Source organism: Bradyrhizobium sp. USDA 241 (assembly GCF_049739505.1).
GTDB classification, from domain to species: Bacteria; Pseudomonadota; Alphaproteobacteria; order Rhizobiales; family Xanthobacteraceae; genus Bradyrhizobium; species Bradyrhizobium liaoningense.
Genome location: NZ_JBMGPZ010000004.1, coordinates 1,301,842 through 1,357,895 on the forward strand (window position 1 = coordinate 1,301,842; position 56,054 = coordinate 1,357,895).

Below are 56,054 nucleotides of genomic sequence, written 5' to 3' on the forward strand. Positions count from 1 at the left end.
AGTTTCCATCAGTTTGCTGCGCGCGTGAGACAAGCCCGTGGTCTTGGGGGACCGCGGGCTTTTTTTGCCGTCATTCCGGGGCGCGCGCAGCGAGCCCCGGAATCCATCGCGCGACAGAGTTGGTGGAGGAATGGATTCCGGGCTCGCGACTTCGTCGCGCCCCGGAATGACGACCAAGCATTTGGTGACGGTGGCGCTTACAAAAAGCTCTGCGGATCGACGTCCACTTCGAGCTTGAGATTGCCTGATGGCTTCGGGCACACGGCGAGCCAGCTGCGCAGATAATCCGACAGATCGAAGCCGCGCGCCGATTTCACCAGGATGCGGAAGCGATAGCGGCCTTTGATGACGGCGAGCGGCGCTTCCGCCGGCCCCAGCACCACCACGCGTTCGTCGCGCGGCGCCAGCGCGACGAGCTTGCGGCCGAAACCTTCCGCGCTCGGGCGGTCGCCTGCCGAGATGATCAGGCTCGCGAGCCGGCCGAACGGCGGATAGAGCGTCTTCTCGCGCAGCTCGATCTCGCTGTCGTAGAAGGCCTCGCGGTCGCAGGCGATCAGCGCCTTCATCACGGGATGATCGGGCTGGTGGGTCTGGAGGTAGCCGACGCCGCGGCCCTGCTCGCGTCCGGCGCGGCCGATCACCTGGTTGAGCAATTGCCAGGTGCGCTCCGCGGCGCGCGGATCGCCGTTGCTGAGGCCAAGATCCGCATCGACCACGCCGACCAGATTGAGCCGCGGGAAATTGTGGCCTTTTGCGACGAGCTGCGTGCCGATGATGATGTCGACGCGACCCTCCGCGATTTCGGCGAGCTCCGAGCGCATCGTCTCGATCGAGGTGATGAGATCGCTGGACAGCACCATGGTGCGCGCTTCCGGGAACAGCGCCGCCGCCTCCTCCTGCAGGCGCTCGACGCCGGGCCCGACCGCGACCAGCGATTCCTCGGCCGAACAGTTCGGACAGATGTGCGGGCGCGGCATCGAGAAGCCGCAATGATGACAGACGAGGCGCTGGCGGAAGCGATGATCGACCAGCCAGGCATCGCAGATGGTGCAGGCGAAGCGATGGCCGCAGGCACGGCACAAGGTCAGCGGTGCATAGCCGCGGCGGTTGAGGAACAGCAGCGCCTGCTCGCGCCGCTCGATCGCGATTCTGATCTCGCCCGCAAGTCGCGGCGAGATGAAGCGGCCGCGCGCGGGCGGCTCGCGGCGCAGATCGATCGCCTCGATATGCGGCATGTGCTGGCCGCCGAAGCGCGAGGGCAGCGCGATGCGCTGGTAGCGGCTCTTGCGCGCGTTGACCTCGGACTCCACCGAAGGCGTCGCGGAGGCCAGCACGACCGGAATCCTGGCGATATGCGCGCGCACCACCGCCATGTCGCGGGCGTGGTAATGCACGCCGTCGTCCTGCTTGTAGGCCTGGTCGTGCTCTTCATCGACGATAATGAGGCCGAGATTGGCATAGGGCAGAAACAGCGCCGAGCGCGCGCCGACCACGACCGGCGCTGAACCTTCGGAGATCGCGGCCCAATTGCGCGCGCGGGTGCGCGGGGTGAGTTCGGAATGCCATTCGAGCGGCCGCACGCCAAAGCGCTGCGCGAAGCGGTCGAGGAACTGGCCGGTCAGCGCGATCTCCGGCATCAGGATCAGCGACTGCTTTCCGCGACGGATCACCTCGGCCACGGCTTCGAAATAGACCTCGGTCTTGCCCGAGCCGGTGACACCGTCGAGCAGCGCGACGTGAAAGGTGCCGTTGGCCGCGAGCGCGCGCATCGCATCCACACCGGCACGCTGCAGCGGCGAGAAATCCGGCCGGCCGAAATCAGGATCTGGCGCGGGCGGCGGCGGGGGCGGCGGCATCGGCTCGACCGTGAGCGTGCCTTCGTCGACGAGGCCGTCGATCACGCCTGAGGAGACGCCCGCTTCCTTGGCTGCCTCGGACTTGCCGTGCAGCAGCCGGTCGGACAGCACCGCGATCACCCGCTGCCGTGCCGGCGTCAGGCGCTTCGGGGGATCGCCGACCAGGCGAACGCCGGCGCGCACCCGCTCCGGGCCGAGGTTCTCGCCCATGCGCAGGCACATGCGTAGCACCATGCCGCGCGGACTCAGCGTGTAATTGGCGACCCAGTCGACCACCGAGCGCAGCTCGGGCTTCAGCGGCGGGATGTCGAGCTTCTCGCTGACCTCCTTGAGGCGATTGTGCAGGCGCGGATCGGGATTGGCGTTCTCGCCCCAGACCACCGCCAGCACCTCGCGGGCCCCGAGCGGCACGCCGACGAGATCGCCCGCCTTCAGCTCCATCCCGCGCGGCACCTTGTAGGAATAGGTCTGGTCGAGCGCGACCGGCACCAGCACATCGACCATGCCGGTCGCGTGGGCGGAGGCGGGGCTGCGCGGTGTGTGATCCATGGGTGGAGAATCGGAACTCGGGGACTTCAGGCTAGCGCCGCGGGCCGGCCTTAGCGAACGATAAACGAGTGTGATGCGATATACTGTGCGGAATCACCACGTCCAGAGCGCATGAGCAAAGCGGCTGCCCCAAGAATCGAGCTCGCCAGCGCCGATCCCTCGATCGCGCTGGAGATGGCACGCTGGCTGTCGCATCTCGGCGCCGAGCGGCGGCTGTCGCCGAAGACGCTGGAGGCCTATGGCCGCGACTTGCGGCAGTGCCTGGATTTCCTCAGCAATCATTGGGGCGAGCGCGTCACGCTGGCGCGCTTCGCAGCGCTGGAGGCCACCGACGTCCGCGCGTTCATGGCGATGCGCAGGGCCGACGACATTGCCGGACGCAGCCTGATGCGCGCGCTGGCGGGCCTGCGCTCGTTCGGCCGTTTTCTCGAACGCGAGGGGAAGGGCAAGGTCGGCGCGCTCTCCGCGATCCGCGCGCCAAAGGTTGCGAAGAGCCTGCCGAAGCCGCTGCCGATGGCCTCCGCAAAACGCCTGGCCGACGCCGACGAGCGCGCCGGCGAGGACCGCGAGACCTGGATCCTGGCGCGCGACGCGGCGGTGATGGCGCTGCTGTATGGCTCGGGCCTGCGCATCTCCGAAGCGCTCGGCCTGAAGCGCCGCGAGGTGCCGCGTCCCGGCGAAGGCGACGTGCTCGTCGTCACCGGCAAAGGCAACAAGGCCCGGATGGTGCCGGTGCTGCAAAACGTGCTGGAGCTGGTGCAGGAGTACGTTTCGATGTGCCCGTATCCGCTACCCGCGGAGGGGCCGATCTTCGTCGGCGCGCGCGGCGGGCCCTTGAGCCCGCGCATCATCCAGCTCGCGATGGAGCGGCTGCGCGGCGCGCTGGGACTTCCCGACAGCGCCACGCCGCACGCGCTCCGCCATTCCTTCGCCACGCATCTGCTCTCGCGCGGCGGCGACCTGCGCGCCATCCAGGAGTTGCTCGGCCATTCCTCGCTCTCGACCACGCAGGTCTACACCGGCATCGATTCCGAGCGGTTGCTGGAAGTCTATGCGAGCGCGCATCCGCGGCGCTGACACACTCTCGTCATAGCTCGCGTGCCTCTTGCGCGGCGTCCACGGTTCGGTCAAATCGTGGGGAACCGAGACAGGAGAGACATGATGGGCGCACATGAAAGCATGGAGCACGCCGAGCACGCCGAACACGCGTCCGGCTCGAACAAGAAGATCGCGCTCCTGATCGCGGTGCTGGCGCTGTTCCTGGCGATCTCGGAGACGCTCGGCAAGGGCGCCCAGACCGAATCGATCAGCAAGAACGTCGAGGCCGCCAATCTCTGGGCGTTCTTCCAGGCCAAAAGCATCCGCCGCACCGTGGTGATTACCGCGGCCGAGCAGGGCAAGCTGACGCTGGGTTCGCTGGCCGACGACGCCGCCATGAAGCCGGCCGTGCAGAAGCAGATCGACGACTGGACCAAGACCGCGCAGCGCTACCGCTCCGAGCCGGAGACCGGCGAAGGCACCGAGCAGCTCGCGGAGAAGGCCAAGCACGCCGAGCATGCGCGCGACGAGGCGACCGCGAAGTACCACCACTTCGAGCTGGCGTCGGCCGCCTTCCAGATCGGCATCGTGCTGGCCTCGGCCACCATCATCACCGGCATGCTCGCGCTCGCCTATGTCAGCGGCGTGCTGACGATCGCCGGTCTCTTCATGACCGCGCTCGGCCTGTGGTGGCCGCATTTCCTGCATTTGCATTGAGGGATTTAGCCATGTGGCTTGAACGCCACAAAGACAGTGTCATGCCCCGGCTTGACCGGGGTATCCAGTACGCCGCGGCTTCTCCGTATTCGATTGACGTCTCTGGAATAGTGGATCGCCCGGTCAGGCCGGGCGATGACAGCGAGTGTGTGGCGAACACCGAACACGCCGCGGCGCTCAGCGCGCCTGATGCACGCTCTTGCGGAAACGCTGGATCAGGCGGAGCGTGCGGGAGGACCACCCCTCGCCGTCGCCGGCGATCAGCTCGCGGATGCGGCGCTTGATCGGATCGACCAGTTCGGCGGCCTTGGCGCGCACCTTCAGCACCAGATCATAGATCCGCTCGAACCAGTGCATCTCCAGCAGCTTGTGGCGCGTCACGTCGAACACGAAGGCGGTGACGCCGACGCCGATCAGCTTTGCGAACACGATCATGAAGACCGCGCTGGTCCAGTATTCGTGCGCGAGCAGCCAGAGGCCGACCAGCTTGAGCGGAAACAGCGGGACGATGGGGACCGCGAACACGATCAGCGTCATGGCGGGCGACAGCGCATTGACGCGCTCCGTCAGCCAATGCTTGAACCGCGCCAGCGGGATGGCTGCGACGACCTTGGCAACGATCGGCTCGAGATGGTCCCACAGCCAGGCTTCGATCAGGAAGATGATCGCAAGCAGGACCCAGACCGGTTGAAGGAGGCGGCGTAGCATGTGTTTCCCGCCCGATTCGATGCTGGGCGCGTGCCTACATATGGATGGCCCGCTTGCCGACCGCAAGCGCGGCTTCCTTGACGGCCTCCGAGCGGGTCGGATGGGCGTGGCAGGTGCGCGCGAGATCCTCCGCACTGCCGCCGAATTCCATGAGAACGCAGGCTTCATGGATCATTTCGCCGGCTTCGCGGCCGATGATGTGCACGCCGAGCACGCGATCGGTCTTCGCATCTGCGAGAATCTTCACAAAGCCGTCAGTGGTCTGGTTGACCTTGGAGCGGCCATTGGCGGTGAACGGAAACTTTCCGACGGTGTAACCGATGCCGGCCTGCTTCAGCTCCTCCTCGGTCTTGCCGACGGAGGACACTTCCGGCGTGGTATACACGACGCCCGGGATGACATCGTAGTTCACGTGGCCGGCTTGTCCGGCGATGATCTCCGCGACTGCAACGCCTTCATCCTCGGCCTTGTGCGCGAGCATCGGGCCCGCGACCACATCGCCGATGGCGTAGACGCCCTTGAGGCTGGTGGCGAAATGCGGATCGATCTGCACGCGGCCGCGCGCGTCGAGCGCCACGCCGGCTTCCTTCAGGCCGAGACCGTCGGTGTAGGGCACGCGGCCGATGCTGACGAGCACGACGTCGGCTTCCAGCGTCTCGGCCGAACCGCCGGCAGCGGGCTCGATGGTCGCCTTCAGCGTCTTGCCCGAGGTATCGACCGCGGTGACCTTGGCCCCCAGCTTGAACGCAAAGCCCTGCTTCTCGAGGATGCGCTGGAATTGCTTGGCGATCTCGCCGTCCATGCCGGGCAGGATGCGATCGAGGAATTCGACGACGACGACTTCGGCGCCGAGACGATGCCAGACCGAGCCGAGCTCGAGGCCGATCACGCCGGCGCCGACGATCAGGAGCTTGCCGGGGACCTTGTCCAGCGACAGCGCGCCGGTCGAGGAGACGATGCGCTTCTCGTCGATCTCGATGCCCTTGAGGCGCGCGATGTCGGAGCCGGTGGCGATCACGATGTTCTTGGTCTCGATCGTCTGCGACTTGCCGTCGGCGGAGATTTCGACCTTGCCGGTGCCGAGGATCTTGCCGGTGCCCTTGAGCACGTCGATCTTGTTCTTCTTCATCAGGAACTCGACGCCCTTGACGTTGCCGTCAATGCCCTGCTGCTTGAAGTTCATCATCGCCGGCAGATCGAGCTTCGGCGCGGAAACGCTCACGCCCATCTTGGCGAAGGAATGGCCGGCTTCCTCGAACATCTCGGAGGCGTGCAGCAGCGCCTTCGACGGCATGCAGCCGACATTGAGGCAGGTGCCGCCGAGCGTGGCGTTCTTTTCGACCACGGCGACTTTCATGCCGAGCTGCGCTGCGCGCACCGCGCAGACATAACCGCCCGGTCCGGTGCCGATGACGACGAGATCGTAGGTAGCCATGAGAGAAAGTCCCGTGAGGTTTGGCGTGATGAGGATGTGTCAGCGTCCGCGCGGCGCGTCAGCGTCCGCCGGACACATCGAGAATGGCTGAGGTGACGTAGGAGGCCTCGTCCGACATCAGCCAGACGATGGCATTGGCGATTTCCTCGGCGGTGCCGACGCGCTTCATCGGCACCATATGGGCCAGACGATGGGCGCGGTCCGGCTCGCCGCCGGCGGCGTGGATCTCGGTGTCGATCAGGCCGGGGCGGATGGCGGCAACGCGAATGCCTTCGCCCGCGACCTCGTAGCCGAGGCCGACGGTGAACGAATCCACCGCGCCCTTGGACGCGGCGTAATCGACATAAGTGTTGGGTGCGCCGAGCCTGGCAGCAACGGACGAGAGGTTGACGATGACGCCGCCCTCGCCGCCGTGCCTGGTCGACATCCGCTTGATGGCTTCGCGCGCGCAGAGGATGGAGCCGGTCACGTTCACCGCCATCACGCGCTGGATGCGCTCGGCCGACATCTCGTCGACCCGCACGCCGCTCTTGCCGACGATGCCGCCATTGTTGACGAGCGCGCCAAGCGTGCCCAGCTTGTCAGCTTCCTTGAACAGGGCGAGGATGTCGCTTTCCTCGGCGACATCGCATTTCACCGCGATGGCCTTGCCGTTGGCGGCCTCGATCTGCGCGACCACCTCGTCGGCCGCCTTCTTGTTGCTGGCATAGCCGACCACGACGCGATAGCCGCGCGCGGCCGCCGCAATCGCGGTCGCCCGCCCGATGCCGCGGCTGCCGCCGGTGATGACAACGACTTTATCGGTCACGCGCACCTCCATGGTTCGACACGCGCCGCCGCGTTGATCGCGACGGCGCTCGCAAAGCGACAGGGATCAGAGATCGAGCACCAGGCGCGCCGGATCTTCCAGGCTCTCCTTGACGCGGACCAGGAAGGTGACGGCTTCCTTGCCGTCGATGACGCGGTGATCGTAGGACAGGGCCAGATACATCATCGGGCGGACCTCGATCTTGCCGCCGACGACCATCGGCCGCTCCTGGATCTTGTGCATGCCGAGGATGCCGGACTGCGGCGCGTTCAGGATCGGGGTCGACATCAGCGAACCGTAGATGCCGCCATTGGTGATGGTGAAGGTGCCGCCCTGCATCTCGTCGATCTTGAGCTGGCCGTCACGGGCGCGGCGGCCGAAATCGGCGATGCTCTTCTCGATGTCGGAGATCGACTTGTGGTCGCAGTCGCGCACCACGGGCACGACGAGGCCCTTGTCGGTGCCGACGGCGACGCCGATGTGGTAGTAGTTCTTGTAGATCAGGTCGGTGCCGTCGATCTCGGCGTTGACCGCCGGGATGTCCTTCAGCGCCTGCACGACCGCCTTGGTGAAGAAGCCCATGAAGCCGAGCTTGGCGCCGTGCTTCTTCTCGAACGCGTCCTTGTAGTGCGCACGCAGCGCCATGACGTTGGTCATGTCGACCTCGTTGAAGGTCGTGAGCATGGCCGCGGTGTTCTGCACGTCCTTGAGGCGGCGCGCGATGGTCTGGCGCAGGCGGGTCATCTTGACGCGCTCTTCGCGGGCGGCGTCATCGGCCGGCGACGGCGCGCGAACCTGCACGGCGGCGGCGGGCTGGTTGACCGGGGTCGGCGCGGAGGCGGCGCGCTCGATCGCAGCTAGCATGTCGCCCTTGGTGACGCGGCCGTCCTTGCCGGAGCCCGGAACGGTCGAGGCGTCGATGCCGGTCTCGGCCGACAGCTTGCGCACGGACGGAGCGAGCGGCGCATCGGCCGGCGGCGCCTTAGGCGCAGCGGCGGCAGCAGCGGCCGGCTTGGCGGGAGCGGCGGCGGGCTTGGCAGCGCCGGCCCCCTCGGTGATCTGGCCGAGCAGCGCACCGACGGCGACGGTCGCGCCGTCGGCGGCGATGATCTCGCTCAGCGTGCCCGCGGAGGGCGCCGGGACTTCGATGGTGACCTTATCGGTCTCGAGCTCAACCAAGGGCTCGTCGACGGCGACCGGATCGCCGGCCTTCTTGAACCAGCGGCCGATGGTGGCCTCGGTGACGGATTCGCCGAGCGTCGGCACACGAATTTCAGTCATGGTCTTTTCCTTAAGGAGATCGCCAATGCGGTCATAAGTGCGGGTGTGTCATCGCCTGCGAAAAGCAAGCCATCCAGCAAACCGGACGTTCGTACTCTGCACGGACGCCACGGCGTACTGGATGCCCCGCTCCAGTGCGCGTTTGCGCACGAGGCGGGGCATGACGCAGTTCAAGAAATTCAGCTCAGTGCTTCGTCCAGGAACGCCTTCAGCTGCGCCTGATGTTTGGACATCAGACCCGTGGCGGTCGCAGCGGAAGCGGCGCGGCCGACATAACGCGGACGCCGGCTTGCGCCGTTCACCTGGTTCAGCACCCATTCCAGATAGGGCTCGATGAAGTGCCAGGCACCCATGTTGCGGGGCTCTTCCTGGCACCACACCACTTCGGCCTTCTTGAAGCGCGACAGCTCGGCCACCAGCGCCTTCAGCGGCACAGGATAGAGCTGCTCGATGCGCATCAGATAGATGTCGTCGATGCCGCGCTTCTCGCGCTCCTCGTAGAGGTCGTAATAGACCTTGCCGGAGCAGAGCACGATACGGCGGATCTTCTCGTCCGGAACGAGCTTGATCGCCTCGTTCGGCAGCATCTGGGCGTCATCGTACAGGATGCGGTGGAAGGTCGTGCCCTTCGCCAGCTCCTCGAGACGCGACACCGCCCGCTTGTGACGCAGCAGCGATTTCGGCGTCATCATGATCAGCGGCTTGCGGATCTCGCGATGCAGCTGACGGCGCAGCGCATGGAAGTAGTTCGCCGGCGTGGTCGGATAGACCACCTGCATGTTGTCTTCCGCGCACATCTGCAGGAAGCGCTCGAGGCGCGCCGAGGAGTGCTCCGGCCCCTGGCCTTCATAGCCGTGCGGCAGGAGGCAGACGAGACCGGACATGCGCAGCCATTTGCGCTCGCCCGAGGAGATGAACTGGTCGAACACGACCTGCGCGCCGTTGGCGAAGTCGCCGAACTGGGCTTCCCAGAGCGTCAGCGTGTTCGGCTCGGCGAGCGAATAGCCGTATTCGAAGCCCAGCACGGCTTCTTCCGACAGCAGCGAGTTGATGACCTCGTAGTGGCCCTGCTGGCTGCCGAGATGGTTGAACGGCGTGTAGCGGCTCTCGTCTTCCTGGTCGATCAGGACCGAGTGGCGCTGCGAGAAGGTGCCGCGCTCCGAATCCTGTCCGGACAGGCGGACATGGTGATTTTCCTGCAGCAGCGTGCAGAACGCCAGCGCCTCGCCGGTCGCCCAGTCGATGCCGACGCCGTTGTCGATCGCCTTGGCGCGATTTTCCAGGAAGCGCTGGATGGTGCGGTGGACGCGGAAGCCGTCCGGCACCTTGGTGATCTTGCGGCCGATGTCTTTCAGCACAGGCAGATCGACGCCGGTGACGCCGCGGCGGGCGTCCTCTTCCTGGTCGGCGATCTTGAAGCCCGCCCATTTGCCGTCGAGCCAGTCGGCCTTGTTCGGCTTGTAGGAGGTGCCGGCCTCGAACTCGGCATCGAGCCGGGCGCGCCAGTCGGCCTTGGCCTTCTCGACCTCGCCCTCGGTGATCACGCCCTCGCTGATCAGCCGCCGCGAGTAGAGCTCCAGCGTCGAGGGATGCGCCGCGATCCGCTTGTACATCACCGGCTGCGTGAAGGCCGGCTCGTCGCCCTCGTTATGGCCATGCCTGCGGTAGCAGAACATGTCGATGACGACGGGCTTGTGGAACTTCTGCCGGAACTCGGTCGCGACCTTGGCCGCGAACACCACGGCTTCCGGATCGTCGCCGTTGACGTGGAAGATCGGCGCGTCGATCATCTTCGCCACATCGGACGGATAGGGCGAGGAGCGCGAGTAGCGCGGATAGGTCGTGAAGCCGATCTGGTTGTTGACGATGAAGTGCACGGAGCCGCCGGTACGGTAGCCCTTCAGGTCCGACAGACCGAAGCACTCCGCCACCACGCCCTGGCCGGCGAACGCGGCGTCGCCATGCATCAGGAGCGGCATGACGGAGATACGCATGTCCGGCGGATCGCCGTGCTGGTCCTGCTTCGCACGCACCTTGCCGAGCACGACGGGATCGACGATCTCGAGATGCGAGGGGTTGGCGGTCAGCGACAGATGGATCCGGTTGCCGTCGAACTCGCGGTCCGAGGAGGCGCCGAGGTGATATTTGACGTCGCCGGAGCCCTCGACCGCGTCGGGATTGGCCGAGCCGCCCTTGAATTCGTGGAACAGCGCGCGGTGTGCCTTGCCCATCACCTGGGTCAGCACGTTGAGGCGGCCGCGATGCGGCATGCCCAGCACGATCTCCTTCACGCCGAGATTGCCGCCGCGCTTGATGATCTGCTCCAGCGCCGGGATCAGCGATTCGCCGCCGTCGAGGCCGAAGCGCTTGGTGCCGGTGAACTTGGTGTCGCAAAACTTCTCGAAGCCTTCGGCTTCGATCAGCTTCATCAGGATGGCTCTGCGGCCTTCGCGGGTGAACGAGATCTCCTTGTCGGGTCCCTCGATGCGCTCCTGGATCCAGGCCTTCTGCGCGGCATTGCTGATATGCATGAACTCGACGCCGAGCGTCTGACAGTAGGTGCGCTCGCAGATCGCGGTGATCTCGCGCAAGCTGCCGTATTCGAGGCCGAGCACGTGATCGAGGAAGATCTTGCGATCGTAGTCGGCCTCGGTGAAGCCGTAGGTGCGCGGATCGAGCTCTTCGCGGTTGCGCGGCGCTTCGATGCCGAGCGGATCGAGCTTGGCATGGAAATGGCCGCGCATGCGGTAGGAGCGGATCAGCATCAGGGCGCGGACGGAGTCGCGCGTGGCCTGGAGCAGATCGGCGGAGGAGATATCGGCGCCCTTGGCCTGCGCCTTGGCGGCAATCTTGCCGCCGACCGTCTTCTCGACTTCGGCCCAGTTGCCGTCGAGCGCCGAGGTCAGATCGTCCTGGGGCGTCAGCGGCCAGTTGGCGCGCTCCCAGGACGGACCTTGGGCATTCCTGCGGACGTCGTCCGGCTGGTCCTTCAGGCTCTTGAAGAACTCCTGCCACTCGGCATCGACCGAGGACGGGTCCTTTTCATAGCGGGCGTAGATTTCGTCGATGTAGGTGGCGTTGGTGCCCTGCAAAAAGGAAGACAAGGCAAAGGCTGCGTTCGCGTCCTGGCGAGACATACTGGAGTTCCTGGCGATTTCGGTTCGCGCATAACAAACGGCGCTGGCGCCGAGCTCCCCCGGCAGAGGCTCGGCGCGACAGGCACCCTTTACCCTATTTGCTGCGAAACTTCGCCCGGAAAAGCACGAAGGAGTGAATTAGCCTTTCAATTTTTCGGCAAGCGTGTGCCCGAGGCGGGCGGGCGACGGGGACACTGTAATCCCAGCCGATTTCATCGCTTCGGTCTTGGAACCGGCATCGCCCTTGCCGCCCGAGATGATCGCACCGGCATGCCCCATGCGACGGCCGGGAGGGGCGGTGACGCCGGCGATGAAACCGACCATCGGCTTCTTGCGACCGCGCTTGGCCTCGTCCTTGAGGAACTGGGCGGCGTCCTCCTCGGCGGAACCGCCGATCTCGCCGATCATGATGATCGATTCGGTCTTGGGGTCGGCGAGCAGCATCTCCAGCACGTCGATGAACTCGGTGCCCTTGACGGGGTCGCCGCCGATGCCGACCGCCGTGGTCTGGCCGAGGCCTTCCTGGGAGGTCTGGAACACGGCCTCATAGGTCAGCGTGCCCGAGCGGGAGACGATGCCCACCGAGCCGGTCTTGAAGATATTGGCCGGCATGATGCCGATCTTGCACTCGCCGGCGGTCATGACGCCGGGGCAGTTCGGCCCGATCAGGCGCGACTTGGAGCCGGCCAGCGAACGCTTCACCCGCACCATGTCGAGAACAGGAATGCCCTCGGTGATGCAGACGATCAGCGGGATCTCGGCGTCGATGGCCTCGCAGATCGCGTCCGCCGCGCCCGGCGGCGGGACGTAGATCACCGAGGCATCGGCACCGGTCTTCTCACGCGCCTCGCGCACGGTGTCGAACACCGGCAGGCCCAGATGCGTCGAGCCGCCTTTGCCCGGCGAGGTGCCGCCGACCATCTTGGTGCCGTAGGCGATCGCGGCCTCGGAATGGAAGGTGCCGTTCTTGCCGGTGAAGCCCTGGCAGATGACCTTGGTGTTCTTGTCGATCAGGATGGACATGAGGTCTGCTTTCGCGAACTAACGAGTGAGAGGTCAGTGGATGCGGCGGTAGACGCCGGTGAGCACGTCGGCCCAGCCTTCCGCGTCCGGCGAGAACTGGATCTTCAACGAATAGGAATCGTCGTCGATGATCTCGTAGACGTGGCGCGCATTGCCGCGGAGCGAGCCGCGCACCAGCGTCAGGGTCTTGCCGACCCACCCGCCCGAAGCGGGCGAGGGCGGCGTGTAGCCGAGCGAGTCGTACCAGAACAATTTGTAGGTCCGGTCGTCACGATCGTAGGTGAAGATGCCGTGAGTGGCGAAGACCTGCTTGCCGTCGCGCATCTGAGCCGAATCCTGGATCAGGTAGAACCCGTTGAGGTCCATGCGGGCGACGACGCGAGAGGTCGCCGGCCCGCCTTCCGTCCAGCGCGACGGGAAGACCACCTCTTCGCCATTCCATTCGCCGGCGAACGCGGCGAGACGCGCGTGCTCGGGAAGCGGAGATGATGCGGCGAGATGGTCCTGGGTCATGGCCTTAGCCTCCCTTGACGGCCTTCACGATCTTCTGCGCGGAATCGTCGAGATTGTCGCCCGCAACGACGTTCAGCCCGGATTCATCGATGATCTTCTTGCCGAGCTCGACATTGGTGCCTTCGAGGCGAACCACCAGGGGCACGTTGAGACCGACTTCACGAACCGCCGCCGTGACGCCCTCGGCAATCACGTCGCACTTCATGATGCCGCCGAAGATGTTGACCAGGATGCCCTTCACGTTGGGATCGGCGGTGATGATCTTGAAGGCGGCCGCGACCTTCTCCTTGCTGGCGCTGCCGCCGACGTCCAGGAAGTTGGCCGGCGACATGCCGTAGAGCTTGATGATGTCCATCGTCGCCATGGCAAGACCCGCGCCGTTGACCATGCAGCCGATGTTGCCGTCGAGCGTGACGTAGTTGAGGTCGTACTTGGACGCCTCGATTTCCTTGGCGTCTTCCTCGGTCTCGTCGCGCAGCGCGAGCACCTCGGGGTGACGGAACAGCGCGTTGTCGTCGAACGACACCTTGACGTCGAGCACGCGGAGCTGGCCCTGCTTGGTCACCACCAGCGGGTTGATCTCCAGCATCGACATGTCCTTGGCGACGAAGGCGGCGTAGAGCTGCGCGGTGAGCTTCTCGGCCTGCTTGGCGAGATCGCCGGAGAGCTTCAGCGCGTTGGCGACGGTGCGGCCGTGATGGCCCATGATGCCGGTGGCGGGATCGACCGAGAAGGTGACGATCTTCTCGGGCGTGTTGTGCGCGACGTCCTCGATGTTGACGCCGCCTTCGGTCGACACGACGAACGAGACGCGCGAGGTCTCGCGGTCGACCAGGATCGAGAGATAGAACTCCTTGTCGATGTCGGAGCCGTCCTCGATGTAGAGGCGATTGACCTGCTTGCCGGCGGGTCCGGTCTGCACGGTCACGAGCGTCGCGCCCAGCATCTGCTTGGCGAATTCGGCGACCTCGGCGGCCGACTTGGCGATGCGGACACCGCCCTTGTCGCCGGCAGAGGCTTCCTTGAACTTGCCCTTGCCGCGGCCGCCGGCGTGGATCTGGCTCTTCACCACCCAGACCGGGCCGGGCAGCGCCTTGGCCGCAGCTTCAGCGTCGGCGGCTTTGAGGACCGGGACGCCCTTGGAGATCGGCACGCCGAACTCGCCCAGCAGCGCTTTGGCCTGATATTCATGGATATTCATATGGTCGCTCCCTGAACCCGCGGGCGGTGACCTCATGGGCCCACCTCAGTCTTGTGGCTGGCATACCATATACCACAGGAACTGCAACCTGGATTCTTTGACTTCGAGATCTGGACTGTGCCGGAACCCGCCCGGCCTTAGACAAGTCAGTGAGCCGGGCTCCGGAAGTGAAACCGCCGAAGACCGGGTTTCGATCTTCGGCGGGGTATTGCTTGCGGCTTAGCGGCCGAGAAGATCGGGGGCGATCTTCTTGCAGGCATCGACCAGGCCCTGCACGGCGCCGACCGACTTGTCGAAGGCCTCGCGGTCCTTGCCGGCGAGCTCGATCTCGACCACGCGCTCGACGCCCTTGGAGCCGATCACGACGGGGACGCCGACATACATGTCCTTCACGCTGTACTCGCCGTTGAGATAGGCGGCGCAGGGCAGCACACGCTTCTTGTCCTTCAGATAGCTCTCGGCCATCGCGATCGCGGACGCGGCCGGGGCATAGAAGGCCGAGCCGGTCTTGAGCAGGTTGACGATCTCGGCGCCGCCGTTGCGGGTGCGGTCGACGATCTCGTCGAGGCGCGCCTGCGAGGTCCAGCCCATCTTGACGAGGTCGGGCAGCGGGATGCCGGCGACGGTGGAGTACTTCACCAGCGGCACCATGGTGTCGCCGTGGCCGCCGAGCACGAAGGCGGTGACGTCCTCGACCGAGACGTTGAACTCGTCCGCCAGGAAGTAGCGGAAGCGGGCCGAATCCAGCACGCCGGCCATGCCGACGACCTTCTTGTGCGGCAGGCCCGAGGCCTTCTGCAGCGCCCAGACCATGGCGTCGAGCGGGTTGGTGATGCAGATGACGAAAGCGTCGGGCGCGTACTTCTTGATGCCGGCACCGACCTGCTCCATGACCTTGAGGTTGATGGAGAGGAGGTCGTCGCGGCTCATGCCCGGCTTGCGCGGCACGCCGGCGGTCACGATGCAGACCTTGGCGTTGTCGAGTGCCTCGTAGGAATTCGCGCCGCTGTAGTGCGCGTCGAAGCCGTCGACCGGCGAGGACTGCGCGATGTCGAGCGCCTTGCCCTGCGGCACGCCCTCGGCGATGTCGAACATCACCACGTCGCCCAGCTCTTTCAGGCCGATGAGATGAGCCAGCGTTCCGCCGATCTGACCGGAGCCAATCAAAGCAATCTTGTCGCGCGCCATGTGAACCTGTCCTTTAGACACGTAAGGAGGGGAAAACTGAGACGGGTGGTTATCCCTTTCGCCTCCCCCGTTCAAGTCGCCGAATGCCCAATTGTCGGGCTTGGCGCGATGGCAGCCATACTGGGTCCGTCATTCCGGGATGCGCCGACAGGCGCAGGCCCGGAATCCATCGGGCGGCAGAGTTTTTGGCACGATGGATTCCGGGCTCGCCGCTTCGCGACGCCCCGGAATGACGGCGCTGGCAAATAGGACTTAAGTCTCGACCAGGCCCTTGGTCGAGACGCTGGCGGTGGAATCCTTGCGACCGTGAGCCAGCGCCAGATAGGATTCCGAGCTCATCTCGATCAGGCGCGAGGCGGTCCGCTTGAACTCCATGGCCTCAATGCCCTCATGGGCGAGATAAAGCGAGATCGGGTTGGCGTCGGCCGAGGCCATCAGCTTCACGGCATTGTCATAGAGCGCGTCGATCAGCGTGATGAAGCGCTTGGCTGCGTTGCGCTGGGAGACGTCCATCACTGGAATATGGTCGACCAGGATGGTGTGATAGTCGTGCGCCAGCCGGAGGTAGTCGGATGCGCCGAGCGGCTTCTCGCAGAGGTCGGCGAACGAGAACCGCGCCACGCCATGGGCCGAGCACGGCACGTGCAGGATGCGTCCCTTGATCGAAATGTCGCGCGACCTGCATTTGGCGCCGCCTGACATCCGCTTCCAGGCGCGGTCGAGCGCGGCGTCCGCATCGCCATCCGCCGGCGTCAGCCACATCGGCACGCCCTGAAGCTTCTCCAGCCGGAAGTCGGTGCGCGCGTCGAGCCGCGCGACGTCCATGTGGTCGGTGATCTGCTTGATGAAGGGCAGGAACAGCGAGCGATTCAGGCCGCCCTTGTAGAGATCCTCGGGCGCGACGTTGGAGGTCGCGACCACCACGGTGCCGAGCTCGAACAGCTTGGCGAACAGGCGTCCCAGGATCATCGCGTCTGCGATGTCGGTGACGTGGAATTCGTCGAAGCAGAGCAGCCAGCTCTCCTCGAAGATCGCGTTTGCGGTCAGCGCGATGACGTCGCCGTCGGCGGTGTCGCCGCGCGCGATGCTCTGGCGATAGTCGTAGATGCGCTCGTGCACATCCGCCATGAACTCGTGAAAATGCGCGCGGCGCTTGTGCTCGACGGCAGAGTGCTGAAAGAACAGATCCATCAGCATGGTCTTGCCGCGGCCGACCTCGCCATGGATGTAGAGCCCGCGCGGCGCCTCGTCCTTGTCACTGCTGAACAAGCGGCTGAGCAGGCCCTGCTTGCGCGCGGGCTTGTAGCTTGCAAGCCGCTGGTCGAGCGCCGCATAGGCCTCGGCGACCTCGGCCTGCGCCGCATCGGGCTCGATCGCGCCGTCGGCGATCTGGGCCTGATAGGCGTCGCGGAATGAGGAACTGGGGGTGGAGAGCATGGCTCCTTACCGCCAGAGATGAGCGGAAATTGCAAGCCGTCAATTGGTGGACGGAGTATGCGGATTCGTATCCCGGACGCGCCGCAGCGTGTTACGCTGCTGTGCAGAGCCGGGACCTACCGTTTCGTGCATCGAGCGTGGCGAAATGGCCCCGGCGCCGCGCTGCATCGGGGGCACGAGGACGGTGCTACTCACACAGCTCGTAGGCGTCCTCGACCACATAAGGCCCGCCGCCCGTCGAGGCCCGCGACGAGAACAAGACAAAACGCTCCGCCATGAACGCCTTGCTCGGGAAGTAGCCGCGCAGCGAGAGATAGTCGGCGACGTCGCGGTCGGTGGCGTCGTGCAGCCGGGCCAGCGTGACGTGCGGGATGAATTTGCGTCCCTCCGGATCGAGGCCGATCCGCTGCATCATGCGTTCGAGCTCGGCCTGCAATTCCATCAGCGGCTTGCTCGGCGCGATGGTGGCGACCACCGCGCGCGGCTTGCGACCGCCGAAGCTGGTGAGCCCCTGCACCTTGACCTCGAACGGCTTGCGGTCGACGCGAAACAGCATCGAGGCGATCTCGTTGGCGGAGACGCCGTCGATGTCGCCGATGAAGCGCAAGGTGACGTGATAATTTTCGGGATCAATCCAGCGGGCGCCGGGAAGGCCGCCCCTCAAGTTGGAAAGCGAGTGGCCGATCTCGGCCGGAATCTCCAGACCCGTGAACAAACGCGGCATCGTTTCGCACTCCCGATGCTTGGGCATGATCCTTGGGAAAGACCATATCCAAATTTTAGAGCCGGTGACGAATCACCGGTACCCTGATTCCTATCGCAGTTGTGTGACTCTGCGAAGCATCGCGCGGGCCACCCCGGGAAAACCCTGGGAATTAGGGTTAGCGTTGCCTGCATTCAACGCCGTTGCTCAGCTATCGTGCCAAGGAATGCCTCCACTGTGGGCACGATGTTGGCGACGATGATGTCGACGCCGGCCGCAGTCGGATGAATGCCGTCGGCCTGATTGAGCTTGGCGTCGGCCGCAACGCCCTCGAGGAAGAACGGGTAGAGCGGCACGTCGAATTTTTTCGCCAGATCCGGATAAATCGAATTGAAGCGCGCGGCATAGTCGGCGCCGTAATTCGGCGGCGCCAGCATGCCGCAGAGCATCACCGCGATCTTGCGCCCCTTGAGCCGCTGGATGACGTCGGTCAGCGCGGCGCGCGTCAGGTCGGGATCGATGCCGCGCAACGCGTCGTTGGCGCCGAGTTCGACGATGACGCCATCAGTTCCGTCGGGCACCGACCAGTCGAGCCGGTCGCGGCCACCGGATGAGGTGTCGCCGGATACCCCGGCATTGATCATGTCGACCTCTATGCCGTTGGTTTGCAACGCTTTTTTTAACTTCTGGGGAAACGCCTCCTGGGCCGGGAGGCCGAGACCGGCGCTGAGGGAATCGCCGAGAACGACGAGCCTGATCGGCTTTGTAGCTTCCGCCCAGGCGGGGGGCGCGATCGTCATCAAAGCGAGCATCAACACGGCTATGTGCATGAACAATCCGTAACGCCTCTCGACCGCGCTGTCGGAGTTGCCATATGACCGGACCATGGACACTCGCATCGACCCCCCTTTGCTCGCCGCTGCCGCCGCGGACACCATCGCCATCTCCAACGTCAATCTCTCATTGGGCACGGGCGCGGCACGCGTTCACATCCTCAAGGATATCAGCCTGCGGGTCGCCTCGGGCGAGACGATCGGCCTGATCGGCCCGTCAGGCTCGGGCAAATCCACGCTGCTGATGGTGATGGCGGGGCTGGAGCGTCCTGATAGCGGAGAGGTGGTGGTGTCAGGTACGCCTTTCAATGCCCTCGACGAGGACGCGCTGGCCCGCTTCCGCGGCCGCCAGGTCGGCATCGTCTTCCAGTCCTTCCACCTGATTCCGACCATGACGGCGCTGGAGAACGTCGCCGTGCCGCTCGAGCTTGCCGGCAATCCCGATGCTGCGCGGCGCGCGGCGCAGGAGCTGCAATCGGTCGGGCTCGGCGACCGCCTGCATCACTATCCGACGCAGCTCTCCGGCGGCGAGCAGCAGCGCGTTGCGCTCGCGCGCGCACTGGCGCCCGATCCCGCGATCCTCGTCGCCGACGAGCCGACCGGCAATCTCGACGAGACGACCGGAAAACAGATCGTCGATCTCCTGTTCAGCAAGCACGCCGAGCGCGGCATGACCCTGGTGCTGGTCACGCACGATTCCTCGCTCGCGCATCGCTGCGATCGCGTCATCCGCCTGCGCTCGGGGCGCATCGACACGCAGTCTGCGCCGGCATGAGCGCGGCAGTCGAACCATTCGCGAGGCCGGGCGGCGTCGCGCTGTCGCTGCGCTACGCCCTGCGCGAATTGCGCGGGGGCCTGCGCGGCTTCTATGTCTTCATCGCCTGCATCGCGCTCGGCGTGATGGCGATCGCCGGCGTCGGCTCGGTGTCCGCGAGCCTCTCCGATGGTCTCGCGCGCGAAGGCCGCACGCTGCTCGGCGGCGACGTCTCCCTCGTATTGTTCCAGCGCGAGGCCAAGCCCGAAGAGGTCGCCTTCCTGCGCTCGCGCGGCACGCTGTCGACGGCGGCGACCTTGCGCGGCATGGCGCGCACGACCGACGGCAAGCTGGCGCTGGTCGAGATGAAGGCGGTTGACGACACCTATCCGTTGCTGGGCCAGCTGACGCTGGCACCGCCCCTGCCGATGTCCGACCTGCTCGCAGAGCGTGACGGCGCATTCGGCGCCGCCGCCGATCCGACGCTGCTGGCGCGGCTCTCGCTGAGGACCGGCGACCGCGTCACCATCGGCTCGGCGACCTTCCAGATCCGCTCGACGGTCGAATCCGAGCCCGACAAGCTCGCCGGCGGCATCGGCTTCGGGCCACGCTTCCTGATCAGCGAGAGGGCCTTGCGCGCCACCGGCCTGATCCAGCCCGGCAGCCTGGTGCGCTGGGTCTACCGGGTCAAGCTGCCCGATGCCGCGAATAACGAGCGCGCTACCGAAGCCTTCATCGCGGACGCCCGCAACGCCGCGCCGCAGGCCGGCTGGGAGATCCGCAGCCGCTCCAATGCCTCGCCGCAGCTCGAGCGCAACATCAGCCGCTTCACGCAGTTCCTGACCCTGGTCGGCCTCGCAGCGCTGCTGGTCGGCGGCGTCGGCGTCGCCAATGCCGTGAAGAGTCATATCGACCGCCGGGTCGAGGTGATCGCGGCCCTCAAGGCCGTCGGCGCCACCGGGCGCGACGTCTTCGGCATCTATCTTGCGCAGGTCATGCTGCTCGCGGGCATCGGCTCGGTGATCGGCCTCGTGCTCGGCGCCGCCATGCCCTTCGCGATCGTCGGGCTGTTCGGCAAGCTGCTCCCGCTGCCGGTGGTGCCGGCCGTGCATGCCGACGAGCTCGCGCTGTCCTTCGTCTACGGCCTCTTGACCGCGCTGGCCTTCGGCCTGTGGCCGCTCGGCCGCGTGCACGACGTGCCGGTCGCCGCGCTGTTCCGCGACACCATCAGCTCGGAATGGCACCGACCGCGCCTGGGCTATCTCCTGTTCATGGGGCTCGTGATCGCCCTGCTCATCGCGGTCGTGATCGGCCTCTCCTTCGACAAGCGCATCGCCGCGGTATTCGTCGCCTCCTCGGTCGTCGTGTTCGCCCTGCTGCGCGGCATCGCCGCCCTGCTGATGACAATCGCGCGGCGGCTGCCGCGGACGCGGCTGCCGATGCTGCGCCTGGCGATCGCCAACATCCACCGGCCGGGCGCGCTGACGCCCTCGGTCGTGCTGTCGCTGGGGCTCGGGCTCGCCGTGCTCGTCACCATCACCCAGATCGACGGCAATCTGCGCCGGCAGTTCCTCGCAGCTCTGCCCGATCAGGCGCCATCCTTTTTCTTCATCGACATTCCGAGCGCCCAGGCCGAGCAGTTCGACCTCTATCTGCGCCAGATCGCGCCCGGCGCGAAGGTCGAGGACGTGCCGATGCTGCGCGGACGCATCGTCGCGGCGCGCGGCGTCCGCGCCGAAGAACTCAAGCCGACGACCGATTCCGAATGGGTGCTGCAGAGCGACCGCGGCCTGACCTACACCGGCGAGCTGCCGGAAGGTTCCAAGGTGGTCGAGGGCGAATGGTGGAGCGCCGATTATTCCGGGCCGCCGCTGGTCTCGATGGAGAAGAAGATCGCCGACGGACTCGGCCTCAAGCTCGGCGACGAGATCGTGGTCAACGTGCTCGGCCGCGACATCCCGGCGAGAATCGGCAATCTGCGCACCATCGACTGGCAAGGGCTCGGCATCAACTTCGTCCTCGTCTTCTCGCCCAACGCCTTCAAGGGCGCCCCGCATACCCATATCGCAACGCTGACCGAGGCCGGCGGCAATGCCGCGGGCGACGGCAAGATCATCAAGCAGGTGGCCGACGCCTATCCGATGGTGACGAGCGTGCGCGTGCGCGAGGTGATGGAGACGGTCGGCTCGGTGGTGACCAACCTGGCGCTGGCGATCCGCGGCGCCAGTGCCGTCACCCTGATCTCGGCGATCCTGGTGCTGGGCGGGGCGCTCGCAGCCGGCCACCGCCACCGGGTCTACGATGCGGTGATCCTGAAGACCCTGGGCGCGACGCGGCTGCGGCTGCTCGGCGCCTATGCGCTGGAGTACCTCCTGATCGGGCTCGCCACCGCGGTGTTCGGCGTGATCGCCGGCAGCATCGCGGCCTGGATGATCGTGACGCGGCTGATGACGCTGAGCTTCGTCTGGCAGGCCGGCAGCGCGGCCGGCGTGGTCGCGGCCGCCCTCGTGGTCACCGTCGGGCTGGGACTCGCCGGCACGCTGCTGGCGTTGAACAAAAAGCCCGCGACGGTGTTGCGGAATTTGTGACAAAATGTAGCGGGCGCGCCGCGCGGGAGCGGAATCGCACGATTCCTGCGATTAATCATGGCCGCCCGTCAGGATTGTAGCCGAGGGCGACATTCAGCCGCGCGTGGACGGTTGCACCGAATGTGTTAGTTTCCCACATATCGGATGGGTTCGGAGACCCGATTGTTAGCTGGAATTTAGTCGGCAGCGATTGGTATCCGAGATAGAATTTGACGAACCGGCGGCATGGCGACCCTCATGCCGGACCGGCCAACCAGCGGGATTTCGACCATGTCGGACCTAGACCGTAACTACGCTTCTCCTTTCGGCAGGGCCGCCGGGCGTGTTGACGCCGCGACGGTCGATGCCGGCCTGCGCGCCTACATGCTGCGCATCTACAACTACATGACCATTGGCTTGGCCATCACTGGCCTGGCCGCCCTCGGCGTCTACATGGCCGCCGTGACCGACGTTGCGACCCCGGAAGCGGTCCGCGTCGGCAAGCTGTTCCTGACGCCGTTCGGCTACGCCATGTTCGTCAGCCCCCTGAAGTGGCTGTTCATGCTCGCGCCGCTCGCGATGGTGTTCGTGATCTCGGCGGGCATCAACCGTCTCGCCCCCTCGACCGCCCAGATCCTGTTCTGGGTATTCTCGGCGCTGATGGGCATCTCGCTGTCGTCGATCTTCCTGGTGTTCACGCACACCTCGATCGTGCGGGTGTTCTTCATCACCGCGGCCACCTTCGGTGCGCTGAGCCTGTACGGCTACACCACCAAGCGTGACCTCACCGGGATGGGCTCGTTCCTGTTCATGGGCCTGATCGGCATCGTCCTCGCCAGCCTGGTGAACCTGTTCCTGGCCAGCTCGATGCTGCAGTTCATCGTGTCGGTGGTCGGCGTGCTGGTGTTCTCGGGCCTCACCGCCTGGGATACGCAGCGGCTGAAGAACGACTACATCTACGGCTACGCCTCGGCCGGCGGTGACATCGCAGAGCGTGCGGCCATCACCGGCGCGCTGTCGCTGTACCTGAACTTCATCAACCTGTTCACGCTGCTGCTGCAGCTGCTTGGCCAGCGCGAGTAAGCGCAACGACGAGAGAGAACGGACACGAACCCCGGCCGAAAGGCCGGGGTTTTTGTTTGCGTAACACTCAGTCATGCCCGGGCTTGTCCCGGCCATGACGCATGCGGAAACAGCGTTGCTCGTTGCAATACCGCTGCTATCTTCCCGCCATGTCCGCACCCGAAATCAGGCCCACCACCGAGGCCGACCTTCCCGCCATCACCGCCATCTACCAGCAGGCCGTCCGCGAGGGCACGGCGACATTCGAGCTGGAGCCGCCCGACCTCGCCGAGATGACGCGTCGCTACCGCACGCTGATCGACGGCGGTTATCCCTATTTCGTCGCCATGCTCGACGGCAGCATTGCCGGCTACGCCTATGCCGGCGCCTACCGGCCGCGGCCGGCCTACCGCTTCACGGTGGAGAACTCGATCTATCTCGACCCCGCCTTCCACCGCCGCGGCGTCGGCTCGTTGCTGCTGGAACGGCTGATCACCGAATGCGAGGCGCGCGGTTTTCGCCAGATGATCGCGGTGATCGGCGATTCCGCCAACGCCGGATCGATCGGCGTGCACACCAAAGCCGGCTTCAAGATGATCGGCACGCATCCCAATGTCGGGCTGAAATTCGGCCGCTGGCTGGACACGGTGATGATGCAGCGGGACCTCGGCGAGGGCGCAAGCACGGTGCCGGGGACGTAGGTTCTGTAGCCCGGATGAGCGCAGCGATACCCGGGAACGCTGCGAGACAAGACCCGGATGTCGCTTCGCTCATCCGGGCTACGAAAGTCCCGTCACACCACCGCCAGCTTCCGATCGATCACCAGCAACACCCGCTCGAGCTCATGGCCCCGGCGCAGGATCAGCCCGGTCGCCGAGATCACGCTGTACATGCCCTGCTTGCGCGCGAGCCGCGGGTCCTTCTCGATGCGATAGATCGGCACTTCCGAGGCGCGGCGATAGACCGAGAACACGGCGCGGTCCTTCAGGAAGTCGATGGCGTAGTCGCGCCATTCGCCGTCGGCAACCATGCGGCCGTAGAGATTGAGAATCCGGTGCAGCTCGAGCCGGTTGAACGTCACCCGGTTCGGCTGCGCATTCGCAGCGGCAGGGCGCGCCGCCGCGCGCTGCTCGCTCGGATCGGCATCCTCCGACATCAGGCTCATGGGAAGCGCCTCCTCATCGCACGCCATGACCACGTCCGCGAAGACCGTCCCCGGAACCGCGCTCATGACAATTGCATGATTGCGCCAACCGTTCCGCGCTGCAAGGGGCTCAACCCACCGAATCGGCCGCGGGCCAGGGCACACGCAGGAGTGGAACTTTGTCGCGGCAAACCGTCACGGGATCGTTAGCAGGAATCATAGTATCGCCGTTTTTCCGCCCACCGCCCGCCGCCCTGCATTGCGATAAAGACTTCCGTGCGTTGACCCGGTCCTTTCGGTTCCGGATTCCTCAGCCCCCAGCCCCCCGGGGTCGAACAGGATCGGGTCTGTACGCACGGCAAGGAGGGCCAACGCAAGTTGGTCCTTTTTTGTTTGTGTCGGAATGTTTCCGGCGCGCTGTCATTCCGGGCGCGCGAAGCGCGAGCTACGGCGCGCAATTGCGCACCCTGGTTTGCGCCAAGTGGCGCGCCCTGGAATGACGACTGATTGTCTGGAGAAATATCTGCGCTTCAGCGCAGCGACGTGTAGGCCGCGCCAAGCATCGGGCCGGGCTTCTCCCGGCTGCCGTCCTGGACATAGACCACCGCACCATCGACGCCATCGCGCGTGAGGTTCTCGATCGGCACCGTCCAGCTTTCCGGACGGCCGGTCCAGTCGCCGACCTTGAGCAGGTTGCGCACGACGTTGTGATAGGTGACCTGCTGTCCTCGATTCTCGCCGCGGGTGATCGCGATCGGCACCGACTTGGCGATCGAGCAGATCCAAACCTCGCCGTGCGAGGCCGCGGGCTCCTTGCTTTCGGCCACCGAGACGTTGATGTGCTTGCCCGACAGTGACATCGTCACCGGCACGCTCATCACGCCGGTGCCCTTGTCGGTCTTGCCGATCGCATTCTCGATGCCGGCGCGATCGCTGCCGATGACATGCGTGGAGCCGTTGACGACGGCCTGCGGCGTGTAGACCTCGCGGTCGCCGCGCATGCGCGAATAGGCACGCTGCCGTGCAGAGAAGCGCGAGTCCGCCAGCGTGTCTTTCCAGCCGAGATAGTCCCAATAGTCGATCGGCATGCTCAACGCGATGATCGACGGGTCTTTCGAGAGATCGCCGATGATCTGGTCGGCGGGCGGGCAGGAGGAGCAGCCCTGCGAGGTAAACAATTCGACAACGGCGCGGGGATCAGCGTGCGCGGGGCGGATGACGGCGACGATCGCGCAGATGCCGAGAGCTCCCGTCCAGAGGGCATTGGACCAGCGCGAAATCGGATGAGAAGCCGTCATTGTCGTCATGTCGAACGCCGCGCACCATTGCTCGTGGGAAGGGAAATCTTATCGCCGGATGGTCACCGTAGTCTTACGGGGCGCGGTACATTCGTCCGTCCAGCCAACCGTCCAAAGGAAGGTTTTCCGCCGGGCGGGCCCATCTGAAACGTACCGCAAACGCGCGAAGGCGGCCTTTGATAGGCCGCCTTCGTTTGGGCTTCTACTCACTTCGCAGTGAGCCATCGTTCACAAATCCGCGCTTACGCCGCGAGCTTGCGCAGCACGTAGTGCAGGATGCCGCCGTTGCGGTAGTAGTCGAGCTCGTCCAGCGTATCGATGCGGCAGAGCAGCGAAACGCGCTGCAGCGAACCGTCGCCGGAGACGATCTCCGCGGTCAGCTTCTGGCGCGGCTTGAGGTCGCCGACGAGGCCGCGCAGCGTGACCTTCTCGTCGCCCTTCAGACCCAGCGACGACCATGAGGTGCCTTCCTCGAAGGTCAGCGGCAGCACGCCCATGCCGACCAGGTTGGAGCGGTGGATGCGCTCGAAGCTCTGGCAGATCACGGCGCGCACGCCGAGCAGACGCGTGCCCTTCGCCGCCCAGTCGCGCGAGGAGCCGTTGCCGTATTCGGCGCCGGCGAACACCACCAGCGGCACCTGCTCCTGCTGGTACTTCATCGCGGCGTCGTAGATCGACATCTGCTCGCCGTCGGGCCAGTGCTTGGTCAGGCCGCCTTCCGGAATGTTGCCGTCGGCGCCCTTCAGCATGAAGTTCTTGATGCGGATGTTGGCGAAGGTGCCGCGCATCATCACTTCGTGGTTGCCGCGGCGGGTGCCGTACTGGTTGAAGTCGGCCGGACGCACCTGGTGCTCGCTGAGATACTTGCCAGCGGGCGAGGTCAGCTTGATCGAACCGGCCGGCGAGATGTGGTCGGTGGTGATCTTGTCGCCGAACATGGCGAGGATGCGCGCCTCGACGATGTCGGTGACCGGCTCGGGCTCCTTCTTCATGCCTTCGAAGTAGGGCGGATTCTGCACATAGGTCGAAGACATGTTCCAGCGATAGGTCTCGCTCTCGACCGTCTTGATCTTGCGCCAGTTGGTGTCGCCCTTGAACACGTCGGCATACTTCTTCTTGAAGATCGACGCGGTCACGAACTTCTTCATGAAGGCGTTGATCTCTTTCGTCGTCGGCCAGATGTCCTTCAGGTACACCGGCTTGCCGTCCTTGCCCTCGCCGAGCGGCTCGGCGGCAAGGTTCTTGGTGACGCTGCCGGCGAGCGCATAGGCGACGACCAGCGGCGGCGAGGCCAGGTAGTTCGCCTGCACGTCCGGCGAGACGCGGCCTTCGAAGTTGCGGTTGCCGGAGAGCACGGCGGCCGCGACGATGCCGTTGTCGTTGATCGATTTCGAGATCTCCTCCGGCAGCGGGCCGGAATTGCCGATGCAGGTGGTGCAGCCGAAGCCGACCAGGTTGAAGCCGACCTTGTCGAGATCAGCCTGAAGGCCGGAATTCGCAAGATATTCCGCAACCACCTGACTGCCTGGCGCGAGCGAGGTCTTCACCCAGGGCTTGGCCTTCAGGCCCTTCTTCACCGCATTGCGGGCGAGCAGGCCGGCGCCGATCAGCACGCTCGGGTTCGAGGTGTTGGTGCAGGAGGTGATGGCGGCGATCACCACATCGCCATGGCCGAGATCGAAGTTCTTGCCTTCGACCGTAAAGCGCTTCGCCGGCTCCGCGGCCTTCTTGTACTCGCTGGCGAGCGCGAGCGAAAAGCCTTCCGCGACCGCGGGCAGCGCGATGCGGCCTTCGGGCCGCTTCGGGCCGGCCAATGACGGCACCACGTCGCCGAGGTCGAGCGTCAGCGTCTCCGTGAACACCGGGTCGGGCGACTTGGCGGTGCGGAACAGGCCTTGTGCCTTGGCATAGGCCTGCACCAGCGCGACCCGCGCCGAGGCGCGGCCCGAGGTCTTGAGATAATCGAGCGCGGCGGCATCGACCGGGAAGAAGCCGCAGGTCGCGCCATATTCGGGCGCCATGTTGGCGATGGTGGCCTTGTCCGCGACCGAGAGATGGTCGAGGCCCGGGCCGAAGAACTCGACGAACTTGCCGACCACGCCGAGCTTGCGCAGCATCTGCGTCACGGTCAGCACGAGGTCGGTCGCAGTGACGCCTTCCTTGAGCGCGCCCTTCAGCTTGAAGCCGACGACGTTGGGCAGCAGCATCGACAGCGGCTGGCCGAGCATGCAGGCTTCCGCCTCGATGCCGCCGACGCCCCAGCCGAGCACGGCGAGACCGTTGACCATGGTGGTGTGCGAATCAGTGCCGACGAGCGAGTCGGGATAGGCCACCTCGAAGGTGCCGGTCTTCTTGCCGACCGTCATCTTCTCCTTCTTGGTCCAGACCGTCTGGGCCAGATATTCGAGGTTGACCTGGTGGCAGATGCCGGTGCCGGGCGGCACGACGGCGAAGTTCGAGAACGCCTTCTGGCCCCACTTCAGGAACTCGTAGCGCTCCTGGTTCTGCTTGTATTCCTCGGTGACATTCTTGCCGAAGGCCTTGTTGTCGCCGAAGAAGTTCACGATCACGGAGTGGTCGATGACGAGATCGACGGGAACCAGCGGGTTGATCTTCTCTGCATCGCCGCCGAGCTTCTGCATCGCGTTGCGCATCGCGGCGAGGTCGACCACCGCAGGCACGCCGGTGAAGTCCTGCATCAGGACGCGCGCGGGACGGAAGGCGATCTCATGCTCCAGCGACTTCTTGCGCAGCCATTTCGACACCGCGACGATGTCTTCCTTCTTGACCGAGCGGCCGTCCTCGTTGCGCAGCAGGTTCTCGAGCAGGACCTTCATCGAATAGGGAAGTTTCGAAATTCCCTTCAGACCATTCTTCTCGGCCGTGGGCAGGCTGTAATACACATAGGTCTTGGCGCCGACCTTGAGGGTCTTTTTGCATTTGAAGCTGTCGAGCGAGGTCATGTAGGAGATCCCAATTGTTAGCTATACCCGGCAGGGTATTTTAACACCGTCAGCGTATCAGGCTGGGCCGCTTGCAGGGGCAGGTTGAGTTGCTGCATCAAGTAGTTCCGGGCTTATAGAAGCTTTCTAACGGCGCCGCCACAGCCACAATCGTGCCGCAGCAATCCGCGAGCCAAAAATTCCCATGCGCTACCCCAAGATTTCCTGAGGCCTGGCTTTGAGCGGGTTGAAACGAGGCGAGATGCGGCTTTCAGGTCACGGGCTCAGATGCGTACGAGGCGGACGCGAGGTATTCGCTGGCCTCGAATTTGCGGCCGCCTCGGGCGAAGCCGTGGCGGTGACGGGTCGCAACGGATCGGGCAAGACCTCGCTGCTGCGGCTGATCGCGGGCCTGCTCGTTCCCGCCGCCGGGACGATCGCGCTGGACGGGGGCGATGGCGAGCTGACGGTGCCGGAGCAGTGCCACTATCTCGGCCATCGCGACGCCCTGAAGCCGGCGCTGAGCGTTGCTGAAAATCTGGTCTTCTGGGCTGATTTCTTGGGCGGGGACCGCGGTGACGCGGCTGAAAGCCTCTCCACCGTCGGCCTCGACCATGCCACCCATTTGCCCGCCGGCTTCCTGTCCGCCGGCCAGCGCCGCCGCCTGTCGCTGGCCCGGCTGCTGACCATCCGTCGCCCGGTCTGGCTGCTGGACGAGCCGACCAATGCGCTGGATGTGACCGGCCAGGCGATGTTCGGCGGCCTGATGCGTGAGCACCTGTCGCGCGGCGGCCTGATCATCGCCGCCACCCACGCGCCGCTCGGCATTGATTCGCGGGAGCTGCGGATTGGGGGAGCGGCGTGATTCCGATGGACCCTCAGTTTTCCAAGCGGCTAGGCGCCAGCCTCTCCGTTCCCTCCCCCCTTGCGGGGGAGGGTCAGGGAGAGGGGTGCCGCACGGCAGGGCCTCTCGGTTCCAGCTTTGCGGAGGCAGGCGCTCGGTTGCCGTGGGCTCGCCCCCAGCGAGCATCCCTCCCGGCGCTACCCCTCTCCCCCGCCCTCCCTCGCAAGGGGGGATGGAGCGCACCACCCTTGGGGCACGACTGGAGCCGCCCATGACCGCCCTGTCCGCCCTGATCCGCCGGGACATCCGGATCGCGCTGCGCGTCGGCGGAGGGGCGCTGATCGGGGTGCTGTTCTTCCTGACCGTCGTGGTGCTGATGCCGTTCGCGGTGGGGCCGGATCTGGCGCTGCTGTCGCGGCTGGGGCCGGCGATCCTGTGGCTCGGCGCGCTGCTGGCGAGCCTGCTCACCCTGGACCGGCTGTTCATGGCCGATCATGAGGACGGCTCGCTCGACCTGATCACGATGAGCCGCACGCCGCTGGAACTCGCCTGCGCCGCCAAGGCGCTGGCGCATTGGCTGGCCGCCGGCCTGCCGCTGATCGTCGCAACCCCCGTGCTCGGCCTGTTGCTCAACCTCGACACGGTCGCAACCGGCGCAGTGGCGCTGACGCTGCTGGCGGGCACGCCGGCCCTGACCTTCACCGGCATGATCGGCGCGGCATTGGCTGTGACGCTGCACCGCGGCGGGCTGCTGATGGCCGTTCTCGTGCTGCCGCTGTCGATTCCCGTGCTGATCTTCGGCGTTGCCGCCTCGCAGGCCGTGATCGTCGGTCCCATGACGTTCGGGGCGCCGTTCTCGATCCTCTGTGCGCTGTCCCTGGTCAGCCTCGTCGTCGGCCCGTTCGCCGCGGCGGCGAGCCTGCGCCATGGTCTCGATTGAGATGGACTCGACTGACCTTGACTCCGATCAATTTTCGCTGCGGCCTTTCGTGCTGATTGCCTGAGCGGCTCCCGGTGATTATCAGGATACCATGACGCTGATCGACCTCGCCAATCCGACACGGTTCCTCGCCCTGACGGCGCGGGTGTTGCCGTGGCTCGCCGCCGCGACCGTCATCCTGCTCGCGATCGGCCTCTATCAATCCGCGCTCGCGCCCGACGACTACCAGCAGGGCGCGACCGTGAAGATCATGTTCATCCACGTGCCCAATGCCTGGCTGTCGATGTTCGTCTGGGGCGTGATGAGCATTGCCTCGCTGGGCACGCTGGTGTGGCGGCATCCGCTCGCCGATGTCGCCGCGAAAGCGGCAGCTCCGATCGGCGCCAGCTTCACCTTCCTTGCGCTGCTCACGGGCTCGCTGTGGGGCCGGCCGATGTGGGGCACCTATTGGGAATGGGATGCGCGGCTGACCTCGGTGCTGATTCTGTTCCTGATGTATCTCGGCCTGATGGCGCTGTGGCGAGCGGTCGACGATCCCTCGCGCGCGGCGCGTGCGGCTGCGGTGCTCACCCTGGTCGGTGCCATCAACCTGCCCATCATCAAGTTCTCTGTCGACTGGTGGAACACGCTGCACCAGCCGGCCTCGGTGATGCGCATGGGCGGCTCGGCCCTCGACAAGTCGTTCCTGATTCCGCTGCTGGTGATGGCGATCGCGTTCACGCTGCTGTTCGTCACGCTGCACCTGGCTGCGATGCGCAACGAGATCCTGCGCCGCCGCGTCCGCTCGCTGCAGATGATGCAGGCGAGCCGCATCGCGTTCTCGAGCGAAAGCGGTTCGCGTGGAGAAAGCGCTTCAAACGAAGTCGGGGCCGCTTGATCATGTCGCTCGGTCCCTACGCCTCTTTCATCGTGACGTCCTATGCCGCGGCGGCCGCCGTGGTCGCGATCCTGATCGGCTGGATCGTGCTCGATTATCGCAGCCAGACGCAGCGCCTGCGCGAACTGGAGGAGCGCGGCATCACCCGTCGTTCAGGCCGCAGCGCGACGGAGCTGCGATGAGCGATCAGTCGACTTCCGCCCCGCCGCAGCGCCGCACCTTCCTGATGGTGCTGCCGCTGATCGCCTTCATCGGACTTGCGCTGCTGTTCTGGTTCCGGCTCGGCAGCGGCGATCCCTCGCGGATTCCCTCGGCGCTGATCGGTCGGCCGGCGCCGCAGACGGCGCTGCCGCCGCTGGAGGGATTGCAGGACAACGGCACCCAGGTGCCGGGGCTCGATCCCGCCGCGTTCAAGGGCAAGGTCAGCCTGGTCAACGTCTGGGCGTCCTGGTGCGTGCCGTGCCACGACGAGGCGCCGCTCCTGACCGAACTCGCCAAGGACAAGCGCTTCCAACTGGTCGGCATCAATTACAAGGACGCCTCCGACAATGCGCGCCGCTTCCTCGGCCGCTACGGCAACCCGTTCGGCCGCGTCGGCGTGGACGCGAACGGCCGCGCCTCGATCGAATGGGGCGTCTATGGCGTGCCGGAAACCTTCGTCGTCGGGCGCGAGGGCACCATCGTCTACAAGCTGGTGGGGCCGGTCACGCCGGACAATCTGCGGACCGTGTTGATGCCGCAGATGGAGAAGGCGCTGAGGGCGGCGGGGAGCTGATCGCCGCACTCGTGCGACACACTCAACTGTCATCCGCCCGACTTGATCGGGCGATCCAATATTCCAGAGACGTCAGACGTATACGGAGAAGCCGCGGCGTACCGGATTCCCCGCTTTCGCGGGGAATGACAGCGGTATGTGGGTCGACGTTTCGCCCTACCCCTTGCTCACATCCCCCGCCTCCGCCTCGCTGGTCTCCAGCGATACCGGCGCGAGGTGGTAGCGCTTGGTCAGCGGCATCTGGGCGATGGCGAAGATCATCGTGATGGGCGTCACGCCGAACACCTTGAAGTTCACCCAGAAGTCGGTGCTCTGGGTGCGCCAGACGATCTCGTTCAGCACCGCCATGCCGGCGAAGAACAACGCCCAGCGCAGCGTGAGAATGCGCCAGCCCTGCGGGGTCAGGTTGAATACCTGGTCGAACATCACGGCGATGAAGGAGCGGCCGAACAACAGGCCGCCGCCGAGGATCGCGGCGAACAGGCCGTAGATGATGGTCGGCTTGACCTTGATGAAGGTCTCGTCGTGCAGCACCAGGGTCAGCGTGCCGAACACCAATACGATCACGCCCGTCACGATCGCCATGATCGGGATGTGGCGCGTCACCACATAGGAGGCGACCATCGCCACCACGATCGCGACCATGAAGGCGCCGGTCGCGGCGAACAGATTGAACTTCGCATTGACGAAGAAGAATACGAGCAGCGGACCGAGCTCGGTCGCGAGCTTGAACAGCGGATGCGGCTGGGTCTTGTCCATTCTTCAGCTCTCGATTCCGGCGATGGCGCGGGCGAAGTCACGCGCGGTGAACGGCGCGAGATCGTCGACGCCTTCGCCGACGCCGATGAAATGCACCGGCAGTTTGAATTTCTCCGCAAGCGCCACCAGGATGCCGCCGCGCGCGGTGCCGTCGAGCTTGGTCATCACGAGGCCGGTGACCCCTGCGGTGCGATGGAAGGCCTCGACCTGCGACAGCGCGTTCTGACCGACGGTCGCGTCCAGCACCAGCAGCACCGCGTGCGGCGCGCTGGCATCCACCTTGCGGATCACGCGCACGACCTTTTCGAGCTCGTTCATCAGCTCGGCCTTGTTCTGCAGGCGGCCGGCGGTGTCGATCAGGAGCACGTCGATGTTCTGCTCCTTCGCCGCCGTCAGCGCGTTGAAGGCAAGGCTTGCCGAATCAGAGCCCTGCGCACCTGATATGACGGGTGTCTTCGTCCGCTCGCCCCAGACCTTGAGCTGCTCGATCGCCGCTGCGCGAAACGTGTCGCCGGCGGCCAGCATCACCTTGCGGCCCTCGGACGCGAATTTTTGCGAGAGTTTTCCGATCGTGGTGGTCTTGCCGGAGCCGTTGACGCCGACGACGAGAATGACGAACGGCTTCTTGCCCACATCGATCTCGAGTGGCTTCGCGACCGGCGCCAGCACCTTCTCGACCTCGGTCGCGACGACGTCCTTGACCTCGTCGGCCGAGATCGCCTTGTCATACCGCCCCGTGCCGACCGCGTCCGCGATCCGGACCGCGACCGAGGTGCCGAGGTCGGCGCGCAAGAGCACGTCCTCGATGTCGTCGAGCATGGCGCGGTCGAGCTTGCGCTTGGTGACGAGGTCGGCGACCGCGGTCCCCAGCGAGGACGACGTGCGCTTCAGCCCATTGGACAGGCGGCGCCACCAGCTCAGCTTGGGGGTCTCGGAGGTATCGTTCATGTGCTCGTGCCGCCGATTTGAAGTTCCTACTCTCTTGCCGCAAGTTCGGTTAGGAACTTCAAATCGAAGAGCGGCCCGAGCGAAAATTTCTTTGCCAGTGCGGCTTTTGGATTTGGCATTCGCTTCGCGCTTGCGGCGAACACCGAGCGAATGCCAAATCCGCCGCACTGGTGTGTTAGCCGTTCCGGCGATTAAACGAAAGTCTTGCCATTGCTCGATGTTCCCGAATTGACCGCCGAGGAGATTTTGTCGCGCGTGCTCCATCGCGACGGCTTGATGCTGGTCATCAACAAGCCGGCCGGCCTTCCCGTGCATCGCGGCCCCAAGGGCGGGCCGAACCTCGAGGATTCCTTCGACGCGCTCCGTTTCGGCCTGCCGCGGCCGCCGGTGCTGGCTCACCGGCTCGACAAGGACACTTCCGGCTGCCTCGTGCTCGGCCGCCATCGCAAGGCCACCGCATCGCTCGGCCTCCTCTTCAAGCACGGCAAGATCGGCAAAACCTACTGGACCGTGGTCGAGGGCGGCCCCGCTGAAGACGAAGGCACCATCGACATGCCGCTCGGCCGGCTCAATGCCGAGCGCGGGTGGTGGCAGAAGCCCGACCCGGAGGGCCAGAAGGCCATCACCAACTGGAAGGTGATGGGTCGGGGCGAGGGCGTGACCTGGCTCGCCATGGAACCCGTCACCGGCCGGACCCATCAATTGCGGGTGCATGCGGCCGCAACCGGCTGGCCGATCTTCGGCGATAACATTTACGGCAACGGCCCGCGCTTCGGCGAGCCGCGCCTGCACCTGCATTCCCGCGAGATCGTGGTGCCGATATCCCGGAACAAGGAGCCGGTCCGCGTCGTGGCGCCGGCCCCGCCGCACATGCACGAGAAGCTCAGGGCTTGCGGGTGGAATGGGGAATAGGTGCAAACCCTCATGGTGAGGAGGCCGCGCAGCGGCCGTCTCGAACCATAAGAGGCCCCCGCTGCTGCACCTCGGCCTGCATCCTTCGAGACGCCTGCTTCGCGGGCTCCTCAGGACAAGGGTCATGGCCCCATGGTTTACCAAACCTTCAGCGCTCCTCTCTAATGATAACGGTTGCTTAGAAAAAGCTTCCGTTAACCGCTCGGGACGAGCAGCACGTGATGTCCAAGGCCCAGCAATCGATCATCGACGAGGTCGAATCCGCGATTCGGGCAGGCTCGCCGGAAAAGGGGCTGGAGACGGCCCGCCGCGTCACCGACCTGTTCCTGTCTTCCGCCGGCAGCTTTGACGACGAGCAGATCGCACTGTTCGACGACGTGCTCGACCGCCTGATCGGCACCATCGAGCTGCGCGCCATCGCCGACATGGGCGCACGCATCGCGCTCGCCGAGATCAGCGCCCAGCTCGCGCCGGTCGCGCAGGCACCACCGTCCGTGATCCGCCGCCTCGCCAACAATGACGAGATCCGCATCGCCGGTCCCGTGCTGCAGGAATCCGCGCGCCTCGACGACGGCGAACTGGTGAAGGTCGCCTCCAGCAAGGGCGAGCCGCATCTGCTCGCCGTCGCCGGACGCTGGTGGCTGAAGGAGATCGTCACCGACGCGCTGCTGGCGCGCCGCTATCCCAGCGTCAGCCGGCGGCTCGCCGCCAATCCCGGCGCGCGCGTCTCCGGAGGCGGATTTGCCATCATCGTCGGACAGGCCGAGAGCGATCCGGAGCTCGCCGTCCGCGTCGGCGTTCGCGTCGATCTGCCATCGGACCTGCGCCACCAATTGCTGCGCTCGGCGACGGATGCCGTGCGCGCCCGCCTGTTGTCGCGCGCGCCGCCGCATCTGTTCGAGGAGATCCGGAGCGCGATCGCCGCCGTCACCATCGGCGTCGAGCGCGAGATGTCCGGTGTCCGTGATTTCGAAGGCGCCAAGCGCGCCATCGCGGGTCTCAAGGCGACCGGCCAGCTTGACGAGGCGGCGTTGCTCGGCTTCGCCAGACAACGGCGCTATGAGGAGACGGTGGCAACCCTTGCGGCGCTATCCAGGTCGACGGTCGAGGTGATTCGCCCGCTGATGCAGAGCTTGCGCGAGGACGGCCTGCTGGTGCCGTGCAAGGCCGCGCAGCTCAGCTGGGGGACGACAGCCGCCGTGCTCGAAAGCCGATTCGCGACGGGCGCGATGAAGCCGGCCGATCTCGCCAGGGCGCAGGATCATTTTGCGGGAATGACGACGGAGGACGCGCGGCGCACGCTGCGGTTCTGGCAGGTGCGGGCGTCGTAGGCGCGCGTGTTCGGGTCACGGCGTATCCACACCCTCGGCGTCGTCCCTGCGCACGCAGGGACGACGTTGAGGATGGAGCGCGGCGCAACTTACCGCAGCCCGACTATGTGGTCAGCCGCTCGCCATCGCTGCCGGCAATCGTCAGCGGCACCACGTTGCCGACACGCTCGCCTGCAACAACCACCGGCAGATAATGCTCCGTGCGGCCCTGCCCCGCGCTCTCGATCAGCACTTCGCGCGTTGCGCCGACCTCGGCCTGCAGCCGCCGCCGCAGTGCGGCTTCCCCGGCTGCACGCAGTTGTCTCGCGCGCTCCTTGATGACCGGCCCCGCAACCTGCGGCATCCGCGCCGCCGGCGTGCCGGGCCGCGGCGAATAGGGAAAGACGTGGAGAAATGTCAGGCCGCATTCCTCGACGAGGTCCAGCGAATGCGAGAACATCTCCTCCGTCTCGGTCGGAAAGCCTGCGATGATGTCGGCGCCGAAGGCGATGTCCGGGCGCAGACGGCGGACCTGGTCGCAGAACGCGATGGCGTCATTGCGCGAATGCCGCCGTTTCATACGCTTCAGGATCATGTCGTCGCCTGACTGCAGCGACAGGTGCAGATGCGGCATCAGCCGGGCATCGTCGGCGATGGCATCGAGCAGGTCGCCATCCGCCTCGATCGAATCGATCGAGGAGATGCGCAGGCGCTTCAGCTCCGGCACATGCCGCAAGATCTGCCTGGTCAGCATGCCGAGTTTCGGCGCGCCCGGCAGATCGGTGCCGTAGCTGGTGAGGTCGACGCCGGTCAGCACGATCTCGGCATGACCCCGCTCGACCAGTGTCCGGACCTGCTCCACCACGGCACCCATCGGCACCGAGCGCGAATTGCCGCGGCCGAACGGGATGATGCAGAAGGTGCAGCGATGGTCGCAGCCGTTCTGGACCTGGACGAACACACGCGGCAGGCCGCTCGCATAGCCGTCGACGAGGTGCGGCGCCATCTCCCTGATAGCCATGATGTCGCTGACGGCGATCTTCTCGCTGGCGCCGACGTCGAACGCCGCCTGCGTCTCGCGCCACGCATCGCCGTGCAGCTTGTCGTCATTGCCGACGACACGATCGACCTCGGCCATGTCGGCGAACATCGCAGCTTGCGTCTGCGCGGCACAGCCGGTGACGACGATGCGCGCACCGGGCCGCTCGCGCTTCAATTTGCGGATCGACTGGCGCGCCTGCGCCACCGCCTCGTTGGTGACGGCGCAGCTGTTGATGACGATGGTGTCGGAAAGGCCCGCGTCTTCCGCCTTGCTGCGGATCACCTCGGCCTCGAAGGCATTGAGGCGGCAGCCGAAGGTGACGACTTCGACGCCCATCACGTGACAGGCGCGAACAGCGCCGGATCGAAGGTGCTCTCATATTCGAAGGTCGCCGTGCCGGTCATTAGCACGTGGTCGTCGCGCTCGCGCCATTCGATGCCGAGCTTGCCGCCGGGCAGCGTGATCTCGACCTTGCGCTCCGCGCGCTTCAGCCGCGCCGCCGCGACCGCCGTCGCACAGGCCGCCGATCCGCAGGCCTTGGTCAGGCCCGCACCGCGTTCCCAGGTGCGGATCGTGATGTGCTGGGGATCGACGACATGGGCGAGCGTGATGTTGGCGCGCTCGGGGAAGATCGGATGGTTTTCCAGCAGCGGACCGAAGCGGCCGAGATCATAGGCGTTGACGTCCTCGACCCAGAACACCGCATGCGGATTGCCCATGCTCACCACCGAGGGCGAATGCAGGATCGGATTGTCGATTGGTCCGATCTGCAATTCGATGTAGCGGGTGTCGCGAAACTCTTCCGCCAGCGGAATGTCCTGCCAGCCGAACTTCGGCACACCCATGTCCACGGTGTAGAGATCGGCCGCTGGACCCTGCCAGGCATTGAGCAGGCCGGCGGCCGTCTCGAAGGTCGCGGTGGTCTGCCCGGTCTTCTCGAAGATGCGGCGCACGACGCAGCGCATGCCGTTGCCGCAGGCGCCGGCCTCCGAGCCGTCATGATTGTAGATGCGGATGAAGGCCTCGGTGCCGTCCAGCCGCGGCTTCTGCAGCACCATGAGCTGGTCATAGGCGATGCCGCCTTGCGCAGACGCCACCGCCCGCGCATCGTCCGGCGTCACCCGGCCTGCGGAATCGCGCATGTCGACAACGACGATCTCGTTGCCGATGCCGTTCATCTTGGCAAATGCGTGGTTGGCCAGCGCGCTCATGAAAATTCCCGAATTTCGCCCGCCTTATATGGCGATCCTTGCCGGCTTGGCCAGTGATTTGCGGCCGCGAAGCAGGACACCGGCCATGACGCATCTGTCATGGGACGAATTCGGCGCTCGCGTGTTAGAACGGCGCGGTTCGCGCGAACCGGGACGCGCGGCCAGGTTGAGGCCTTGGTGGGTAAGGCCTTGATGAATTTAGGCCTTGGTGAATCCAGGCCTTGGGGAGAATAGAATGACTGGTTTTCGTCGTCTCGCTCTGGCCGCGCTGATCCCGGCGGCCATGTCGATTGGCCTGTCCGGGGCTCCGGCACAGACACCCAGCCCGGTACCGGCCGCGTCGGCAAGCCCCTCGCCTGCACCGTCGGCGGCACCCGCCCCAGCCGCAAGCGCTTCGCCAGCGCCGGCGGCAAGCCCGTCGCCGGCGGCCAGCGCCTCGCCGTCCCCCGCCCCGACGGCCCCGCCCCCGGCGGCGGCCGCGACGCCCGCCCCGGTGCAGACCGCCGATCCCTTCGGCCTCGAGACCACGCTCGAGGCCAGGAAGGTCGTGATGGTCAAGGGCACTGCCAATTGGGACTCGGCCTTCGACACGCTGATCGACGCCTTCAAGGCACTGAACACGCTGCTGGACAAGCAGGGCATCAAGCAAGCCGGCAATCCGATGATCGTCTACACCTCGACCGACGACACCGGCTTTACCTTCCTTGCCGAGATCCCGGTCGACCAGGATCCGAAGAACTTGTCCAAGGACATGAGCATCGGCAAATCGCCGGAGGGCAAAGCCCTGAAATTCGTCCATCGCGGTTCCTACGACAACATGGACAACACCTATGAGGCGATCACCAATCACCTCGACGACAAGAAGCTGGAAGCCAAGGACACCTTCATCGAGGAGTACCTCACCGATCCCCTGAAGACGGCCGAGGACAAGCTCGTGATCAATGTTTTCGTGCCGCTGAAGTGAGACCGATGAAAAAGCCTGCCCTGCTCGCCGCCATATTCGCCACCGCACTGCTGACGGCGCCCGCACGCGCCGATGATTTCCCGTCCGCCATTTCGGTGAGCGGCGAAGCCACGATTTCCGCGGCCCCAGATCTCGCGCAGATCGATGCCGGCGTCGCCAACGACGCCAAGACGGCGAAGGAAGCTGCTGACGCCAACAATGCCGCGATGGGCAAGGTGCTGCTGGCGCTGAAGGGCGCGGGGATCGCCGAGAAGGACTACCAGACATCGCGCCTGTCGCTGCAGCCGCAATACGGCCAGAACAAATCCACCGGCGCCTCGCCCGTGGTCGGCTTCCGCGCGAGCAACCGCGTCACCGTGAAGATTCGCGACGTGACCAAGGTCGCCGGCATCATCGACACGCTGGTCAGCGCCGGCGCCAACGACATCGGCAACATCTCGTTCGAGGTAACCCAGGCGTCGAAGCTGCTCGACGATGCGCGCGCGCAGGCGATCGCCGATGCGCGACGCAAGGCGGAGGTCTATGCCAAGGCCACCGGCGTGACGCTGGGCGCGCCCCTCAGCGTCACCGAGGGCGGCGGCCCGGTGCCGCTGTTCAAGGGCCGCATGGCAGCGCCAATGGCCGCAGCACCGCAGGCGGCGGTGGCGCCGGGCGAGGAGACGCTGTCGGTGACGGTGAATGTGAGCTGGGCGATCAAGCCGGGGCAGTGAGCCGCAAGAGGGCACACTGCCGCTTCAACAGCAGTGTCGTCCTCGCGAAAGCGGGAACCCATAACCACGAGGAGTGGTTATGACGCGACGCAGGCAACTCCGAGCCTTCGCCAAGCATCTGCCCGTGGCTGATGGTGTGGACGGCCCCTACGGCATCAGTTGTGCCAGAATGAGGTTGTCAAAGACCCATTCACAGGAGCCGTCCATGAGCCAGATTATCCGCATTGGGATGGATACGTCGAAGCATATTTTTCAACTCCATGGCGTTGACGCTTCGGAGCAAGTGGTGTTGCGCAAGCGGCTGAGCCGCAAGGCGATGCTGGAGTTTTTTACCAAGCTGCCGGCGACGGTGATTGTGATCGAGGCTTGCGGGGCGGCGCACTACCTGGCGCGGGAGCTTGGCAAGCTAGTGCACACGGTCAAGCTGATCGCGCCGCAGCTGGTCAAGCCTTACGTGCCGCGCAACAAGAACGACGGGCGCGACGCGGAAGGACTGTGTGAGGCGGCGAGCCGGCCGCGGATGCGCTACGTTCCGGTGAAGACGGCCGAGCAGCAGGCGGCGCTGATGCTGCTTGGCGTACGCGAGCAATTGGTCGCGCGTCGCACCCAGCTCTCCAATACGATCCGCGGTCATGCGGCGGAGTTCGGTTTGATAGCAGCCAAGGGGCTGGACAAGCTTGCCGCGTTCCTGGCGACGATCAAACAGGACGATCGTGTTCCAGCGCTGGCTCGCGAGCTGTTTGCAATGCTTGCCCGCCAATATGACCAGGTGCAAGTCGAGCTGAAGGCGGTCGAGGCCAAGCTTGTGGCCTGGCACCGTGCCGATGCCATGAGCCGGCGATTGGCACAAATCCCGGGGGTCGGTCCGGTCACCGCTGCGGCACTGGTCATGAAGGCGCCAGATCCGCATGCCTTCCGCTCAGGAAGACTGTTCGCGGCCTGGCTCGGCTTGACCCCCAAGGACCATTCCACTGCGGGAAAGACCAGGCTCGGCAAGATCACCCGCGCTGGCGATGAGAGATTGCGTCAACTGCTGGTGGTCGGGGCGACCTCGGTGGTCAAGCAAGCGATGGCGAAAGATTCCGGTCCACATTGGCTCGTCGAGCTCTTGAAGCGCAAGACACCGAAGCTTGCCGCAGTGGCACTCGCCAACAAGATGGCCCGCATCGCCTGGAAGCTGATGACGACGGCACAGGAATATGACAGCGCGCGGCTGAATGCCCGAGCCGACCAAGCGCCAGCCGCCGCATAGTTGAGAGATTCGGCCGACCGGCGGGTTCACCCACCGGCCGAACCGGAGCTGCAAGAGCAGAGGAGATGGTGCGATCGATCGACCGAAGATGCGAGCAAATCCGTGGGACCCATTGGCCGATCAAGGTCGCGTGGTTGATTGGAGCTCGTGTCGCGGAAACCATCTTGGCCAGCGGTCTAACACGCCGAACCAACAGGCCGGACATATGGATGCAAGCGATCCGATCAAAACCTTCACAAAGCTCTTGTGCCACGGAGGCCGTCCACATATGGGTCCCGGGCTCACGACTTCGTCGCGCCCCGGGACGACGAGCTGTATGGGTGGAGGCAGCGAGCCTAAATCTCCACCACCTGCCCAGGCTTCATCGCCACGAATCTTTCCTGCGGAATCTTCGCGGCATCGAGCGCTTCGACCAAGGCTTTCGCCGGCGCGTCGATCGCTTCATCCGTCAGCTGGAACGTGCCGTGATGGTGCCCAAGCGCTTGCTCGGCGCCGCAGTCGAGCAGCGCCTTCACCGCATCTTCCGGGTTCATGTGCTGGTCGCGCATAGAGCTGGCCCCGGTTGTTTGGACAGCGCCCCGCTGGATTTAAGTGGATTCCTGCCGGGTTATGCTGAACGCGGGGCTTTACGGTTTTGTCGTTGCGTCGGGAGGGCGTAGCCCGACCAGAGCGACGACAAAACCGTCGGCGACGGTCATGCGGCCATCACCATAGCTTGCGTGCCGAAGTAAGCCTCGTCGGGCGTGCGCCCGTCAAGGCTCGAGTGAGGGCGTCCCTGATTGTAGAAGGCCAGATACTTGGCAATTGACGCTCGCGCCTCGGACACGCTGTCGTAGGCGCGGAGATATACTTCTTCGTATTTGACCGTGCGCCAGAGCCGCTCGACAAACACGTTGTCGCGCCAGGCGCCCTTGCCGTCCATGCTGATGGCGATCTTCGCGTCCAGCAGCACATCGGTGAACTCGAGGCTGGTGAACTGGCTGCCCTGATCCGTGTTGAAAATCTCGGGCCTGCCGTGCTTCGCCAACGCCTCCTGGACCGCTTCGACGCAGAAGGCCGCCTCCATTGTGATCGAGACGCGATGGGCCAGGACCCGTCGGCTGAACACATCGACGACCGCCGCGAGATAGACGAAGCCACGCCGCATCGGAATGTAGGTGATGTCCATTGCCCACGCATGGTCGGGCCGCTCGATCTTCAATCCGCGCAACAGGTACGGGTAGATCTTGTGACCCGGAGCCGGCTTGCTCGTGTTCGGGCGACGATAGACCGCCTCGATCCCCATGCGCTTCATCAGCGTCGCGATGTGGCGGCGACCGGCGTATACGCCCTCCCGCCGCAGCAACGATCGCAGCATACGCGCTCCCGCGAAGGGATAATCGAGATGCAGCTCATCGAGCCGACGCATCAAGGCAAGGTCCTCGGCCGAAACTGGCCGAGGTTCATAGTAGACCGTGCTGCGAGCCAGCTTCAGGACCTTCGCCTGGCGCACGATAGAAAGATCATGATCGCGGTCGATCATCGCTTTGCGCTCAGCAGGCCCGCCTTGGTGAGCGCGCCGGACAAAAAATCGTTTTCCAACGCCAGCTCGCCGATCTTGGCATGTAACGCCTTCAAATCGACCGGCGTCTCGGCCGATGTCTTGTCATGCCCAAACACGCCGGCGGCGCCTTCCAGGAGCTGGTTTTTCCAGATCGTGATCTGGTTCGGATGAACATCAAACAGTTGCGCCAGCTCCGCCAGTGTCTTGTCGCCTTTGACCGCAGCCAAAGCAACCTTCGCCTTGAATGCCGGAGAATGCGTCCGGCGGCTCTTCTTCGTCATCTTCGCTCCTGATTCGCAGCAAGAATCCTCGCCGCTGTCAGGCAGAAAATCCACTCAAGCTACTGTCCGAATTTGCGGGGCCAGCTCTCATGAACCAGCGCGGCTCGTAGGCGCCGATCGGGAGGATCGCGAGGCGCAGTGCCCCGTGCCTATCGGCGACGCGGCGGAAGTGCCGGCCGTCACCATAGCCGGAATCGCAGACGACGTAGATCCGGCCGGCCGGCGTCTCCAGCACGAAGCTCGCCCACAGCGCCTTGTTGCGATCGAACAGGCTGCGCGCGGTCCAGTGCCGGGTCGGCACCAGATGCACGGCGATGCCGCCGCCGAGCTCGACGCGATCGTGCCAGTCGAAGGCCTCGACCTTGATGGTCGGATCGGCGCCGCGCATCGTGACGTCATTGCCGAGCGGGGTGACGACGCGCGGGGCGAAATTCTTGGTGAGCCGCGACAGCGTCGCGATATCCAGATGATCGTAATGCCCGTGCGAGACCAGCACGACATCGATCTTCGGCAGCTTCTCGAAGGCGATGCCGGGATCGTTGTGCCGCTTCGGCCCGGCCCAGGCGACCGGGGAGACCCGCATCGACCAGACCGGATCGACCAGGATGTTGAGGCCGCCGGCCTGGATCAGCCAGCTGGCGTGGCCGACGAAGGAGAGCCGCACTTTGTCGCCCTCGATGCGCTCCGGCGGGATGTCGGCATGGGGGCTCGGCGCCCACATGGGCCATTTCGCGCGCTGCCGTCCGCCGCCGAGCTGCCAGCGCAGCACCTCGCGAAGCGATTTCGGCGGCGCCCCGTCCGGATCGAAGAAGTGCAGGCCGTTGAAATGGTCGGAGGCGGGGCCGTCATAGGTTTTCATGCGGAAGATCCAGCGCGAGGACGCCGACCAGAGCACCGGCGCCGGCGAGCAGTCCCCAAAAGTGGGGTGACCGGCAGGCTAGTACCCACTTTTCTTGGAACGTGAGTCGTGATTCAAGGTCGGGATGATACCCGAAGCAAGAGAAGTCCACCTTTCGAGGAAAGATCGCAAGGTGCTTGAGGCGTGCTGTCGCTCACCGGTGACGTTGCAGCGCGATTTGAAGCGGGCGCGGATAGTTCTGTTGGCGGCGGATGGGCGCAGCACCCGGTCGATCGCCAAGGAAGTTGGGGTCCAGCCGCGGATTGTCAGCCTTTGGCGGCATCGCTATGCCGACCATGGCCTTGAAGGGCTGCAAGACAAGCCGCGGCCTGGCAAGCAGCCGATCTATACGAAGACGACCGACAAGCGGATTCTGAAGCTGCTGGATAAGCCGCCACCGCAAGGGTTTGCGCGCTGGACCGGCCCCCTGCTGGCCGAGGCGCTGGGCGATGTCGATGTCCAATATGTCTGGCGGTTCCTGCGCAGCCACAAGATTGACCTGGTGGCTCGCAAGTCCTGGTGCGAGAGCAACGACCCGAACTTTACGGCCAAAGCCGCCGATGTTGTCGGCCTCTATGTCGCGCCGCCGGCGAAGGCCATTGTGCTGTGCGTGGACGAGAAGCCCTCGATCCAGGCTTTGGAGCGAGCGCAGGGTTATCTGAAGTTGCCCAATGGCCGCGCCTTGACTGAGCTATGCGGGAAACTGGGTGATGACGGAATGAGATAGGCGGCGTATCGAGGCGGGTGTCGAGCCTGCCAGAACCTCAAGGAGAGCGATACGCCATGAACGAGCATAGCAACATTGTCCCACTGCGTCAGCCCGATGAGATCGACGATCCACTGACGAATATTTTGCGATCTGGAGCTCGGCAGCTGCTTGCGCAGGCTGTCGAGATGGAAGCCGAGGCGTTTCTCGCCGCGATGAAGGGCTTGAAGCTTCCCGATGGCCGCGACCGCCTCGTGCGACACGGCCATGGTCCAGTGCGGACGATCCAGACGGGGATCGGCGCCGTCGAAGTCGCCCGGGTAAAGATTCGCGATCGCGCGGTGACCAGCGATGGCGAGCGGATCCGCTTCACCTCGGCGATCCTGCCGTTGTGGGCACGGCGCACGAAGAGCTTGGATGCACTTTTGCCGGTTCTGTACCTGCGAGGCATCTCGACGGGCGACTTCCAGGAGGCGCTGGCGGCGCTCTTGGGCAAGGATGCGCCGAATCTTTCTCCGGCGGTGGTTTCCAGACTGACGACGGAGTGGCAGCTCGAGTACGAGCGTTGGCAGAAGCGCGATCTGTCGGCGCGCCGGTACGTATACGTGTGGGCGGACGGCGTCTTCCTGCAGGCTCGCATGGAAGACCACAGCGAATGCATGCTGGTGCTGATCGGCGCGACGCCGGAAGGCAAGAAGGAACTCATCGGCTTCCAGGTCGGCGTGCGCGAGAGCACGCAGAGCTGGCACGAACTGCTCGTCGAGGCGAAAACCCGAGGGCTGAAGATCGCCCCGGAAATCGCCGTCGGTGACGGCGCGCTCGGCTTCTGGAAGGCGCTCGACGAGGTCTTTCCCGCCACGCGACATCAGCGGTGCTGGGTGCACAAAACCGCGAATATCTTGAACAAAGTCGCAGTGTCGGTACAGGCCAGCATGAAGAAGGATCTGCGCGAGGTCTATTTGGCGTCCAACCGAGCTTCGGCCGAAGTGGCGATCGATGTCTTTGCCGAGAAATACGGAGCGAAGTACGACAAGGCGGTCGAGTGCCTGACGAAAGATCGCGACGCAATGCTTGCGTTCTACGAATTCCCCGCCGAGCATTGGGACCACTTGCGGACGACGAATCCCATCGAAAGCGTGTTCGCGACGGTCCGGCACAGAACGGTGCGCACGAAAGGTTCGTTATCGTCAACGACTGCCAAGTTGATGGTGTTCAAGCTGCTCTGCGCCGCATCAAAGACCTGGCGGCGGCTGAAAGGCACAAATCAGTTGCCGAAGGTCAGCGCAGGTGTCAGATTCGAAAACGGCATCGAGGTCATCCAAGTGCCGGAAAACCACGCCGCCTGATCGCCTCGTCACCCAAAATCCCGCATAGCTCGCCTTGACCGGCCAAAGCCACGATTACAAGCGGCATGGCACCACAACATTGTTTGCGGCGCTCGAAGTCGCCACCGGAAAGATCATCGCGACCCATTCAAAACGCCGGCGCCGCGTCGAGTTTCTCGATTTCATGAACAGCGTCACCGCGACTTTTCCGAACCGCAAGCTTCACGTCATCCTCGACAACCTCAACACCCATAAAAAGAACGAGGACTGGCTCAAGGCCCACCCCAACGTGCAATTTCATTTCACGCCGACAAGTGCGTCATGGCTCAATCAGGTCGAAGTATGGTTTTCCATCTTGCAGGGGCAGTCGCTCAGCGGCACCTCCTTCACGAGCCTCAAGCAGCTTCAGGAACACATCGATGCCTACGTCAACGCATACAACGACAGAGCCGAGCCCTTCGTCTGGACCAAGAAAAAGGTCCGTCAACGCCGTTTCAAAGGCCGCCGTATCACTCAGCTCTGATTCCGGGTACTAGCCCGTCCTATTCGTGAGAGTGCGGCTTTTGGGCCCGATTGATGCGGCCGCACATCTTGTCTGACGAGGCGCACAGGATTGCCTTCGGCTTTTCGCCGCCTGACGACCGGTACTTTGCAACGCGCTTGAGGGATGGGTTGGGCGAACGGGGGCGGACGCCCCGCCGGTCAAGGACCGAGCGGCAGCAGCGCGCCGGGCAAGCCGCAGATCAGGTCGGCTTCGGGACATGCCGCGGCAAACGCAAGGCGAATGCGGCTCGTGGTCTCGACGACACGGGCGGCGATTTTCAAGAGCCGAAGACGCAGCGTCGCGAACTCGGCAGCGGCCAATTCCCGGGCTTTGGGAATGGCGTCGCGCACGGTCAGCATCAGCCAATAAGCGGCCGTATGGAGCACGAGACGGACCTGGTTGGCGAGCGCCGAACGGCAGCTGGTGCGATCGGAGGCGAGCTGCGTCTTATGCAGCTTGATCAGATTCTCGGCTTGGCCGCGCGCGCAATACAGGCTGTCGTAGATCCACTCGGCCGAGCCGACATCGAGGCTGGTGACGACGAAACGGATGTCGAGGCCGAGCATCGTCGCCTCAATACGGGCGACGGTGCGCCGTTCGCGATCCCAGGACTTTGCCTTGTGGCGCGTCTCGGTATAGCCACGCAGAACCGGCAGGTTCTCGATGGCGCGTCGCGTGCGGATGTCGTCGGCGACCTCGTCGACTTTTCTGGCGAGAGGCTTGGTGCCGGACAGACCGAAGATGTAGTCGATGCCGTTGGTCTCGCACCACGCCATTGCCTCCGGCCGGGCATAGTGCCCGTCGCCACGGAACGTAATTTGCGTGTTGTGCCATCGCGTCCGGATATGCCGTACCAGGCGGCGCAGATGGGCACGCACCTCGACGCCGCCCGGCGTCTTGCCGGGCCTCAGCACGACCGCCACGGGCCGGCTCTTCTCCGTGTCGTAGACGTGGATCGGCAGGAAGCAGCGTTCGTCATAATGAGCGTTGAACAGCGAGAGCTGCTGATGGCCGTGGACGACGTCGCAGGTATCATCGATGTCGAGCGTGACGGATGCCGGCTCGCGCGGGTAGCTATCCATCCATGCGTCGACCAAAGTGTAGGTCAGCCGGATCACGTCGCGCAGGCGCGGAGCATTCTCCAGCCGCGACAGCGTCGGCTGGGAACACAAATCCCGGCCCGTGTCCGGTAGGCGACCGCAGGCCAGTTTGAATGCCGGATCGGACCTCAGATGATCGAGGTCGTCGGCGTCCTCGTAGCCGCAGCAGATCGCGAACATGCGCGCGCGGAACATATCGACCAGGCTGTGCACGACCCGCGTCGGATCGCGCCGATCCGGGAACACCCGGGCCAGATTGTTGGCCAAACCGAGACGCCGCTCGGCCATCGCCAGAAGCATCACGCCCCCGTTCGAGGTTAGGCGCCCACCATCGAAGGCAGCTGTGACTTTCTTGGCGTGAACGGCTGGAAACGAGAAGGGCGGAATCGTATCGTCGGTCATGGCGGGCGTGGCGTTCGCGGTTGGAGGTGATGGGGTTGGCTTCGCAACCGAATCCTACGCCGCATCAGCGCTTTACCCCTCAGGCGCACTCTTACGAATAAGACGGGTTAAGTTGAAGAAAGATTGAGTGACTCCCGATCATTTCTGTGCCGAAACGTGGAGTCGCGGTCGTGCCGCGTCCAAAGAAACCGGCGCGAGCGGCCTATTAGACGCGGTAGGTGCTCAGCCTCCGAAACGAGACTATCAAGCATGAAGAGATCGAGCGCGAGGCAGAGGTTTTATTTGTGTTGAATTCTTGCTTCTCGATAGTGGTCTGAAATCGTATCATCGGTCATGGCGGGCGTGGCGTTCGCGGTTGAAGGTGATGGGGTGGCTTCGCAACCGAATCCTACGCCGCATCAGCGCTTTACACCACGCTCGCCAGCCTCTCAGGCGCCCTCTCGCGAATAAGACGGGTTAGGCTGGTAAGGATGGTCGGACGGTAAGACATCACCGGCTATATGGGCCGGGCTGGCAGAAAAGGAACCCATGGCCAAAAAGGTCACATTTTCAGTACCTTGCCCTATCGAGGACGCCCCGGCACCCTAACTTTCCTTGACTTTTGGGCTGGAGCGGCGTTTAACCCCGCCACTTTCTCGGAAAGGCTTTCTTTTCGACCCGCCGACTGGCCCTGGAGGCCAGAGGTCAACGCCCGACAGCGCTGTGCGCCCTCGGGCGCAAAGGTGTTTGGAAGATCGCTTTTTGGCGAGCAGGACAAAGGACAACGGCATTGTTCGACAATCTGTCGGAACGGCTTGGCGGCATTCTCGATCGTCTGACGGGGCGCGGTGCGCTGACCGAAAAGGACGTCGACGCCGCGATGCGCGAGGTGCGCCGCGCGCTGCTGGAGGCCGACGTCGCACTCGAGGTGGTGCGCAGCTTCACCGAGCGCGTCCGCGAGCAGGCGATCGGCGCCACCGTCGTCAAGTCGGTCACACCCGGCCAGATGGTGGTCAAGATCGTCCACGACGAGCTGATCAACACGCTCGGCGCCGAAGGCCAGACCATCGACGTCAATTCCGTGCCGCCGGTGCCGATCATGATGGTCGGCCTGCAAGGCTCCGGCAAGACCACCACCACCGCAAAGCTCGCCCGCCGCCTAGTCCAGCGCGACAAGCGCAAGGTGCTGATGGCCTCGCTCGACGTCTATCGCCCGGCGGCGATGGAGCAGCTCGCCGTGCTCGGCCGCGACCTCGACATTCCGACCCTGCCGATCGTTGCAGGCCAGCAGCCGCAGCAGATCGCCAAGCGCGCGCTGGAGGCCGGCAAGTTCGGCGGCTACGACGTCGTGCTGCTCGACACTGCGGGCCGCACCACGCTCGACGAAGAGATGATGGCGGAGGCGGCCGCGATCAAAGCCGCGGCCAATCCGCATGAAGTGCTGCTCGTCGCCGACTCTCTCACCGGCCAGGACGCCGTGAATCTCGCGCGCTCGTTCGACCAGCGCGTCGGCCTCACCGGCATCGTGCTGACCCGCGTCGACGGCGACGGCCGCGGCGGCGCGGCGCTGTCGATGCGCGCGGTCACCGGCAAGCCGATCAAGCTGCTCGGCACCGGTGAAAAGACCGACGCGCTGGAGGATTTCCACCCTGATCGTATCGCCGGCCGCATCCTCGGCATGGGCGACGTGGTGTCGCTGGTCGAACGCGCCGCCGCCAACATCGATGCCGAAAAGGCCGCGCGCACCGCCGAGCGCATGCGCAAGGGCCAGTTCGACCTCAACGACATGCGCGAGCAGCTGCTGCAGATGGCGAACATGGGCGGCATCAGCGGCCTGATGGGCATGATGCCCGGCATCTCCAAGATGAAGAACCAGATCGCGGCGGCCGGCATCGACGACAAGATCCTGAAGCGCCAGGTCGCGATCATCGATTCCATGACGCGCGACGAGCGCCGGCATCCGGACCTGTTGAAAGCCAGCCGCAAGAAGCGCATCGCCGCAGGCAGCGGCCAGAGCGTCGAGCACGTCAACAAGCTGCTCAAGATGCACCGGAACATGGCCGACGTGATGAAGGCCATGGGCTCGGGCAAGCGCGGCCCGCTCGCCGGCATCGCGCAGGCCATGGGCTTTGGCGGCGGCATGAAGCCTCCCTCTCCGGAAGAGATGAAGGCGCTGCAGGAGAAGATGCAGAGCGGCGGCGGACAGGGCCTGCCGAACCTGCCGAAGGATTTGCCGGCTGGACTTCGCCAAGGTCTGCCCAACCTTCCTGGACTGACCGGGCTGAGCGGCAAGCCCACGCTGCCGGGCCTCGGCGGTTTTCCGGGCAAGAAGAAATGAGGAATTCGTCGCGGGGGATCGCACCGGTCCCGCGCAACGCGAAAATACTGATCAACCGAACAAACCGTACTTTGAAGGAGAACTGAATGTCCGTCGTTATCCGCCTCGCCCGCGCAGGCACCAAGAAGCGTCCCGTCTATCACGTCGTCGTCGCCGACTCGCGCTTTCCGCGCGATGGCCGCTTCATCGAGCGTCTGGGCTATTTCAATCCGCTGCTGCCGAAGGACAACGAGGCGCGCCTCAAGCTCGACCTGGAGAAGGTGAAGGCCTGGGTCGCCAAGGGCGCGCAGCCGTCGGACCGCGTGGCGCGTTTCCTCGACGCTGCCGGCGTCAAGAAGCGCGAAGCGCGCAACAACCCCGAAAAGGCCGTGCCGCGCAAGGAGCGCAAGGCGCAGGCCGAAGCCGCCGCGAAGGGCTAAGGCCAGATCATGTCGGCGCTGGTCTGCGTCGCGCGGATCGGCGCCGCGCATGGTGTGCGCGGTGCGGTCAAGCTGTGGACCTTCACCGAAGATCCCTTCGCCGTCAGGCGGTACGGTCCGCTGCTGTCCAAGGACGGCAAGCGCCAGTTCGAGGTCGCGACGGCGCGCGAGGCCAAGGATCATCTGGTCGCGACGTTCAAGGGCGTCACGACCCGCGATGAGGCCGAGCGCCTCAACGGCATCGAGCTCTACGTTCCGCGCGACAAGCTGCCGGCGACCGACGCGGACGAATATTACCACACCGACCTGATCGGTCTCGCCGCCGTCACCACGGACGGCGAGCCGCTCGGCCGCGTCGTTGCGATCCAGAATTTCGGCGCCGGCGACATCATCGAGATCGCCCCGCCCAAGGGCCCGACGCTGCTGCTGCCGTTCTCCAACGCGGTGGTGCCGGAAGTCGACCTCGCCGGCGGGCGCGTGGTGATCGCGCTGCCACAGGAAATCGAGGGCGAGGAGCCTGGCAATGCTCCCTCCGCGAGTCGTCCCCGCCTGGTGCGCAAAGCGCACGGGGGCGGGGACCCATAACCACAGACCGTGGTTTTGGCTAAGGTGACAGTTCCGGCCATCGCAAAACCGGCTGCGGTGGTTATGGGTCCTGGGCTCGCGCTTCGCGCGCCCCGGGACGACGAGATCAGGATCGAATGACCAACCCCTCACCCTGGCGCGCGACCGTGCTGACGCTGTTTCCGGAGATGTTTCCGGGACCGCTGGGCGTGAGCTTGGCCGGCCGGGCGCTGGCAGGCGGGCTCTGGCAACTCGAGGCGCGGGACATCCGCGCCTCAGCCACCGACCGCCACCGCAGCGTCGATGACACCCCGGCCGGCGGCGGTCCGGGCATGGTGCTGCGCGCGGACGTCCTGGCCGCCGCCATCGATGCGGCGGAGATCGGTTCCGAGCGCCCCCGCCTTCTCATGAGCCCCCGGGGTCGGCCACTGACCCAGGCCCGCGTCGTCGAGCTGGCCCGGGGCCCCGGCCCCCTGATCGTCTGCGGGCGGTTCGAGGGGGTGGACCAGCGGGTGATCGACGGACGGGGCCTCGAGGAGATCTCGATCGGCGACTACGTCCTGTCCGGGGGTGAGATCGCGGCCCTGGCCCTGATCGACGCCTGTGTCCGGCTCCTGCCCGGGGTGATGGGCAAGGAGGCCTCGGGAACCGAAGAGAGCTTTTCTGATGGGCTGCTCGAATACCCCCAATACACCCGCCCGCAGCTGTTCGAGGGGGTCCCGATCCCGGAAATCCTGACCTCGGGCGACCATGCCAAGGTTGCGAGCTGGCGGCGGGCGCAATCGGAGGCCCTGACGGCGGCCCGGCGGCCGGATTTATGGGCGCAAGTGCCGACCCCCGCCCCGAATCGGGCCGGGCGCCAAAAAACGCCAAAAAGCAAGACAGACGGGTGACAAACGCTCCGGCTTGCCTTATAGGAGCGGCCACATCCGCAATGGCTGGATAGACGAATTTCGCGCAGCCCCCGTTTGAAAAGGCTGGGCGCGCCGATGGAGATTTACCCATGAACCTGATCAAGCAGCTCGAGCAAGAGCAATTCGACAAGCTGTCCGCCGGCAAGGACATTCCGGAATTCGGCCCCGGCGACACCGTGATCGTCAACGTGAAGGTCGTCGAAGGCGACCGCACCCGCGTGCAGGCCTATGAAGGCGTCTGCATCGGCCGTTCCGGCGGTGGCCTCAACGAGAGCTTCACCGTCCGCAAGATCTCCTATGGCGAAGGCGTGGAGCGCGTGTTCCCGGTGATGTCGCCGATGATCGACTCGATCAAGGTGGTGCGCCGCGGCAAGGTGCGTCGCGCCAAGCTCTATTACCTCCGCAATCTCCGCGGCAAGTCGGCCCGCATCGTCGAGAAGACCGAGCACGCCAAGGCCGCCGTCAACGAGTAAGCTCCGCTTACAGACGAGTTTCGAGGAGCGCGGGGCAAAACCCCGCGCTTTTTTGTTGCGTCAGCCGTGCGCGTCAAAGCTCTCGCGCTTCCAATTCGGCCTGCTATATACCTCTAGAATGTTTCCAGATCTGACCAGACCCTCGTCCGTCAAGCGCATCGTCATCGACGATCGCTCGCGGCTGCCTGGCCGGTTCTTCGGACGCTTCGCGACCTCGGCAACGTCAGAGCTTACGCGCGCAGCCTAAAAGCTGCGCTGACGATTTTGTTGCCCGCGCGCCAGGCGCGCTCATCGCTGACACACATTCTTCGGAGCTCAAGCTCATGTCCAAGCCGACCACATTGTACGACAAGATCTGGAACGACCATCTGGTGCACGAAGCCGAGGACGGCACCTGCCTGCTCTACATCGACCGCCACCTGGTGCACGAGGTGACCTCGCCGCAGGCGTTCGAAGGCCTGCGCGCCACGGGACGCAAGGTTCATGCGCCCGAGAAGACGCTCGCCGTCGTCGACCACAACGTGCCGACCACCGACCGCACCAAGCCGAATCCCGACCCTGAGAGCATCGAGCAGATCAAGGCGCTGGCCGAGAACGCCAAGGAATTCGGCGTCGAATATTACAACGAGTTCGACAGGCGCCAGGGCATCGTCCACGTCATCGGCCCCGAGCAGGGATTTACGCTGCCCGGCACCACCATCGTCTGCGGTGACAGCCACACCTCGACGCATGGCGCGTTCGGCGCGCTCGCGCATGGCATCGGCACGAGCGAGGTCGAGCACGTGCTGGCGACGCAGACGCTGATCCAGAAGAAGGCCAAGAACATGCGCGTTACCGTCGACGGCAAATTGCCTGACGGCGTGACGGGCAAGGACATCATCCTCGCCATCATCGGCGAGATCGGCACGGCGGGCGGCACCGGCTACGTGCTGGAATATGCCGGCGAGGCGATCCGCGCGCTCTCGATGGAAGGCCGCATGACGGTCTGCAACATGTCGATCGAAGGCGGCGCGCGCGCCGGCCTGGTGGCGCCCGACCAGAAGGCCTACGACTTCCTGCGCGACCGGCCGAAGGCACCGAAGGGCGCGGCCTGGGATGCGGCGATGCGCTATTGGGAGACACTGCGCTCCGACGAAGGCGCGCATTTCGACCACGAGCTGCGCCTCGATGCCGCGAAGCTGCCGCCGATCGTGACCTGGGGCACCTCGCCTGAAGACGTCATCTCCGTGACCGGCATCGTGCCCGATCCCGACAAGATCGCGGACGAGGCCAAGCGCATCTCCAAGCATCGCGCGCTCAAGTACATGGGCCTGACCGCGGGCACCAGGATCACCGACATCAAGCTCGATCGCGTTTTCATCGGCTCCTGCACCAACGGCCGTATCGAGGACCTGCGCGCGGCAGCGAAGATTGCCGAAGGCAAGACCGTTTCAGCGAACGTCAACGCCATGGTCGTGCCGGGCTCCGGCATCGTGAAGGAGCAGGCGGAAGCCGAGGGTCTGGACAAGATCTTCATCAAGGCCGGCTTCGAATGGCGCGAGCCGGGCTGCTCGATGTGCCTCGCCATGAACCCGGACAAGCTGAAGCCGGAAGAGCGCTGCGCCTCGACCTCGAACCGCAACTTCGAGGGCCGCCAGGGCTTCAAGGGCCGCACGCATCTGGTCTCGCCGGCGATGGCGGCGGCTGCGGCGATCGCAGGGCACTTCGTCGATGTCAGGGAATGGCGGTAAGCCAGTTCCTGCAATTGTAGCGATCGCGGCAAACCGCCGTTAATCCGCGTCGCCCACATTGCGTCCTCGCGACGGTTCGCGAGGACACGCCTCATGGCCAACAAGCCGGAATATGTCGATCTGATCAGTGACGCGACGCGCCAGCACCGCCGGCGCGCAACGCCGCTGCGCATCGTCGCCAAGCCCGAGGTCGAGGAGACGTCCAGGCTCAGCCGGTGGCCGCCGGCGATGTTCCGGCAGTGGAAGGTCGAGAATTTGATGCGGTGGAAGTCCGCGTCATGGAAGTTGAGGGATTGGCTTTAACCAGCCTCTCCGTCATGCCCGCTCGTCCCGGGCATCCACGAACTCTCTGCAAGCCCCAAGAACGTGGATGGCCGGGACAGGCCCGGCCATGACGAATGCAGAGCCAGCAATTCACTCACGTCACCAATAGCGGTACGGATACTGCCAGCGCGGCCAGTGGCAGACGCGGCGCGGGCCGTAATAGGTCCAGACGATCCGGCAGCGGCGCGGGTAGTGGTAGTAGGGATAGTATCCGCCCACATAGTAGCGCCGGTGGAAGTGACGATAACCGTAGTGCGGGCGATGATGGCCCCAGTGACGGTGATAGCCGCCATATCCGCCGTGCCGAAAGCCGCCATGCCGAAAGCCGCCGACATGGCCGTGACGAAAGGCCGGCCCGGCGCGGAAGCCGCCGATATGGCCGCCGCGGAAACCGCCACCGTGGAAACCGCCGATATGTCGCCCGCCGCCATGGAAGCCGCCTCCGCGGAAACCTCCGCCGTGAAAGCCATGCCCACCGTGACCGCCGCCGTGGCGAACCTGCGTGACGAGATCGTCGGCCGCAGCCTTCGTTGCGGGTGACGTCGCTGGATTGATCAAGGTGAGCGCTTCAGCGCGACGCGCGGTGCCGGCCGACAGCATCAGCGTCGCGGCGGCCGCAAGCCCGAGCAAGCGCATCGGGCTCGTCCCGAGGCCGAACATTCTCAGCATGGAATCCTCCCTGAATCTGGACGGCAGCGCTGCGTCGCGACGCCTCGGCCGCGCCGTTGCTGTTCAATAACGGTCGCTCCCTCGGGTAAACTGAGGAGAGCGATGTGAACGCGCCATGAATGAACGACGCTGGGTCCCGCGATGCGACGCAGTGCCGCGACGGGAGGAATTTTGCAGATGACTGTCTACGCCATTGCACAATTGAAGATGACGGACCGCGCGGCCTATGACCGCTATCAGGCGCGATTCTTCGACGTGTTCAAGAAGTACAACGGACTGCTGCTCGCCGCCGACGAACATCCGCGCGTGCTCGAAGGCGCATGGCCGCATGACAAGCTTGTCATGATGTCGTTTCCCGACGAGGCCGCGTTCCTCGCCTTCTCGAACTCGCCCGAGTACGCGGACATCTCGCGTGATCGCAAAGCCGGCGCGCAGGCGACCGTGCTGCTGGTCAGGGGATTTGCGCCCGGCTAGAGCGGCGCCTCACCAGATGGGTCCGTAGCTGAACACGAAAGGTGCGGGCACGCCGTAAGGATATGGACGGTAGTAGACGGGCCGCGCGTAGTAGCGTGGATCAGGGCGCGCAGCAGGCCGCACGATGTCACGGGTTCGCGCGTGTCGTCGCATATCGAAAACCGCGATCCCCGCCGAGGCCTCCGGTATCGTCACCCTTTGCGCAGCGGAAGCAGCGCGAGGCAGGCCGGCGGCAAGCGCGACGGCAACGGCCAGTGCGATCCATCTCGCCATCACGACCCTCACGAGGCCACCGCGCAGTTCGCTGGCGCGGGCATTGAACTGGTCAGCCCCGGCGCCAGTAGCAGCTCACACGCGGCACGATCACGGTGCCGCTCGGCCGGTACTCCTGCACATAGGTGGCGTTGCACACGCGGACTGCGTCGGGACCCGGATTGTAGCGGGGATAGACACCGTCCGGGCTGTAATAGGGCGTGACACGCAAGCGCGCCGGGGGCCGCTTGCGTGGCGGGGGAACGTCGTCGGGCGGAGCCGCCTGGGCGAGGCGAATCCCGGGACTGGCGGTCTGGGCTTCCGCGCCGACGCAAAACTGCGAAAACAACCCCATGCACAGTAGAGTCAGCGCTGTTTTCG

49 protein-coding genes and 4 pseudogenes are annotated in these 56,054 nt (G+C 65.2%); 27 read left to right on the forward strand and 26 right to left on the reverse strand.

The genetic code is table 11. The features are described 5' to 3' along the window. Positions 1-197: 197 nt before the first annotated feature. A complete protein-coding gene (locus ABIF91_RS15965; RefSeq protein ID WP_028177722.1) occupies positions 198-2,405 on the reverse strand; it encodes a primosomal protein N' in 2,208 nt (735 codons plus the stop codon). Positions 2,406-2,516: 111 nt separating this feature from the next. Here ABIF91_RS15965 and ABIF91_RS15970 point away from each other — a divergent pair, with 111 nt between their 5' ends. Next, positions 2,517-3,482 (forward strand): tyrosine recombinase XerC, encoded by a 966-nt coding sequence (locus ABIF91_RS15970; protein WP_028177723.1) that lies wholly within the window; start codon positions 2,517-2,519, stop codon positions 3,480-3,482. Positions 3,483-3,566: 84 nt separating this feature from the next. After that, complete coding sequence (locus ABIF91_RS15975; RefSeq protein ID WP_028177724.1) at positions 3,567-4,160, forward strand: DUF4337 domain-containing protein; 594 nt, start codon at positions 3,567-3,569, stop codon at positions 4,158-4,160. A gap of 177 nt (positions 4,161-4,337) precedes the next feature. Here ABIF91_RS15975 and ABIF91_RS15980 read toward each other — a convergent pair whose 3' ends face one another. The 12 genes from ABIF91_RS15980 to ABIF91_RS16035 form a co-directional block, all read right to left on the reverse strand. Continuing rightward, complete coding sequence (locus ABIF91_RS15980) at positions 4,338-4,868, reverse strand: hypothetical protein (protein ID WP_028177725.1); 531 nt, start codon at positions 4,866-4,868, stop codon at positions 4,338-4,340. A gap of 34 nt (positions 4,869-4,902) precedes the next feature. Continuing rightward, complete coding sequence (gene lpdA / locus ABIF91_RS15985; RefSeq protein ID WP_028177726.1) at positions 4,903-6,303, reverse strand: dihydrolipoyl dehydrogenase; 1,401 nt, start codon at positions 6,301-6,303, stop codon at positions 4,903-4,905. A gap of 58 nt (positions 6,304-6,361) precedes the next feature. Next, positions 6,362-7,123: an SDR family oxidoreductase gene (locus tag ABIF91_RS15990; protein ID WP_085966266.1), complete on the reverse strand. Its 762-nt coding sequence runs from the start codon at positions 7,121-7,123 to the stop codon at positions 6,362-6,364. A 54-nt stretch (positions 7,124-7,177) separates the two neighbouring features. After that, positions 7,178-8,392 carry a 2-oxoglutarate dehydrogenase complex dihydrolipoyllysine-residue succinyltransferase gene (gene odhB, locus ABIF91_RS15995; protein ID WP_424579241.1) on the reverse strand — a complete coding sequence of 405 codons (1,215 nt, stop codon included), beginning with the start codon at positions 8,390-8,392 and terminating at the stop codon, positions 7,178-7,180. Positions 8,393-8,571: 179 nt separating this feature from the next. Then, a complete protein-coding gene (locus tag ABIF91_RS16000; RefSeq protein WP_028177729.1) occupies positions 8,572-11,529 on the reverse strand; it encodes a 2-oxoglutarate dehydrogenase E1 component in 2,958 nt (985 codons plus the stop codon). 138 nt (positions 11,530-11,667) lie between these two features. Continuing rightward, on the reverse strand, positions 11,668-12,552 hold the full coding sequence (gene sucD, locus ABIF91_RS16005) for a succinate--CoA ligase subunit alpha (protein WP_028177730.1): 885 nt from the start codon (positions 12,550-12,552) through the stop codon (positions 11,668-11,670). A 33-nt stretch (positions 12,553-12,585) separates the two neighbouring features. Further along, positions 12,586-13,065, reverse strand: coding sequence for a DUF1579 domain-containing protein (locus tag ABIF91_RS16010; protein ID WP_028177731.1), 480 nt, complete (start codon positions 13,063-13,065; stop codon positions 12,586-12,588). Positions 13,066-13,069: 4 nt separating this feature from the next. Continuing rightward, a complete protein-coding gene (gene sucC, locus ABIF91_RS16015) occupies positions 13,070-14,266 on the reverse strand; it encodes an ADP-forming succinate--CoA ligase subunit beta (protein ID WP_028177732.1) in 1,197 nt (398 codons plus the stop codon). Between the two features lie 219 nt (positions 14,267-14,485). Next, positions 14,486-15,454 (reverse strand): malate dehydrogenase, encoded by a 969-nt coding sequence (gene mdh, locus ABIF91_RS16020; protein WP_028177733.1) that lies wholly within the window; start codon positions 15,452-15,454, stop codon positions 14,486-14,488. A gap of 252 nt (positions 15,455-15,706) precedes the next feature. Beyond that, entirely contained in the window at positions 15,707-16,891 is a 1,185-nt protein-coding gene (gene zapE, locus ABIF91_RS16025) for a cell division protein ZapE (protein ID WP_028177734.1), read from the reverse strand. Positions 16,892-17,078: 187 nt separating this feature from the next. After that, positions 17,079-17,615, reverse strand: coding sequence for an RNA 2',3'-cyclic phosphodiesterase (gene thpR, locus ABIF91_RS16030; protein ID WP_028177735.1), 537 nt, complete (start codon positions 17,613-17,615; stop codon positions 17,079-17,081). 173 nt (positions 17,616-17,788) lie between these two features. Beyond that, a complete protein-coding gene (locus ABIF91_RS16035; protein ID WP_028177736.1) occupies positions 17,789-18,424 on the reverse strand; it encodes an arylesterase in 636 nt (211 codons plus the stop codon). A 55-nt stretch (positions 18,425-18,479) separates the two neighbouring features. On the opposite strand from ABIF91_RS16035, the gene ABIF91_RS16040 reads away from it, so the two are divergent. The 4 genes from ABIF91_RS16040 (at position 18,480) to ABIF91_RS16055 (ending at position 23,511) form a co-directional block, all read left to right on the forward strand. Beyond that, positions 18,480-19,202, forward strand: coding sequence for an ABC transporter ATP-binding protein (locus tag ABIF91_RS16040; protein ID WP_028177737.1), 723 nt, complete (start codon positions 18,480-18,482; stop codon positions 19,200-19,202). Then, positions 19,199-21,769 (forward strand): ABC transporter permease, encoded by a 2,571-nt coding sequence (locus tag ABIF91_RS16045; protein WP_028177738.1) that lies wholly within the window; start codon positions 19,199-19,201, stop codon positions 21,767-21,769. Before ABIF91_RS16040 ends, ABIF91_RS16045 begins: the two co-directional genes overlap by 4 nt. 270 nt (positions 21,770-22,039) lie before the next feature. Next, a complete protein-coding gene (locus tag ABIF91_RS16050; RefSeq protein WP_028177739.1) occupies positions 22,040-22,831 on the forward strand; it encodes a Bax inhibitor-1/YccA family protein in 792 nt (263 codons plus the stop codon). 149 nt (positions 22,832-22,980) lie between these two features. After that, positions 22,981-23,511: a GNAT family N-acetyltransferase gene (locus ABIF91_RS16055; protein WP_028177740.1), complete on the forward strand. Its 531-nt coding sequence runs from the start codon at positions 22,981-22,983 to the stop codon at positions 23,509-23,511. A 92-nt stretch (positions 23,512-23,603) separates the two neighbouring features. Here ABIF91_RS16055 and ABIF91_RS16060 read toward each other — a convergent pair whose 3' ends face one another. From ABIF91_RS16060 to acnA, 3 genes are all read right to left on the reverse strand, one after another. Next, complete coding sequence (locus ABIF91_RS16060; RefSeq protein WP_028177741.1) at positions 23,604-23,975, reverse strand: DUF2794 domain-containing protein; 372 nt, start codon at positions 23,973-23,975, stop codon at positions 23,604-23,606. Positions 23,976-24,484: 509 nt separating this feature from the next. Further along, positions 24,485-25,261 (reverse strand): DUF1223 domain-containing protein, encoded by a 777-nt coding sequence (locus ABIF91_RS16065; protein WP_028177742.1) that lies wholly within the window; start codon positions 25,259-25,261, stop codon positions 24,485-24,487. A 233-nt stretch (positions 25,262-25,494) separates the two neighbouring features. Beyond that, a complete protein-coding gene (gene acnA / locus ABIF91_RS16070; RefSeq protein WP_028177743.1) occupies positions 25,495-28,215 on the reverse strand; it encodes an aconitate hydratase AcnA in 2,721 nt (906 codons plus the stop codon). A gap of 241 nt (positions 28,216-28,456) precedes the next feature. Between acnA and ccmA the strand changes: the two genes are divergently transcribed. The 5 genes from ccmA to ABIF91_RS16095 all read left to right on the forward strand — a co-directional run bounded on the left by ccmA (position 28,457) and on the right by ABIF91_RS16095 (position 31,630). Then, positions 28,457-29,059 carry a heme ABC exporter ATP-binding protein CcmA gene (gene ccmA / locus ABIF91_RS16075; RefSeq protein ID WP_028177744.1) on the forward strand — a complete coding sequence of 201 codons (603 nt, stop codon included), beginning with the start codon at positions 28,457-28,459 and terminating at the stop codon, positions 29,057-29,059. Between the two features lie 250 nt (positions 29,060-29,309). After that, positions 29,310-29,978, forward strand: coding sequence for a heme exporter protein CcmB (gene ccmB / locus ABIF91_RS16080; RefSeq protein ID WP_028177745.1), 669 nt, complete (start codon positions 29,310-29,312; stop codon positions 29,976-29,978). Between the two features lie 91 nt (positions 29,979-30,069). Beyond that, on the forward strand, positions 30,070-30,855 hold the full coding sequence (locus tag ABIF91_RS16085; protein WP_028177746.1) for a heme ABC transporter permease: 786 nt from the start codon (positions 30,070-30,072) through the stop codon (positions 30,853-30,855). Then, the gene (gene ccmD / locus ABIF91_RS16090; protein WP_028177747.1) at positions 30,852-31,037 is read left to right on the forward strand and encodes a heme exporter protein CcmD; all 186 of its coding nucleotides are present in this window, start codon (positions 30,852-30,854) and stop codon (positions 31,035-31,037) included. The genes ABIF91_RS16085 and ccmD overlap by 4 nt, the downstream gene beginning before the upstream one ends. Next, complete coding sequence (locus ABIF91_RS16095) at positions 31,034-31,630, forward strand: DsbE family thiol:disulfide interchange protein (RefSeq protein ID WP_028177748.1); 597 nt, start codon at positions 31,034-31,036, stop codon at positions 31,628-31,630. The genes ccmD and ABIF91_RS16095 overlap by 4 nt, the downstream gene beginning before the upstream one ends. A gap of 156 nt (positions 31,631-31,786) precedes the next feature. Here ABIF91_RS16095 and ABIF91_RS16100 read toward each other — a convergent pair whose 3' ends face one another. Continuing rightward, the gene (locus ABIF91_RS16100; protein ID WP_028177749.1) at positions 31,787-32,389 is read right to left on the reverse strand and encodes a septation protein A; all 603 of its coding nucleotides are present in this window, start codon (positions 32,387-32,389) and stop codon (positions 31,787-31,789) included. A gap of 3 nt (positions 32,390-32,392) precedes the next feature. Then, positions 32,393-33,337, reverse strand: coding sequence for a signal recognition particle-docking protein FtsY (gene ftsY, locus ABIF91_RS16105; protein ID WP_028177750.1), 945 nt, complete (start codon positions 33,335-33,337; stop codon positions 32,393-32,395). A gap of 210 nt (positions 33,338-33,547) precedes the next feature. Between ftsY and ABIF91_RS16110 the strand changes: the two genes are divergently transcribed. Beyond that, the gene (locus ABIF91_RS16110) at positions 33,548-34,249 is read left to right on the forward strand and encodes an RluA family pseudouridine synthase (protein WP_028177751.1); all 702 of its coding nucleotides are present in this window, start codon (positions 33,548-33,550) and stop codon (positions 34,247-34,249) included. Positions 34,250-34,470: 221 nt separating this feature from the next. Further along, the gene (locus ABIF91_RS16115; protein ID WP_028177752.1) at positions 34,471-35,580 is read left to right on the forward strand and encodes a DUF2336 domain-containing protein; all 1,110 of its coding nucleotides are present in this window, start codon (positions 34,471-34,473) and stop codon (positions 35,578-35,580) included. Between the two features lie 103 nt (positions 35,581-35,683). On the opposite strand, the gene mtaB is transcribed toward ABIF91_RS16115, so the two are convergent. Beyond that, a complete protein-coding gene (gene mtaB / locus ABIF91_RS16120) occupies positions 35,684-36,937 on the reverse strand; it encodes a tRNA (N(6)-L-threonylcarbamoyladenosine(37)-C(2))-methylthiotransferase MtaB (protein ID WP_035672603.1) in 1,254 nt (417 codons plus the stop codon). Further along, complete coding sequence (dapF, locus tag ABIF91_RS16125; protein WP_028177754.1) at positions 36,937-37,812, reverse strand: diaminopimelate epimerase; 876 nt, start codon at positions 37,810-37,812, stop codon at positions 36,937-36,939. The genes mtaB and dapF overlap by 1 nt, the downstream gene beginning before the upstream one ends. 235 nt (positions 37,813-38,047) lie before the next feature. Here dapF and ABIF91_RS16130 point away from each other — a divergent pair, with 235 nt between their 5' ends. From ABIF91_RS16130 to ABIF91_RS16140, 3 genes are all read left to right on the forward strand, one after another. Beyond that, positions 38,048-38,776: a GyrI-like domain-containing protein gene (locus tag ABIF91_RS16130; protein WP_028177755.1), complete on the forward strand. Its 729-nt coding sequence runs from the start codon at positions 38,048-38,050 to the stop codon at positions 38,774-38,776. A 5-nt stretch (positions 38,777-38,781) separates the two neighbouring features. Beyond that, complete coding sequence (locus ABIF91_RS16135) at positions 38,782-39,486, forward strand: SIMPL domain-containing protein (protein WP_028177756.1); 705 nt, start codon at positions 38,782-38,784, stop codon at positions 39,484-39,486. Positions 39,487-39,691: 205 nt separating this feature from the next. Continuing rightward, positions 39,692-40,738 carry an IS110 family transposase gene (locus ABIF91_RS16140; RefSeq protein ID WP_035681965.1) on the forward strand — a complete coding sequence of 349 codons (1,047 nt, stop codon included), beginning with the start codon at positions 39,692-39,694 and terminating at the stop codon, positions 40,736-40,738. A 335-nt stretch (positions 40,739-41,073) separates the two neighbouring features. Here the strand turns inward: ABIF91_RS16140 and ABIF91_RS16145 are convergent. The 3 genes and pseudogenes from ABIF91_RS16145 to ABIF91_RS16155 form a co-directional block, all read right to left on the reverse strand. After that, positions 41,074-41,286, reverse strand: a pseudogene (locus ABIF91_RS16145) (MBL fold metallo-hydrolase); the annotation flags it as partial. Between the two features lie 146 nt (positions 41,287-41,432). Continuing rightward, positions 41,433-42,562, reverse strand: a protein-coding gene (locus ABIF91_RS16150; RefSeq protein WP_129557670.1) for an IS3-like element ISRj2 family transposase whose coding sequence is annotated in 2 segments (ribosomal slippage) — positions 41,433-42,310 and positions 42,310-42,562 — 1,131 coding nt in all. Because the reading frame shifts where the segments join, the coding sequence is not laid out codon by codon here. A gap of 55 nt (positions 42,563-42,617) precedes the next feature. Next, positions 42,618-43,473: pseudogene (locus ABIF91_RS16155) on the reverse strand (MBL fold metallo-hydrolase); the annotation flags it as partial. Between the two features lie 72 nt (positions 43,474-43,545). On the opposite strand from ABIF91_RS16155, the pseudogene ABIF91_RS16160 reads away from it, so the two are divergent. The 3 genes and pseudogenes from ABIF91_RS16160 to ABIF91_RS16170 all read left to right on the forward strand — a co-directional run. After that, a pseudogene (locus ABIF91_RS16160) lies at positions 43,546-44,148 on the forward strand (IS630-like element ISRj1 family transposase); the annotation flags it as partial. A 95-nt stretch (positions 44,149-44,243) separates the two neighbouring features. Beyond that, entirely contained in the window at positions 44,244-45,512 is a 1,269-nt protein-coding gene (locus ABIF91_RS16165) for an IS256 family transposase (RefSeq protein WP_014497957.1), read from the forward strand. A gap of 31 nt (positions 45,513-45,543) precedes the next feature. After that, a pseudogene (locus ABIF91_RS16170) lies at positions 45,544-46,014 on the forward strand (IS630-like element ISRj1 family transposase); the annotation flags it as partial. Positions 46,015-46,193: 179 nt separating this feature from the next. Here ABIF91_RS16170 and ABIF91_RS16175 read toward each other — a convergent pair. Further along, a complete protein-coding gene (locus ABIF91_RS16175; protein ID WP_208086440.1) occupies positions 46,194-47,537 on the reverse strand; it encodes an IS1380-like element ISBdi2 family transposase in 1,344 nt (447 codons plus the stop codon). A gap of 769 nt (positions 47,538-48,306) precedes the next feature. On the opposite strand from ABIF91_RS16175, the gene ffh reads away from it, so the two are divergent. The 7 genes from ffh to ABIF91_RS16210 all read left to right on the forward strand — a co-directional run bounded on the left by ffh (position 48,307) and on the right by ABIF91_RS16210 (position 54,257). Beyond that, positions 48,307-49,854 carry a signal recognition particle protein gene (ffh, locus tag ABIF91_RS16180; RefSeq protein ID WP_028181060.1) on the forward strand — a complete coding sequence of 516 codons (1,548 nt, stop codon included), beginning with the start codon at positions 48,307-48,309 and terminating at the stop codon, positions 49,852-49,854. Between the two features lie 86 nt (positions 49,855-49,940). Next, the gene (gene rpsP / locus ABIF91_RS16185) at positions 49,941-50,273 is read left to right on the forward strand and encodes a 30S ribosomal protein S16 (RefSeq protein ID WP_028181059.1); all 333 of its coding nucleotides are present in this window, start codon (positions 49,941-49,943) and stop codon (positions 50,271-50,273) included. A gap of 6 nt (positions 50,274-50,279) precedes the next feature. After that, positions 50,280-50,858, forward strand: a complete 579-nt coding sequence (gene rimM / locus ABIF91_RS16190) for a ribosome maturation factor RimM (RefSeq protein WP_193374369.1) — start codon at positions 50,280-50,282, stop codon at positions 50,856-50,858. Between the two features lie 116 nt (positions 50,859-50,974). After that, on the forward strand, positions 50,975-51,730 hold the full coding sequence (trmD, locus tag ABIF91_RS16195; protein WP_028181057.1) for a tRNA (guanosine(37)-N1)-methyltransferase TrmD: 756 nt from the start codon (positions 50,975-50,977) through the stop codon (positions 51,728-51,730). A 110-nt stretch (positions 51,731-51,840) separates the two neighbouring features. Next, the gene (gene rplS / locus ABIF91_RS16200; protein ID WP_028133304.1) at positions 51,841-52,224 is read left to right on the forward strand and encodes a 50S ribosomal protein L19; all 384 of its coding nucleotides are present in this window, start codon (positions 51,841-51,843) and stop codon (positions 52,222-52,224) included. A gap of 323 nt (positions 52,225-52,547) precedes the next feature. Further along, positions 52,548-53,954: a 3-isopropylmalate dehydratase large subunit gene (leuC, locus tag ABIF91_RS16205; protein ID WP_028181056.1), complete on the forward strand. Its 1,407-nt coding sequence runs from the start codon at positions 52,548-52,550 to the stop codon at positions 53,952-53,954. Between the two features lie 93 nt (positions 53,955-54,047). Beyond that, positions 54,048-54,257: a hypothetical protein gene (locus ABIF91_RS16210; protein WP_028181055.1), complete on the forward strand. Its 210-nt coding sequence runs from the start codon at positions 54,048-54,050 to the stop codon at positions 54,255-54,257. Between the two features lie 120 nt (positions 54,258-54,377). On the opposite strand, the gene ABIF91_RS16215 is transcribed toward ABIF91_RS16210, so the two are convergent. After that, the gene (locus ABIF91_RS16215) at positions 54,378-54,947 is read right to left on the reverse strand and encodes a hypothetical protein (protein WP_028181054.1); all 570 of its coding nucleotides are present in this window, start codon (positions 54,945-54,947) and stop codon (positions 54,378-54,380) included. 177 nt (positions 54,948-55,124) lie between these two features. On the opposite strand from ABIF91_RS16215, the gene ABIF91_RS16220 reads away from it, so the two are divergent. After that, positions 55,125-55,421, forward strand: a complete 297-nt coding sequence (locus tag ABIF91_RS16220; RefSeq protein ID WP_028181053.1) for a DUF1330 domain-containing protein — start codon at positions 55,125-55,127, stop codon at positions 55,419-55,421. A gap of 325 nt (positions 55,422-55,746) precedes the next feature. Here the strand turns inward: ABIF91_RS16220 and ABIF91_RS16225 are convergent, their stop codons facing one another. Next, positions 55,747-56,028: a hypothetical protein gene (locus ABIF91_RS16225; RefSeq protein WP_028181052.1), complete on the reverse strand. Its 282-nt coding sequence runs from the start codon at positions 56,026-56,028 to the stop codon at positions 55,747-55,749. Positions 56,029-56,054 lie beyond the last annotated feature (26 nt).

What these genes read in the sequence shown, in the direction of transcription:
- ABIF91_RS15965 (WP_028177722.1), bottom strand. Translation starts at nt 2,405, where the DNA reads ATGGATCACACACCGCGCAGCCCCGCCTCCGCCCACGCGACCGGCATG.
- ABIF91_RS15970 (WP_028177723.1), top strand. Translation starts at nt 2,517, where the DNA reads ATGAGCAAAGCGGCTGCCCCAAGAATCGAGCTCGCCAGCGCCGATCCC.
- ABIF91_RS15975 (WP_028177724.1), top strand. Translation starts at nt 3,567, where the DNA reads ATGGGCGCACATGAAAGCATGGAGCACGCCGAGCACGCCGAACACGCG.
- ABIF91_RS15980 (WP_028177725.1), bottom strand. Translation starts at nt 4,868, where the DNA reads ATGCTACGCCGCCTCCTTCAACCGGTCTGGGTCCTGCTTGCGATCATC.
- lpdA (WP_028177726.1), bottom strand. Translation starts at nt 6,303, where the DNA reads ATGGCTACCTACGATCTCGTCGTCATCGGCACCGGACCGGGCGGTTAT.
- ABIF91_RS15990 (WP_085966266.1), bottom strand. Translation starts at nt 7,123, where the DNA reads ATGGAGGTGCGCGTGACCGATAAAGTCGTTGTCATCACCGGCGGCAGC.
- odhB (WP_424579241.1), bottom strand. Translation starts at nt 8,392, where the DNA reads ATGACTGAAATTCGTGTGCCGACGCTCGGCGAATCCGTCACCGAGGCC.
- ABIF91_RS16000 (WP_028177729.1), bottom strand. Translation starts at nt 11,529, where the DNA reads ATGTCTCGCCAGGACGCGAACGCAGCCTTTGCCTTGTCTTCCTTTTTG.
- sucD (WP_028177730.1), bottom strand. Translation starts at nt 12,552, where the DNA reads ATGTCCATCCTGATCGACAAGAACACCAAGGTCATCTGCCAGGGCTTC.
- ABIF91_RS16010 (WP_028177731.1), bottom strand. Translation starts at nt 13,065, where the DNA reads ATGACCCAGGACCATCTCGCCGCATCATCTCCGCTTCCCGAGCACGCG.
- sucC (WP_028177732.1), bottom strand. Translation starts at nt 14,266, where the DNA reads ATGAATATCCATGAATATCAGGCCAAAGCGCTGCTGGGCGAGTTCGGC.
- mdh (WP_028177733.1), bottom strand. Translation starts at nt 15,454, where the DNA reads ATGGCGCGCGACAAGATTGCTTTGATTGGCTCCGGTCAGATCGGCGGA.
- zapE (WP_028177734.1), bottom strand. Translation starts at nt 16,891, where the DNA reads ATGCTCTCCACCCCCAGTTCCTCATTCCGCGACGCCTATCAGGCCCAG.
- thpR (WP_028177735.1), bottom strand. Translation starts at nt 17,615, where the DNA reads ATGCCGCGTTTGTTCACGGGTCTGGAGATTCCGGCCGAGATCGGCCAC.
- ABIF91_RS16035 (WP_028177736.1), bottom strand. Translation starts at nt 18,424, where the DNA reads ATGCACATAGCCGTGTTGATGCTCGCTTTGATGACGATCGCGCCCCCC.
- ABIF91_RS16040 (WP_028177737.1), top strand. Translation starts at nt 18,480, where the DNA reads ATGGACACTCGCATCGACCCCCCTTTGCTCGCCGCTGCCGCCGCGGAC.
- ABIF91_RS16045 (WP_028177738.1), top strand. Translation starts at nt 19,199, where the DNA reads ATGAGCGCGGCAGTCGAACCATTCGCGAGGCCGGGCGGCGTCGCGCTG.
- ABIF91_RS16050 (WP_028177739.1), top strand. Translation starts at nt 22,040, where the DNA reads ATGTCGGACCTAGACCGTAACTACGCTTCTCCTTTCGGCAGGGCCGCC.
- ABIF91_RS16055 (WP_028177740.1), top strand. Translation starts at nt 22,981, where the DNA reads ATGTCCGCACCCGAAATCAGGCCCACCACCGAGGCCGACCTTCCCGCC.
- ABIF91_RS16060 (WP_028177741.1), bottom strand. Translation starts at nt 23,975, where the DNA reads ATGAGCCTGATGTCGGAGGATGCCGATCCGAGCGAGCAGCGCGCGGCG.
- ABIF91_RS16065 (WP_028177742.1), bottom strand. Translation starts at nt 25,261, where the DNA reads ATGACGACAATGACGGCTTCTCATCCGATTTCGCGCTGGTCCAATGCC.
- acnA (WP_028177743.1), bottom strand. Translation starts at nt 28,215, where the DNA reads ATGACCTCGCTCGACAGCTTCAAATGCAAAAAGACCCTCAAGGTCGGC.
- ccmA (WP_028177744.1), top strand. Translation starts at nt 28,457, where the DNA reads ATGCGGCTTTCAGGTCACGGGCTCAGATGCGTACGAGGCGGACGCGAG.
- ccmB (WP_028177745.1), top strand. Translation starts at nt 29,310, where the DNA reads ATGACCGCCCTGTCCGCCCTGATCCGCCGGGACATCCGGATCGCGCTG.
- ABIF91_RS16085 (WP_028177746.1), top strand. Translation starts at nt 30,070, where the DNA reads ATGACGCTGATCGACCTCGCCAATCCGACACGGTTCCTCGCCCTGACG.
- ABIF91_RS16095 (WP_028177748.1), top strand. Translation starts at nt 31,034, where the DNA reads ATGAGCGATCAGTCGACTTCCGCCCCGCCGCAGCGCCGCACCTTCCTG.
- ABIF91_RS16100 (WP_028177749.1), bottom strand. Translation starts at nt 32,389, where the DNA reads ATGGACAAGACCCAGCCGCATCCGCTGTTCAAGCTCGCGACCGAGCTC.
- ftsY (WP_028177750.1), bottom strand. Translation starts at nt 33,337, where the DNA reads ATGAACGATACCTCCGAGACCCCCAAGCTGAGCTGGTGGCGCCGCCTG.
- ABIF91_RS16115 (WP_028177752.1), top strand. Translation starts at nt 34,471, where the DNA reads ATGTCCAAGGCCCAGCAATCGATCATCGACGAGGTCGAATCCGCGATT.
- mtaB (WP_035672603.1), bottom strand. Translation starts at nt 36,937, where the DNA reads ATGGGCGTCGAAGTCGTCACCTTCGGCTGCCGCCTCAATGCCTTCGAG.
- dapF (WP_028177754.1), bottom strand. Translation starts at nt 37,812, where the DNA reads ATGAGCGCGCTGGCCAACCACGCATTTGCCAAGATGAACGGCATCGGC.
- ABIF91_RS16130 (WP_028177755.1), top strand. Translation starts at nt 38,048, where the DNA reads ATGACTGGTTTTCGTCGTCTCGCTCTGGCCGCGCTGATCCCGGCGGCC.
- ABIF91_RS16135 (WP_028177756.1), top strand. Translation starts at nt 38,782, where the DNA reads ATGAAAAAGCCTGCCCTGCTCGCCGCCATATTCGCCACCGCACTGCTG.
- ABIF91_RS16140 (WP_035681965.1), top strand. Translation starts at nt 39,692, where the DNA reads ATGAGCCAGATTATCCGCATTGGGATGGATACGTCGAAGCATATTTTT.
- ABIF91_RS16165 (WP_014497957.1), top strand. Translation starts at nt 44,244, where the DNA reads ATGAACGAGCATAGCAACATTGTCCCACTGCGTCAGCCCGATGAGATC.
- ABIF91_RS16175 (WP_208086440.1), bottom strand. Translation starts at nt 47,537, where the DNA reads ATGACCGACGATACGATTCCGCCCTTCTCGTTTCCAGCCGTTCACGCC.
- rpsP (WP_028181059.1), top strand. Translation starts at nt 49,941, where the DNA reads ATGTCCGTCGTTATCCGCCTCGCCCGCGCAGGCACCAAGAAGCGTCCC.
- trmD (WP_028181057.1), top strand. Translation starts at nt 50,975, where the DNA reads ATGACCAACCCCTCACCCTGGCGCGCGACCGTGCTGACGCTGTTTCCG.
- rplS (WP_028133304.1), top strand. Translation starts at nt 51,841, where the DNA reads ATGAACCTGATCAAGCAGCTCGAGCAAGAGCAATTCGACAAGCTGTCC.
- leuC (WP_028181056.1), top strand. Translation starts at nt 52,548, where the DNA reads ATGTCCAAGCCGACCACATTGTACGACAAGATCTGGAACGACCATCTG.
- ABIF91_RS16210 (WP_028181055.1), top strand. Translation starts at nt 54,048, where the DNA reads ATGGCCAACAAGCCGGAATATGTCGATCTGATCAGTGACGCGACGCGC.
- ABIF91_RS16215 (WP_028181054.1), bottom strand. Translation starts at nt 54,947, where the DNA reads ATGCTGAGAATGTTCGGCCTCGGGACGAGCCCGATGCGCTTGCTCGGG.
- ABIF91_RS16220 (WP_028181053.1), top strand. Translation starts at nt 55,125, where the DNA reads ATGACTGTCTACGCCATTGCACAATTGAAGATGACGGACCGCGCGGCC.
- ABIF91_RS16225 (WP_028181052.1), bottom strand. Translation starts at nt 56,028, where the DNA reads ATGGGGTTGTTTTCGCAGTTTTGCGTCGGCGCGGAAGCCCAGACCGCC.